Source organism: Mycolicibacterium sp. XJ1819, assembly GCF_053483675.1.
The window spans coordinates 114,775-169,730 of the sequence record NZ_JBEFST010000013.1 but is presented as its reverse complement, the minus strand read 5'-3'; the positions used below and the strand labels follow the sequence as shown (position 1 = coordinate 169,730).

Here is a 54,956-nt window from a genome sequence, read left to right as displayed (position 1 = left end):
GTATGCAGCTGTTGCAGGAGGAGTTCGCCAAGCACGGCGAGCAGGGACCGTTCGAGAAGTGGCTCAAGCACTGGGATCCGGAGAACGACCCGTTCGCCAAGCGGGTGACGACGCGGGTCGAGTGCGCCAAGTATTTCGCGCAACGCGATGACGCGCTGCGGGCGCACGCCACCCAGATCGATCCGCACGGCGATTTCTTCCGCGCGCCGATCGAGTGGCAGCAGCGGCTGTGGCCGACAGAGGAATTCGAGTTGGCCCGGTCGCGGGTGCCGGTGACGCTGCCGGAGTCCGACCTGTTCGCGGGAATCGAGACGAACCGATGACCGGCACCGCCTCGTTGATCGTCGGCCTGCTGGCCCAGACCCAGCCGCGCGAGACCGGACCGGACTTCGGTAAGGCCAGCCCGTTCGGGCTGCTGGTCATCGTGCTGTTGCTGATCGGGGTCTTCCTGCTGGTCCGGTCGATGAACCGGCACCTGCGCAAGGTGCCCAAGTCGTTCGACGACGTGAACCCCGAGAATGCCGACGGCACCGAAGGCCCCGGGACCCCGACCGTCGTGGACACCGTCGACGAGCCCGAACCGCCCGCCGACGGCCCCAACCGCGAACCCGACAGCTAGCACCGCCGCGGCGGGCTACCGTCGGAACGGTGACGAACCGACTCGCCGCGGCCACCAGTCCCTACCTGCGTCAACACGCGGACAATCCCGTGCACTGGCGGGAGTGGACGCCAGAAGCGCTGGCCGAGGCGGCGGCGCGCGATGTGCCGATCCTGCTGTCGATCGGATACGCCGCTTGCCACTGGTGCCACGTGATGGCCCACGAATCGTTCGACGACCAGCAGGTCGCGGCGGCGATGAACGAGGGTTTCGTCAACATCAAGGTCGACCGTGAGGAACGGCCAGACCTGGACGCGATCTACATGAACGCCACGGTCGCACTGACCGGTCAGGGCGGTTGGCCCATGACGTGTTTTCTCACCCCGGACGGCAGGCCGTTCTTCTGTGGCACCTACTACCCGAAAACCACCTTCCTGCAATTGCTCGCCGCGGTGTCGCAGACCTGGCGCACCAGGCGCACGGAGGTGGAGGCCGCCTCGGATCGCGTCGCCGAGGAACTGCAGTCGATGGCCTCCGGGCTGCCGGGCGGAGGACCGCCTGTGCAGCCGGCGCTGTGTGACCATGCGGTGGCGGCCGCGATGGGCGACGAGGACGTCGTACACGGCGGTTTCATCACGAATCAGGCCGCCGCGCCGAAGTTTCCGCCGTCGGCGCTTCTCGAGGCGCTGCTGCGCAGCCACGAACGCACCGGCGACGTGCTGCCGGTCGAAGCGGTCGAACGCGCCTGCGCCGCGATGGCCCGCGGCGGCATCTACGACCAGCTGGCCGGCGGTTTCGCCCGCTACAGCGTCGACGCGGCGTGGGTGGTGCCCCACTTCGAGAAGATGCTCTACGACAACGCCCTTCTGCTGCGGGCATACGCGCATTGGGTGCGACGAACCTCGCATCCGCTGGGCCGCAAAGTGGTTGACGAGACCGCGCAATTCATGCTCGACGAGCTCGGCGTGGACGGGATGTTCGCCTCCTCGTTGGACGCCGACGCGGCCGGGCAGGAGGGGCTGACCTACGTCTGGACACCGGCCGAGCTGCGCGAGGTGCTCTCCGAGGACGACGCCCGTTGGGCTGCAGCGGTTTTCCACGTCACCGAGGACGGCACCTTCGAACACGGCAGCTCGGTGCTGCAACTTCCGGTCGACCCAGACGATCCGGCACGCTTCGACCGGGTGCGCGCCGCGCTGCGGGCGGCCCGGCTCACCCGGCCGCAACCGGCCCGCGACGACAAGGTTGTCAGCGGCTGGAACGGGCTGGCGATCACCGCGCTGGCCGAGGCGGCGGTCGCCGCCGCCCGGCCCGAATTCCTCGACGCGGCAGCACGATGCGCGCGTTCGGTGGTCGACCTGCATATCGTCGACGGCCGGTTGCGACGCACCAGCCTCGGCGGCCGGGTCGGCGACAGCGCGGCGATCCTGGAGGATCACGGTGCGCTCGCCACCGGCCTGCTCACCCTGTACCAGATGACCGGCCAGGCGTCCTGGCTGCAGACGGCGACGAACCTGCTCGACATCGCACTCGAGCATTTCGCCGATCCCGACCGTGACGGCCGCTGGTTCGACACCGCCGACGACGCCGAGCCCCTGCTGGTCAGGCCCGCCGATCCGGTGGACGGCGCGACGCCGTCCGGCGCATCGCTGATCGCCGAAGCGCTGTTGACCGCGGCGCATCTGGTGCCGGCGGACCGCGCCGAGACCTACGCGGGTGCGGCCGAGGCCACCCTGTCGGGCGCTGCGCCGATCCTGGCGCGGCTGCCGCGCTCGGCCGGGCACTGGCTGGCGGTCGCGGAAGCCGCGGTGCGCGGACCCGTCCAGATCGCCGTGGCCTGTGATCCCGCCGATTCCGACCTGCTGACGGCTGCCCGCAGGCTCGCGCCCGGCGGCGCGGTGGTGGTCGGCGGGCCGGTGAACTCCAGCGAACTGCTCGTCGATCGCGACCGGGTCGGCGGCTCCGACGCGGCGTATGTGTGCCGTGGCCGGGTGTGCGACCTGCCGGTCACCACCGCCGCAGAACTCGCTGTCGCCCTTGGCGTATCCGTGTAGCGTTCGGCGCATGCCAAGCCCCGAAGACAACGCCAGCACCGTCAACCGCTACCTCGAGCTCGTCGCGAAGGGCGACGCCGACGCGGTCGCCGCCCTCTACGCCGACGACGCGACTGTCGAGGATCCCGTCGGCGGGGAGGTGCACATCGGTCGCACGGCGATCCGCGGCTTCTACGACAGCCTGGCGAACATGACGAGCCAGACCGCGGTGACGACGCTGCGCGCGCTCGGCAACGAGGTGGCGTTCTACTGGTCGCTGACCATCGACTCGGGTGAGGGCGGAATGCGGATCGACATCATCTCGGTGATGACGTTCGACGACGAGGGCAAGATCGCCTCGATGAAGGCCTACTGGACACCGGAAAACGTGACTTCGGTGTGATGGGTCGCGCTCAGCGCGACCATCCACGCCGAAATCCCTAAAAGACGGCGAACCACATCGCGATGTAGTGGCAGACGGCGGCCACCGCCGTGCAGGTGTGGAAGAACTCGTGGTGGCCGAAGGTGGTCGGCCACGGGTTCGGCCATTTCAAGCCGTAGAACACCCCGCCGATGCTGTACAGGGCGCCGCCGACGATCAGCAGCACCAGCGCCGCGATGCCCGCTCCGTGGGTGATCGGCCCGATGAACCACGCGGCCACCCAGCCGAGCAGCAGATACAGCGGCACGCCCACCCACCGCGGCGCCGAGGGCCAGAACATCTTGAGCAGCACGCCCGCGGTCGCGCCCCCCCACACGATCCAGAACAGCACCATGCCGTCGGATTCGGGCAGCGCCAGCAACGCGAACGGGGTGTAGCTGCCCGCGATGAAGATGAAGATCATCGAGTGGTCCAGCCGGGTCATCCACTTGCGGGCGGTCTGCGACTTCCACGTCACCCGGTGATAGATGCCACTGACCGCGAACATGGCGACGATCGTCAGCGTGTAGATCAGGGTGGCGATGCCGGCCCGGGTCGACTGCAGCGACCACGACACCGACACCAGCGCCGCGCCCGCGATGACGGCGACGATCGCCGAATAGACGTGGATCCAGCCTCGCGCCCGCGGCTTGCCGATGAAGTCCGCGACGCCGTCGACGACGGCCTCGGGCAAGTCCTCGGGAGATCCTGATCTGCGCGAGCGGTCAAAGTCGGCGGCGTCGACCGGAGCCGTCATGTCACCTCCGCAAATGGCACGGGTTTCCGAACGGTCTTGCGCATACGAGGAGCAGCACGTCCACAGTAGTCTGGATCTCCGTGGACATCATTCCCCGCCGTCTCAAGGAACCGGCCTACCGGCTCTACGAGATGCGGTTACGCCAGGAACTGGCGCAGTCCAAGGCCCAGCTTCCGCGCCATATCGCGGTGCTCTGTGACGGCAACCGCAGATGGGCCCGTGATGCTGGTCACGACGACGTCAGTTACGGCTACCGGATGGGCGCCCGCAAGATCGCCGAGATGCTGCGCTGGTGTCAGGAATCCGGCGTCGAAATGGCCACGGTGTACCTGCTGTCCACCGAGAACCTGCAGCGCGACGTCGACGAGCTGTCGACCCTGATCGAGATCATCACCGGCGTCGTCGAGGAGATCTGTGCGCCCGCCAACCGGTGGAGTGTGCGCACGGTCGGGGACCTCGGGCTGCTCGGCGAGGAGCCGGCCCGCCGGCTGCGCGACGCCGTGGAGTCCACCGAGGCCGTCGACGGGTCGTTTCACGTCAACCTCGCCGTCGGCTACGGCGGCCGTCAGGAGATCGTCGACGCCGTGCGGGCGCTGCTGGCCAAACAGCTCGCCGAAGGGGTGACCGGCGAAAAGCTGATCGAGGCCGTGACGATCGCGGCGATCTCGGAGAACCTCTACACCTCCGGCCAACCCGACCCCGACCTCGTCATCCGCACCTCGGGGGAACAGCGGTTGTCGGGCTTCCTGTTGTGGCAGAGCGCGTACTCGGAGATGTGGTTCACCGAGGCGTACTGGCCGGCGTTTCGCCGCGTCGACTTCCTGCGGGCGCTGCGCGATTACACCGCGCGGCACCGCCGCTTCGGCATGTAGTGCCACACTTGACCCATGGCTGCGCTGTCCGCTGCGGTCTTCGCACTGAGCTGGTGGTTGGGCCTGTATCTGTTGGCCCGCGATCCGCGCAAACCCGTGGTGGTGCTGGCCGCCATCGGGTTGACCGGGTTCGCCGCGGTGGTGGCGCTGGACGCGGTGCGGCTCAACAGCGGACCCGATGCGGCCGCGGTGCTCAGCGCCGTCGAGGTCTACCTGGTCGCGGTGCCCGGCATCGCGTGGTTCGCGGTGCTGGTCGAACTGTCCCGTCCCCGTGACACCTGGCGCAGCCGGGCCGGCGAGATCGGTCTGGTCGGCGCGGTCGGCGCCGTCGCGTTGGTCGGCGCGGTTCTGGCCGGTGACGTCGACGGTCCACTGCGGCTGGGCCATTGGGTGATGTTCGCCGCCATCTCCCTGCCGTCGCTGGGCGCGATGGTCAACGCCGTGCTGCGACGCTCACAACCCCGGCCGGTGCTGGGCTTCGTCGTGATCGCCACGCTGTTCTTCGCGCTCGGCAACGCGATCCTGATCATCCCGCTGGGCCTGGTGCCCAGCTGGTTGGCGTTGGCGTCCACCGGATTCGACGTCGCGCTGCTGGGTGTCGCGGTCGCCATCGTCGACGCGTTCGACGAGGGGCAGGCGTTGCGCGCCGACATGCTGCGGTCGTTCGCGGCCACCGCGGTGGTGGCGGTGCTGTTCGGCGGGCAGGCACTGATCGTGCTTGCCGTCACCGACAATCACACCGCGCTGACGGTGCTGCTGTTCACCAGCCTGGCGATCGCGATCGCGATCAACGTCCTGGCCGACCCGCTGGCCGGCCTGTTGGACCGGCTGGCGTTTTCGCGTTCACCGACGCTGCGGGCCGACCGGGCCGCGCTGCGCCGCACCGAGGCCGCGCTGCCGCTGCGGTCGGACAACCCGCTCGACGGTGTCGACGACGACACCTTCGTGCGGCTGACCCGCCGCGCGCTGAGCCACTACGGGGACCTGTCCAAACTGGTCGCCAGCCCGCTGACCAAACTGCCGATCATCGACGACCGGTTGGCCGCCCGCGGGGCGCCGGACCAGCCGCTGGAACGCGCCAACGAACTCAAGGCCCTGCTGGCCGACCGCATCGCCCGGCTCAAACCCCGAGACGGCGCCGAATTCGGCACCACCGAACAGTGGCGCCACTACAACGCGCTGTACTTCCCCTACGTCGTGGGTGTGCGCGCGTACGCCCAGAACGCCACCGCCGCCGGGTTGGACCCCGTGGCCCGGCAGGCGTGGCAGTGGTTCGTCACCGAGGTGCCGCAACGGTCGTTGCACAACTGGCAGAACGCGGCGGCGCGGGTGATCGCCGCCGATCTGCGCGGCAGCCTGGTCGCCGCGCAGGACTGAGATCACGGCGTTGACCTGCGGTTGGCACTAGTTGGCAGCGTCTGGTGTCGATCTGGCAGTGACCGCTGAGCAGTCTCGGTGCCATGACCGCAATCACCACCCGGCCCCGCAGGCAACCTCGTGAGAGTCTCGCGACCGATCCCGCCTCGGACGAGTCGCTGCTGCGTTTCGCGCTTCGCGCCGACGCGACGGTGTGCGCCGCGCTGGGGCTTCTCGTGGCAATGGCGGCCGACCCGCTCTCGACACTGTCGGGGTTGACGCCGACCGCCGAATGGATCGCCGGTGCGGCACTGGTCGGCTACGGCGCGCTGCTGTTCGTGCTCGCCGGGCTGCGCGTCGTGCACCGCGTCGGTGTGGGCGTGCTGGTGACGAACGTCGCGTTCGCGGTGGTCGTCGCGGTCGTGCTGGCAGCGGATCTGCTTCCGCTGACCGAGTTCGGCGTGGCTGTGACGGTCGGGTTCACCACCGCCACGGTGGGCCTGGCCTATCTGCAGTACCTCGGAGTGCGTCGCCTCGGCGCGACTCCCTCATGACTGGTCCGGGGTCGGCCCGCTAGAGGTTGCGGCGTCCGGCCCCGGCACCGGTCCGATCCACCCCCTCCCGAAAGGACACCTTCATGACCACCATCACCACCGGCAGGCTCGACCAGTCGACCGACGCCTTTCTGCGGTTCGCGATGCGGGCCGACGCGATACTGACCGGGCTCGCCGGTATCGCCGCCATTCCGCTGGCCGGATGGCTGGCCGAGATATCGGGAACCACAACTACTTTCGAATACGCCATGGCCGCGTTCTTCGTCGTCTACGGACTGGCGGTGCTGGGCCTGGCCGCAATGCCCGACGTGAAGGCGCCGGGCATCGCGGTGATCGCCGCCAACGTCGTCTACGCCGTCGCCGCGGTGGTCTTCGTGCTCGCCGACGTGTTCGCGCTGACCACGATCGGCGTCGTACTCACCCTGGCCACCGGTGTGTACACACTGGTGTTCGCCGAACTGCAGTACCAAGGCGTGCGCCGCCTCAAGACGTGAACCTAGAGTTTGCGCAGGCGCAACCGGTTGATCGAATGGTCGGCATCCTTGCGCAACACCAACGTGGCCCGCGGCCTGGTCGGGAGAATGTTCTCGATCAGGTTGGGGCGGTTGATGGAATGCCAGATGTCGCGGGCGGCCATCACCGCCTGGTCGTCGGTCAGCGTCGAATAATGATGGAAGTGCGATGCCGGGTCGGCGAAGGCGCCGGCCCGCATCGACAGGAATCGTGAGACGTACCACTTCTCGATGTCCTCGATGCGGGCGTCGACGTAGACCGAGAAGTCGAACAGGTCCGAGACCATCAGCGCCGGGCCGGTCTGCAGCACGTTGAGACCCTCGAGGATGAGGATGTCGGGTTGTTTGATGACCTGTTTCTCGCCGGGCACGATGTCGTACAGCAGGTGGGAATACACCGGCGCGCAGGCGACGTCGGCGCCGGACTTCACCGCGGTGACGAAACGCATCAGCGCGCGTCTGTCGTAGCTTTCCGGGAAACCCTTGCGGTGCATCAGGTTCCGTCGGGCCAATTCGGCATTGGAGTACAGAAAACCGTCGGTGGTGACCAGGTCGACGCGCGGGTGGTGTCCCCACCGGGCCAGAAGCGCCTGCAGCACACGGGCGGTCGTCGACTTGCCGACCGCGACGCTGCCCGCCACGCCGATGATGAACGGCACCGGCCGGTCCGGGTGGTGTGATTCGCCGAGGAACTCCGAAGTCGCGGAAAACAACCGCTGCCGGGCGGCGACCTGCAGGTGGATCAACCGCGCCAGTGGCAGGTAGACCTCTTCGACCTCGAGCAGGTCGAGCTTCTCACCGAGGCCGCGCAACTTGACCAGCTCCTGCTCGGTCAGTTTGAGCGGCGTCGACATGCGCAGGGCCCGCCATTGACTACGGTCGAACTCCACGTAGGGGCTGGGTTCGCTCAGCCGCGCCATGCGCCAAGTGTTGCATTTACGGTTAGGGCCATGAACTCGGGCTTGGCTTCGACCGCTTCCGCCGGTTTCGTTCGCGACTACCTGCTGCTCGGCCTGCGCTTCGACCGGATCGAGGACGGCTACGTCGACTCCTACACCGGCGACCCCGCGTTGCGCCGCGTCGTCGCCGACGAGGCGCCGCCCCGGCCGGCCGACCTCGCCCGTCAGGCCGAGCGGTTGCTGGCCGAGCTGCCGGGCGCCGGGCTGGCGCCGGTCCGGGCCGACTTTCTGGCCGCTCACCTGCGCGCATTGGCCTGTGCCGGACGCAAGTTCGCCGGCGAGGACATCGGCTTCGTCGAGGAGGTCGAGGCCTATTTCGACGTGCGGATCACCCGAGGCGATCCGGACCGCTACCGGCGCGCGCACGCCGAACTCGACGACGCCCTCGGCGGCAGCGGCTCGCTGGCCGATCGCATGCAGAGCTACCGCGCCGGGGAGGAGGTGCCGCCCGAGCGCCTCGAGGAGTGCATCCACGCGTTCTCCAGCGCCCTGCGCGACCGCGTGCGCGCCGACTACCCGCTGCCCGACACCGAAACCGTCACCTACGAGGTGGTCACCGACAAGCCGTGGTCGGGGTTCAACTACTACCTCGGCGGCTACCGGTCCACCGTCGCCGTCAACGCCGACCTCAAACAGCAGATGTCCAGCCTGCCCAGGCTGGTGGCGCACGAGTCCTATCCCGGCCACCACACCGAGCACTGCCGCAAGGAGGCCGGCCTGGTCGCGGCAGGCCACCAGGCCGAACAGACGCTGTTCCTGGTGAACACCCCGCAATGCCTGATGGCCGAGGGGCTGGCGGATCTGGCGCTCTACGCGGCGATCGGCCCGCACTGGGGCCGGTGGGCCGGGGAGATCTATGCCGATCTGGGGTTGGGTTTCGACGCCGATCGCGCGCAGGCGGTCTCCGATGCCTCGGCGGCGCTGGCCGACGTGCGCCAGGACGCCGCGATGATGCTGCACGACGAGCACCGCGACGTCGACGAGGTCGTCGCGTATCTGCAGCGCTGGCTGCTTGTCGACGACAAACGCGCCCGCCAGATGCTGCGGTTTGTGTCCTCACCGCTGTGGCGCGCCTACATCAGCACCTACGTGGAGGGCTACCGCCTGCTGAGGGGGTGGCTGGACGCCAGACCCGACGGTGTCAGCCTCACCGAGCGCTTCGGCCGGCTGCTAGACGAGCCGCTGATCCCGTCGGCACTGCGGGCGGCCTGAGCCGCTGGGCCCGGAGCCATGATCGGCCCCGCAAACGTGGGGACGTAGGCTTGGTCCCATGACTGTCGACCCCGTCACCGCCCACGCCCCGGCTCCTGGCGCGGAGTACGCCGACACCGCGAGTGCCGTCTACCGCTCGATGCTGCAGATCATCGAGTCCGTCGAGCCCCGCATCGCCGATGCGACGCGCAAAGAGCTTGCCGACCAAAGAGATTCACTCAAGCTGATCGCCAGCGAAAACTATGCCTCGCCCGCGGTGTTGCTGACGATGGGCAGTTGGCTTTCGGACAAGTACGCCGAAGGCACCATCGGACACCGGTTCTACGCCGGTTGCCAGAACGTGGACACCGTCGAATCGGTGGCCGCCGAGCACGCCCGCGAGCTGTTCGGCTCGCCGTACGCCTATGTCCAGCCGCACAGCGGCATCGACGCGAACCTCGTTGCCTACTGGGCGATCCTGGCCACCCGCATCGAAGGTCCAGCACTGGCCGAGCTCAACGCCAAGAACGTCAACGACCTCTCCGAGGCGGACTGGGAACAACTGCGCGCCAAACTCGGCAACCAACGCCTGCTCGGCATGTCGCTCGACGCGGGCGGGCACCTCACCCACGGCTTCCGGCCCAACATCTCGGGCAAGATGTTCTACCAGCGCAGCTACGGCACTGATCCGCAGACCGGACTGCTCGACTACGACGCGCTGGCCGCCGCCGCGCGCGAGTTCAAACCGCTGATCCTGGTCGGCGGATACTCGGCCTATCCCCGGCGGGTGAACTTCGCCAAACTGCGCGAGATCGCCGACGAGGTCGGCGCGACGCTGATGGTCGACATGGCGCACTTCGCGGGCCTGGTCGCGGGCAAGGTGTTCACCGGCGACGAGGACCCGGTGCCGCACGCGCATGTCACGACGACGACGACGCACAAGTCGTTGCGCGGCCCGCGCGGCGGCATGGTGCTGGCCACCGAGGAGTACTCCGACGCCGTCGACAAGGGCTGCCCGATGGTGTTGGGTGGCCCGCTGTCGCACGTGATGGCCGCCAAGGCGGTCGCACTGGCCGAGGCGCGTCAACCCGCCTTCCAGACGTACGCCCAGCGTGTCGCCGACAACGCCAAGGCGCTGGCCGACGGGTTCTTGCGGCGCGGCGCGCGGCTGGTCACCGGTGGCACCGACAACCACATCGTGCTTCTCGACGTCACCTCGTTCGGGCTGACCGGCCGGCAGGCCGAGTCGGCGCTGCTGGACTCCGGTGTGGTCACCAACCGCAACTCGATCCCGGCCGATCCGAACGGCGCCTGGTACTCCAGCGGTATCCGGTTCGGCACCCCGGCGTTGACCACTCGCGGCTTCGGGCCCGCCGAGTTCGACCGGGTGGCCGAACTCGTCGTCGACGTGTTGACCAACACCTCCCCGCAGGGCACTTCGAAAGCCAAGTACACGCTGTCCGACGGCACCGCCGACCGGGTGCACGCGGGGGCGGCCGAACTGCTCGACGCGAACCCGCTCTATCCGGGGTTGACGCTTTAACGGAGGCGGCGCGCGGGCGGGAATTTTACGATTCCCACAGAATTGAGTTAGTGTAACCGCATGGCACAGAAACCTGTACCTAATGCGCTGACCGTCGAACTCGAGCCGGTGGTCGGTCAGGAGCTTCGTCGTCACATCGACTCCGAGGACCTGTGGTACGCCCACGACTACGTGCCGTTCGACCAGGGCGAGAACTTCGGCTTTCTCGGCGGACGGGACTGGGATCCCTCGCAGGTCACCCTGCCGAAGGACGTCACCGACGCGCTGGAGATCCTGCTGATCACCAAGGACAACCTCGCCGGTTACCACCGCGATTTCGTGTTCAGCTTCATCCTCGAGGAGAAGTGGGGCCGCTGGATCGGGCGCTGGACCGCCGAGGAGCATCTGCACGCGATCGCGCTGCGCAACTACCTCGTGGTCACCCGTGAGATCGACCCGGCCGCCAACGAGGACGTGCGCGTCGCGCACGTGATGAAGGGCTACCGCGCCGACACCTACAGCCAGATCGAGCGGCTGGTGTTCATGGCGTTCTTCGAGCGGGCGCACGCCGTGTTCTGCCGCAACCTCGAAGCGCGGATCAGCGAGCCCGTGCTGAAGAACCTCGTCGGCCGGATCGCCAGGGACGAGGAACGTCATGAGGAGTTCTTCGCCAACCTCGTCGCACACCTGCTGTCCTCGCACCGCGACGAGACGATCGCCGCCATCGCCCGCCGGGCGGGCGAACTGGGCGTGGTGGGCGGCGATATCGACGCCTACGCCGACAAGGTGCAGCACATGGCCGACGTGGGGATCTTCGGACCCGAGCAACTGCGCGACGTCGTCGCCGATCGGATCACCGCCTGGGGAGTGGCCGACGAGGCCGACCTCAAGCAGTTCGCGCTGCGCTGATCCCGCCCGCAATCCCGCCTGATTCTTTGCCACGGCGCGCCTGCCGGGCGCTTCTGCCGCGACGGGAGTAGCGTCGCTTTCGATGGCTAGCGACATGCTCTGCTGTCCGGGCGGTACCGATCATTTCGATCACGAGAGGACCGGCCCCGGTCCGGTGCCGCAGTGTCCGCCGAGTGGTTCGCGCGGGGCCGCGCGGGCTCTAGGAGCGCTACGTGACTGATTCGGCCCACGTTCGTACTTACGTGCTCGACACCTCCGTGTTGCTGTCGGATCCCTGGGCGTGCAACAGGTTCGCCGAACACGAAGTCGTGGTCCCCCTGGTCGTCATCAGCGAACTGGAAGCCAAGCGTCACCATCATGAGCTCGGCTGGTTCGCCCGGCAGGCGTTGCGGATGTTCGACGATCTGCGGCTCGCACACGGACGGCTCGATCAGCCGATTCCCGTTGGCGCCCAAGGCGGTACGTTGCACGTCGAGCTCAACCACAGCGATCCCTCGGTACTGCCCGCGGGTTTCCGGACTCACACCAACGATTCCCGGATCCTGACGTGCGCGGCCAACCTCGCCGCGGAGGGCAAGCGGGTCACGCTGGTGAGCAAGGACATCCCGTTGCGCGTCAAGGCGGGTGCGGTCGGGTTGCCCGCCGACGAGTACCACGCTCAGGACGTCATCACGTCGGGCTGGACGGGCATGGACGAGATCGACGTGTCCGCCGAGGACATCGACGCGTTGTTCGCCGACGGCGAGATCGATCTGGAGTCGGCGCGTGATCTGCCGTGTCACACCGGCGTTCGGCTGCTCGGCGGCACCTCCCACGCGCTGGGCCGGGTCAATCCCGACAAGAAGGTTCAGCTGGTGCGCGGGGACCGCGAGGCGTTCGGCCTGCGTGGCCGCTCCGCAGAGCAGCGGGTCGCGCTGGACCTGCTGCTCGACGAATCGGTCGGCATCGTCTCGCTCGGTGGGAAGGCGGGCACCGGCAAGTCGGCGCTGGCGTTGTGCGCCGGGCTGGAGGCCGTGCTCGAGCGCCGCACCCAGCGCAAGGTCGTGGTGTTCCGTCCGCTGTATGCGGTCGGCGGGCAGGATCTGGGCTACCTGCCGGGTAGCGAGAGCGACAAGATGGGCCCTTGGGCGCAGGCGGTTTTCGACACACTCGAAGGCCTGGCCAGCCCGGCGGTGCTCGAGGAAGTGCTGTGCCGCGGCATGCTGGAGGTGCTTCCGCTCACCCATATCCGCGGCCGTTCGCTGCACGACTCGTTCGTCATCGTCGATGAAGCGCAGTCGCTGGAACGCAACGTCTTGTTGACCGTGCTCTCGCGGTTGGGGGCCGGGTCGCGGGTGGTCCTCACCCATGACGTCGCCCAGCGCGACAACCTGCGGGTCGGCCGCCACGACGGGGTGGCCGCCGTCATCGAAAAGCTCAAGGGCCACCCGCTGTTCGCGCATATCACGTTGTTGCGCAGCGAGCGTTCACCGATCGCGGCGCTGGTCACCGAGATGCTCGAGGAGATCAGCCCCGGCGCTCTCCCCTGAGCGATCTGTGTGCGTTCAGGAGCGCTGAGCGCAACATGACGCACACAAATCGCGGATTGGGCGGTCGGACGCGTAACAAGTCCACCAACGCCACGACGCCCAGCGCCGCGAAGCCGGTTCGCAGCGCCGGTTGGCTGGTCGCGGTGGTCACCAGCGCGGGGTTCTGGCTGTCCGGGAAGATCCTTGCGGGAGCGTGGTCGACGCGCACCGGTCCTCCTTCGGACGACACCGAGACTTGCGAGCGACTCGACGCTAATTGCTGCGAGCGCGGTGCGGAATAGGGTGTTTCCCTATTTCTGGGCTATCCGATGTGGCGGCCGAGTTCGGCGCGGGACTTGATGCCGAGCTTGCGGTAGATCCGGGCGAGGTTGGCCTCCACGGTCTTGGGACTGATGAACAGGGCGGTCGCCACGTCGCGGTTCTTCATGCCGGATGCGGCCAGTTCCGCGACCCGCTGCTCGGACGGGGTGAGTTGACCGCTGTCGTGTGCTTTGACGTTCGCGCGGACGAGTTCGGAGCGCGCGCGGTCGGCCCACAGCGGGATCTGCAGCCGCTCGAAGGTGGCCAGTGCTTCCTGCAGGTGGGCCGATGCCTGTTCCTTCTTGCGCAGCCGACGCTCGATCTGGCCCAGCAGCAGCAGCGTACGGGCCCGCTCGAACGGCATCGACATCTGGTCGTGGGCGGCCATCGCCGTGTGCGCGGCATGCCGGGCGCCGGCGAGGTCACCGCGGGCCGCCAGCAGCATCGCGCGGCCACGCGCGCCGACCGCGCGCATCCAGGCCCGGTCCAGCCGCTCGCCGTTGCGCTCCAGCGCGTCGACCAACGGTTCGGCCTCGCGGAGCCGGCCGACGTGCACCAGGGCCTCCACGGCGTCAGGCAGATGCGCGGCGACGGCCAACTCGGTGGGTGTGGACGCGGAGTCGAACTTCGAGAGCAGCGGGGCCAGCGTGCTCAACGCCTCCTCATAGTTGCCCAGCGACAATTCCAGAAATGCGAGTGTGGCCAAGACCCGCTCAGCCATCTGTAATGTCCCTGTGCGCCTGCTGATTTCGAGCGCCTCCGCGGTTGCCTCGCGCACTTCGGCCTCGCGCCCCGCAAAGGCGGCGAGGCGAGCACGCATGCTGTTGGCGATGAACAGCGGAGTGCTGCCGCCGAGCTGACGGGCGTGCTCGAGGGTGTCTTCGGTGACCAGGCCCGCGTTGACGAAGTCGCCGCGCCACACGGCACTGGTCGCCACATGCTGGGCCAAGAAGACCGACTCGCCCTCTTCGCCTTCCTCCAGGCACCGGCGCCGGATCGTCTCCAGTGCCTCGCTGGCGAGATCAAGGTCGCCGGACCACTCCAGCAGCAGGGCTCTTTGGACGCTGGGCCGAAATACCAAGGGGGTGAACGCCTGCGGGTCCTCCAGCTCGAGTGCCCGCGACAGGCTGTCGTCGTCGCGACCGTGGCCGGACAGGAAGCGCAGCATCGTGCGCATGCCGAGCGCCATCGCCAGCAGGTGGGGCTGTCCGGACCGCTCGGCGTCACAGACCGCCTGCTCGGAGGTCTGCAGGCCGTCCGGCGTCTGGCCGCAGTGGTGCAGGCAGTAGGCCAACGTGATCAGGACAAGCACCCGCAGCGGGCTGTCCTCGGGCGTGTCGGCCAGCGCCCGCTGCATGAGGCGGGTGGCCTCGCGGAAACCCTCTCCGTAGAGCCGCACTATCGCCAAGCGGCTCAACGCTTCTGCGCGCAATTCACCTGCGTCGAGTCGAGTGATCGTGTCCTCGAGTAGCGTGGCCGCGCGTTCGCGGTTGCCCGCGTCGAAGTGGTGCAGCGCCGAGTGCATCCGCCGCTCGGGGGTGTCGCCGCCCAGCCCGATCGCCAGGTCGATCAATTCGGCGGCGGCGGCCGACGCTCCGCGGACACGTGCGGATTCGGCCGCCTGATCGAGGGCCCGAATCGTGGCGTGATCGCCGCTGGTGGCCGCCAACGCAAGGTGTCTGGCCCGAAGCTCGGGCTCGTCGACGAGGTCGGCGAGCCGCCGGTGGATCCCTCGCCGCTTGCTCGGCGCGGCCTCGGTGTAGACGCCCCTGGCCAACAACGGATGGGCGAACTGGATCCGGTTGCCGTCGATGGCGATGATGCCGTCGCTCTCGGCGGTTTCCAGCAGTTCGACCAGGTCGTCGTCGGCGATGCTGGTGGCGCGCGACACCATCTCGACCGTCGGCGCCGCAATGCACGATGCGGCCAGCAGGGCATCGTGGACGTCGGCGTTGAGGCCGCCGATGCGCGACTGCACGACATCGGTCAGGGTGCGGGGGAGTGAGGCATCGGTGCCGGGTGTGCGCTCGTCGATGGCCCGGGCCAATTCGATTGCATAGAACGGGTTTCCGCCGGACACCGCATGAATGCGGTGTACGGTCGGGCGCGAGAACGGCCGTCGCAGCCGTGTCGATATCACCGCGTGCAGATCTTGTATCGTCAACGGACTCAGTCGAATCCGGTTGATCGCCTCGGGTCGTGGCAACTGCAGCCACGAGGCACCCGCGCCCTCGGTCCTTTCGGTGCGCACGCTGGCCAGGATGCCCACGGGGCCGGTCAGCCTGCGAGCGGCGAACGCGAGCACATGCATGCTGGACGGGTCCACCCACTGCAGGTCGTCGATCGCCAGCAGCAACGGGCCCACCTCGGCAAGCCGTTCGAACACCGACAGGAACGCGGCGGCCACGGTGCGCTGATCGGTGACCACATCGTCCTCGGCACGCAGCAGCACCTGGTCTACGGCCAGCAGCTGGGGTGCCGGCAGGTCCGCCCAGGCAGACGCGTCGACCTCGTCGAGCAGATCGGCGAGCGTGGTGTAGGCGAGCACGGATTCGGTGACCGCCGCGCGCGCGGACAGCACACGAAAGCGTCTGCTCGCTGCCCGGTCCACCGCAGCTAACCACAGCGTGGTTTTGCCGATGCCGGGTTCACCCTCGATGAGCAACGCAGACGGTCCGGCGGTGGCCGAGTCGAGGAACGCATCGACCGTGCGGTCTCGCACCGGCTGATTCACCGTGTTGACCCCAGGCATCCCCGCCTCTGACATACCAAAAAGAATGTCAGCTAATAGCTGCGTACGACAAACTTTCCCCGTTTTGTCGCCACCGCCGGTTGGCGGCAACGTCGGAGGTACCCGCTAACCGCCGGTTTCACGCATTGCCCTGCCCAGCTGGGCACGGGACTGGATGCCCAGCTTGCGGTAGACCCGCGCCAACGCGGCCTCCACCGTCTTCGCGCTGACAAAGAGGGCCTCGGCGACATCCTTGTTGGTCAGCCCCGACGCGGCCAGGTCCGCCACCCGCTGCTCGATGGTCGTCAGTTCGGCCGACGGCTGCGCGGTGGCACCCGCGCCGGACAGGTGCTCGCGGGCGCGCTTCGCCCACAGCGGGATGCGCAGCTGGTCGAAGACCGCCAACGTGTTGCGCAGCGACGCCTCCGCGGCGGGCTCGCGCCGTCGCTGCTGTAGCTGCCCCAGTAGTAGCTCGGTGCGTGCCCGCTCGAACGGCATGGGCACCTCGTCGTGGTGTGCCATCGCCTGGGTGGCCGCGTCGATCGCCTCGTCGAGGTGGCCTTGCGCGGCGTGCACCATCGCCCGGCCACGTGCGCCGACGGCCAGCATCCAGGCCCGGTTCAGCCTGCGTCCGTTGCGTTCCAGGGCGTCGACAAAGGGTTCGGCCTCGGCCCACCGGTCCAACGCGACGAGCGCCTCGACCGCGTCGGGCAGGTAGGCGGCCGCCGATATCTCGGTGGACTCCGGCACATGGCGCGACATCAAGGGCGCCAATGCGCTCACCGCGGCGGTGTGATTGCCCAGGGACACCTCCAGGAAGCCCAGCGCGGTGATCGTCGATTCCTCGTGCCACAACGTGCCGCTGCGTTTACAGGCGTCGATCGCGTCCGAGACGGCCAGGCGGGCTTCGTCCTCGGAGCCGTCGTAGACCGCGATCCAGGCCTGCAGGACCAGGCTCAGCATGGCGGGAAACCCGCCGCCGAGGTGGCGGGCCAGTTCGGTCACCCCGTGGGCTTGGCGTCGGGCTTCGGCCAGATCTGCCCGCCAGATCCGGTTCAACGCCACGTAGAAGTCGACGAATACCAGTTCGCCTTCCTCGCCGCCGTCGATGCAGTCGCGCTCGATCGAGCGCATCAGGTCGTAGGACGTGTCCAGGTCGCCGGTGCAGGACAGAATCAGCGCGTGTTCGACGCTGGGCCGCAGCATGACCGGTGTGAACGAGTCGCGGTCCTCGAGTTCGAGGGCCCGTCGCAGGCTCGGCTCGTCGATCCCGCCCCCGGTGAAGAACTGCATCGTGACGCGCACCCCGAGAGCCTGGCTCAGCAGCCCGGGGTCGCCGAGCCGTTCTGCCTCCGCCACGGCCTCTTCGGCGCGACGCCAGGCGGTGGCTGAATCTCCGATCATGTACAGCGCGAACGCCAACGTGGTCAGCATCCGTACCTGGGTCGGGCCCGCGGCCGCGTCCTCGTCGACGGCCTGGCGCAACAGCTCGGACGCCTCGAGATATCCGTCGTCGATGAACTGCACCACCGCCAGCAGGTAGAGGGCTTCGGCGCGAAGAGGTCCCGGCGAAAGGCCCGCGATGACCTGTTCCAGCAGGGTCCGCGCTCGACCGGGGTCACCACCGTCAAAGGTGTGGATGGCCAACCGAATTCGGCGCTCATCGGTGTCACCGCCGAGCCCGATCGCCAGTTCGAGCAGCTCGGCGGCGGCGACCGGAGCGCCCCGCGTGTGGGCGCCGATGGCGGCTTCGTCCAAGGCCTGCACGGTCTGCGGGTCACCCTCGGTGGCAGCCAGCGCCAGATGCCGTGCCCGCAACTCGGTTTCGTCGACGACGTCGGCGAGGCGACGGTGCATCGACCGGCGCTGCGTCTCGGAGGCGTTGGTGTAGACGCCCGCGGCCAGCAGCGGATGGGTGAACCGGACCCGGTTGCCCTCGATGGCGATCACGCCTTGATGCTCGGCGGCCTCGAGGCTTTCGACCACCCGGTCGTGACCGGAACCCAGGGCGTCTTCGACCAGCTCGACCGAGGGGGTGGCGAGGCAGGCCGCGGCCAGCAAGGCTTCCTGTACCTCGGGCCCGAGGCCCTCGATTCGGGCGCGGACCAACTCTGCCAGCGAGTTCGGCAGCAGTCCGTCGCTGCTCGTCTCGGCCGCTCGCGCCAGTTCGATCGCGTAGAAGGGGTTTCCGCCAGAGACCTCGAGGATCCGGGCCATCTTCGTCCGGGAAACCGGCCTGCCGAGGCGTTCGGCGACCACGGTGAGCAGCGCGCGCGAGGACAGCGGCCGCATCGCGATTCGGTGCACGGCGTCCGGGCGGCGCAACTGCAACCACGACACGGTGTCACCGCCCTCGTCGTCGGTGCGCACGGCGCCCAGAACCCCGACCGGCCCGGACAGCCTCCTGGCCGCATAGCCGAGCACGTGGGCGCTGGACGGGTCCAACCACTGCAGGTCGTCGACGGCGAGCAGGACCGGGCCGTCGGCGGCGAATCCCTGGACGATCGACAGGAACGCCGCGGCGACGGCGCGTTGGTCGGTCGGGGGTCCGGAACTGGTGCCTGCCGCCAGCATCTGCTGCATCGCCGCCCGTTGGGGTTTCGGCAATTCACCCACCGCCGCGGGGTCGACACCGCAGAGCATGTCGGCCAGTGCGCCGTAGGCGAGCACGGATTCGGCCTCCGCAGCGCGGGTCGACAGCACCTGAAAGCCGCGGGCCCGGGCCTCGTCGAGGGTCGCCAGCCACAGGGTCGTCTTGCCGATGCCCGCGACGCCCTCGATCAACAACGCCGACGGTCCGCGCACCGCGGTGTCGAGGAACTCGGCTACCGCGGCCTGTTCCCTAGGTCGACTTGCGAGGCCTGCGGACATGGCGGTCAGCGCGCGTTAATGCGTCTCGCAAGCGCTCAGTCGAGGCTTGATGCTCATCTCTTGTCGTCCCTGACCTTTGCCATCGCCAACACATCCAACCGCTTATCCAGCTCCTCGAGCGAGAGCTTGTCACCGATCAGGCCACGGTCGATGACGGTCTGGCGGATGGTCTTCTTCTCCTTGAGCGCCTGCTTGGCCACCGCCGCCGCCTCCTCGTAGCCGATCGCCGAGTTCAGCGGCGTCACGATCGACGGTGAGGACTCGGCCAGTTCGCGGAGCCGCTCCTCGTTGGCCACCAGCCCGTCGACGCACTTCTCGGCGAACAGTTTCGCGGAGTTGGTCAGGATCTTGAACGACTCGAGCAGGTTGCGCGCCATCATCGGGATGTACACGTTGAGCTCGAATGCTCCGGACGCCCCGCCCCAGGCGATCGCGGCGTCGTTGCCGATCACCTGCGCGGCGACCTGGGTGATCGCTTCGGGGATAACGGGATTGACCTTGCCCGGCATGATCGAGCTGCCCGGCTGCAGATCGGGCAACTGAATCTCGGCCAGCCCGGTCAGCGGCCCCGAACCCATCCACCGGATGTCGTTGGCGATCTTGGTCAGCGACACCGCGATCGTTCGCAGCGCGCCGGAGGCCTCCACCAGCCCGTCGCGGGCGGCTTGGGCCTCGAAGTGGTTGGCGGCCACCCGCAGTTCGGCCAGACCGGTCTGCTCGGTCAGCACCGCGACCACCCGCTCGTCGAAATCGTCTGGTGCGTTGAGGCCGGTGCCCACCGCGGTGCCACCGATGGCCAGTTCGCCCAGCCGCGGCAGCGTGGCCTTCACCCGCTCGATGCTCGCCTCGATCTGGCGGGCGAAACCGGAGAACTCCTGGCCCAGCGTCACCGGCACGGCGTCCATCAGGTGGGTGCGTCCGGACTTGACCACGGTGCGCCACTGGTCGGCCTTGGACTGCAACGAGTCGTGCAGCACCTCCAACGCCGGGATCAGATGGCGCACTGCGGCTTCGGTGGCCGCGACATGGGTGGCGGTGGGGAACGTGTCGTTCGACGACTGCGACATGTTGACGTCGTCGTTGGGGTGCACCGTGACGCCGTTGCGCGCGGCGATGCCGGCGATCACCTCGTTGGTGTTCATGTTCGAGCTGGTGCCCGAGCCGGTCTGGAACACGTCGATGGGGAACTGGTCGTCGTGGCGGCCGTCGGCGATCTCACCGGCCGCGGCGATGATGGCGTCGGCCTTGTCCCCGTCGAGCAGGCCAAGGTCCTTGTTCACCTGCGCGCACGCGCCCTTGAGCAGGCCGAGCGCCCGGATCTGGGCGCGTTCGAGCCCGCGGCCGGAGATCGGGAAGTTCTCCACGGCCCGTTGGGTCTGCGCGCGCCACAGCGCGTTGATCGGCACCCGGACTTCGCCCATGGTGTCGTGCTCGATGCGGAACTCGGCGTGGCTGTCGGTGGAGTCGACGCTCATGAATGCCCTTCTTGGTCGGGAGTGGTCACGGCAGGGGGTAGATGGCGTTGGCGTCGCCGGTGAAGTCGATCGCGGAGTATTCGTTGAGCTTGGCCAACCGGTGGTAGGCCTCGATCATCCGGACCGTGCCCGACTTCGAGCGCATCACGATCGACTGCGTGGTGCACCCGCCGCTGTAGAAGTGCACCCCCTTGAGCAGGTCGCCGTCGGTGACACCCGTCGCGGCGAAGAACACGTTGTCACCGGAGACCAGGTCCTCGGTGGTCAGCACCCGGTCGATGTCGTGGCCGCGGTCGATGGCCTTCTGACGCTCCTCGTCGTCCTTGGGCGCCAGCTGACCCTGGATCGCACCGCCCATGCAGCGGATCGCGGCCGCGGCGATGATGCCCTCGGGGGTACCGCCGATGCCGACCAGGATGTCGGTGCTGGTGTTGGGGCGGCACGTCGAGATCGCGCCGGCCACGTCGCCGTCGGTGATCAACCGGCAGCGAGCGCCCGCCTCGCGCACCTCGGCGATCAATTCCTGGTGGCGCGGCCGGTCCAGGATGCACACCGTCAGGTCCGACACCGACACGGCTTTGGCCTTGGCCACCCGGCGGATGTTCTCGCCGATCGGGGCGGTGATGTCGATGGCGTCGACGGCATCGGGCCCGACGGCGATCTTGTTCATGTAGAACACCGCCGACGGGTCGAACATGGTGCCGCGATCGGAGACCGCCAGCACCGAGATCGCGTCTGGACGGCCCTTGCTCATCAGCGTGGTGCCGTCGATGGGGTCCACGGCGAAGTCGCACTCCGGGCCGTCGCCGTTGCCTACCTCTTCGCCGTTGTAGAGCATCGGGGCGTTGTCCTTCTCGCCCTCACCGATGACCACCACACCGCGCATCGACACCGTGTTGACCAGCGAACGCATGGCGTCGACGGCGGCGCCGTCGCCACCCTCCTTGTCGCCGCGGCCGACCCAACGGCCCGCGGCCATGGCGCCTGCTTCTGTGACTCGTACCAGCTCAAGGGCCAGATTTCGATCTGGGGCTTCACCACGGACACGGCTCATGGCCCAGATTCTCCCATTAGCGGGTCCACTATCGGGAGCTGGGATACTGGCGGCTATGAGTACGCAGCCGCCGCCGGCGCCCAAGCCTGCGAAGCCCCGGCTTCTGCAGGACGGCCGCGACATGTTCTGGTCGATGGCCCCGTTGGTGCTGGCCTGCGTCGTGCTGGCCGGGGTGCTGGGCACGTGCTCGTTTCAGGCCGGCGGCCCCGGTCCGGGCCCGGTGCCGTCCTACGACGCTCCGGCCGCGCTACAGGCCGACGCCGACGCGCTCAAGATCCCGATCCGGCTGCCGCAGCTGCCCGACGGGTGGCAGTCGAACTCCGGCAGTCGCAAGGGCATCGAGGCCGGTCGCACCGACCCGGCGTCGCAGCAGCGGGTCCGCGCGGTCAGCTCCACCGTCGGCTATCTGGCGCCGACGGGCATGTACGTCAGCCTGACCCAGAGCAACGCCGACGAGGACAAGCTGGTCGGCTCCATCGACCCCACCGCTTATCCGACCGGTGTCGCCGATGTCGACGGCGTGAACTGGGTGGTGTACCAGGGCGGCGACTCGGGCGAGAAGCCCGCGGAGCCGGTGTGGACGACCCGGCTGGGAAGTCCGGCCGGCGCCGCGCAGGTCGCGATCACCGGCGCCGCCGACACCGAGGAGTTTCGTACCCTGGCGGCGGCGACCCAGAGCGCGCCGCCGCTACCGGCCCGCTAGCAGCTCACCCGACCACGAGGAGATGCCATGACCGCGCCAGACCCCAATGTCGCCGGCCAGACGGCTCCGGAAGCCGACCTGAGTGGGTGGGTCGCCGCGCCGTTCTCGGCGGCCGGCTACACCTACGACGTGTACCGCAAGGGCGAGGGCCCCGGCGTGGTGCTGATCCCGGAGATGCCGGGCCTGCATCCCGGGGTGCTGGCGCTGGGCAACCATCTGGTGGACAACGGGTTCACCGTCGCCGCCCCGTCGCTGTTCGGGGTGCCGGGGGCGGCCGCGATGCGCCCGGGTGCGGTGTCGACCATGTTGCGTGGGTGCGTGGCACGGGAGTTCGCCGCGTTCGCCACCAACTCCGACCGCCCGGTGGCGCACTACCTGCGCGCGTTGGCCCGCGATCTCAACGAGCGGACTCCCGGGAAGGGCGTCGGCGTGATCGGTCAGTGCTTCACGGGCGGTTTCGCGTTGGCCGCCGCGGTCGACGACAGCGTGCTGGCGCCCGTGCTCAGCCAGCCCTCGCTGCCGCTGCCGCTGACCCCGAAACAGCGCCGCGACCCCGGGTTGTCGGAGGCCGAACTCAAGATCGTCGAGCGCCGCGCCGCCGACGACGGCCTGTGCGCGTTGGGCCTGCGGTTCAGCGAGGACCCGTTGGTGCCCGCGCAACGGTTCAAGACGCTCAAGGACCGCCTCGGCGACGCGTTCGAGGTCATCGAGATCGACTCGAAGAAGGGCAATGAGCACGGATTCGCCAAGATGGCGCATTCCGTGTTGACGCTGGAGGTGCGCGAGCGCGAGACCCACCCCGCCTACGAGGCGCGCAAACGGGTGGTGGAGTTCCTCACTGAGCGTCTGACGTAGCCGGCTGCTCCGTCGGCGGCGGCGGTTTTTCGCGTGCGCGTTTGAGCCGACGACCCAGCCACCAGAACGGGTTTCGCCGCTTGGGTCTGTCGTCCTCGTCGTCGAACCTTTCCATCGGCACGCCCCGGTACACCTCCAGGTAGACGCTGATCGTCGTGACGATGAGGATCATCAGCACCGGGCCGATCACGATGCCCCAGGCGCCGAACATCGCGATCCCGGCGAATACGGCCAGCAGCATCAGCGCCGCGTCCAGACGGGCTTGGCGCGGTACCAGGATCGGCCGCAGGAAGTTGTCGATGTTGGTCACCACGATCAGGTGGAACAGGATGACGAACACACCGCCGTAGATGTTGCCGAACAGGATCATCCCGATACCGAACGGGATCGTCACGATGCCGCCGCCAAGGGGGATGACCGACAGCGCCGAGAGCAACACCGCGAAAAGGAAGAAACCCTGGTGGAATCCGGCGATGAAGATCGACGCCGCGCCGGCCACGCCCTGACACAGCGCGATGACGAACTGTCCCAAGACGGTGCCCCGCACCATCGCGCCCATCTTGGCCATGTAGAGGTCGGTGATGTCCTCGCCGAGCGGGTTGATCCGGCGGATGAGCAGAAGCACCCGGTCGCGGTTGGTCAACAGCGAGATGAACACGTACACGAACAGGATCGCGGCGGTGATCGCGCCGACGGCACCGCCCGCCGCGCCCTGTAGCAGCCCCAGCAGCCATTTGCCGACCTCCTGGGCGACCGTGGCCAACGAATCGCGCAGCGAGTCGGGGGTGACCGTCACGTCGACGAACGGGATCCGGTGCAGCACATCGTTGACCAGGCGCAGCGTCTGATCGCCCAGCGCCGACAGGTCGGTGCGGCCCACCCACTCGGTGACCCGTTCGACCATCGTGGTGATCTGCACGACCGCCAGCAGCACGAAGAGTCCGAGGGGCACAATCACGGCCGCGAACGCCGCCAGGATCGTCAGCGTCGCCGAAAGTCCGGTGTTCATCCGCTTGTTGAACCACCGGTAGAGCGGGGTGAACAGGTAGGCCACCACCGCGGCGACCACGATGAGCACGAAGTAGTTGCGCAAAAAGTAGGCGCCGAAACCGATGGCGATGACTGTCGCGACGGCCAGCGCGCGCTTCTGGGTGTCGGTGAATTCGTTCACCGCGCGTTGGCTTTCTGCTTGGCGCGTTGGCCGGCGATGAACCGCATCGACATACGGTTCATCAGCGTCGGGGCCAGCCTGGCGAACAGCCACTGGGCGTGCGCCACACGGGGTTTCACCAGCAGCGGCCGGTTCTTCTCGACGGCGCGCAGGATGTCGCGCGCCAACCGGTCGGCGTCATAGGGCTTTCCGCCCTGGGCCTGCAGGAAGTAGTCGCGGCCGACGAAGCCGCCGATCGCGCCCTTGTCCAGGATCGGGGTCTCCACCGCGGCCGGACACACCGCGAGCACCCCGATGCCGCGTGGCACGGCCTCCGACCGCAGCGCCAGCGACATTCCGACCACCGCGTGTTTGGTCATCACGTAACTGGTCACCTGCCCGGCCGCGGTCAGCCCGGCCATCGAGGCGGTGTTGACGATGTGGCCGTGTCCTTGCCGCAGCATCTGCGGATAGGCGGCGGCCACGCCGTGCACCACCCCGCGGATGTTGACGTCGATGATCGCGTTCCACTGCTCGAGCGTCAGCAGTTCGGTGTCGCCACCCCAGACGATTCCGGCGTTGTTGAACATCAGGTCCAGTCGGCCGGCACGGTTCACCACCTCGTCGACGGCGGCCTGCACGGCCGGCGCGTCGGTGACGTCGAGGGTGGCGGCGCGCGCACTGGCGCCCAGTCCGGCGGCGGTTGCGGCCGCGGCACTCCCGTCGACGTCGGTGCACACGACGTGTGCGCCCGCATCCACCAGCGCGCGGCACAGGGCTGCGCCGATACCCGAGCCGGCGCCGGTGACGATCGCCTGTTTACCTGCGAAACTCATTGCGCGGCAAGCTTCATGACATGTCCGATTATGTCGGGATATTTCTTCAGGTGCGCCCCGCCGTTGAGGTCGAGCACTTCGCCGGTCAGCCAGGAGGATCGCGGCGAACACAGATAGCGCACCGCTTCGGCGATGTCCTCCGGGGTACCGGCACGACCGAGCGCGGTGTTCTCGACGTAGTCCTCGACCACGCCGGGCACCGCGGCGGCGGGCGCGGTCAGCGGGGTGTGCACGAAACCGGGAGCGATCGCGTTGACCCTGATACCGCGCTCACCCAGTTCCAGGGCCGCGACCTGGGTAAGCATCGACAGCCCGGCCTTGGCCGCACAGTAGGCGCTCATTCCCGCGGCGGGTTGGCGCGCGTTGAGCGAGCTGATCGACACCAGGGCGCCGCCGTCGCGCAACTGCCTGCCAGCGATTTTGGTGACGATGAACGCGCCGGTGAGGCAGACGTCGACGACGGCGCGAAAATCCGCGACGGGCATGTCGGTGATCGGGCCGACGTTGGAAAAGCCCGCGCAGTTGACCACGACGTCGACCGGGCCCGCGTCGTCGAAAAGCCGTTGTACCGTGGCCTCGTCGGTGACGTCGACGTGCGCGGCGCAGTGCGGGTCACCCAACTCGGCGGCCCGCGCGCGTGCCCCGTCGGCATTGAGGTCGGCGATGGTGACCTGGCAGCCGTCGGCGGCCAACGCCGTGGCACTGGCCCAGCCGATCCCGGAGGCTGCGCCGATGACGATCGCTATCCGCGCGCTGCTCATTGAATCGACCCTTCGACGGCTGGTTGCAATGCGTCCCAACTTAGCGCTTTGGCAGACTGGACCCGTGGCGGATTTGAAGATGTCCGAGTCGATCCGGGTGGCGGTGCCGCCCGACGAGTTGTACGCATTGGTGTCGGACGTGACCAGAACCGGTGAATGGAGTCCGATCTGCAAAGCCTGCTGGTGGGATGAGGGTGCGGGCCCGCGGGTGGGCGCCTGGTTCACCGGACGCAACGAGACACCTGGGCGGAGCTGGGAGACGCGTTCGCAGGTGGTGGCCGCCGAGCCCGGCCGCGAGTTCGCGTGGGAGGTCAACAACGGCTGGGTGTACTGGGGTTACACCCTTGAGCCGGTGGACGGCGGAACCCTACTCACCGAAAACTGGGAGCTGCGGCCCAAGGGCGTGGCCGGTTTCCGCGAGCACTACGGCGACCAGGCCGACGCCCAGATCGCCCTGCGTCGCGAGAACGCCCAGACCGGCATCCCCGCGACGCTCGCGGCGATCAAGAGGATCGCCGAATCCGGCTGAGCCGCAGAGGCGCTGCTGTCTGCTGCCGCGAAACTGTGCGCCTAACCGGCCAGTTGGCCCACCGCCGGCTGTCCGGCCTCGCTCTTCATCTGCTCGAACAGCTCGACGTAATAGGGCAGGCACTCGGCCATCGCCTGCTCGGTGGTGAACACGGGTTGGTAGCCGAGGTCACGGTGCGCCTTGGCGATGGAGAAGTAGTTGTCGAGGTAAAGCCGCTCCACGCCAAGCGGTTCGATCATCGGCTTGGGCAGGCCGAAGCGGAAGTGCAGCCACTGCCAGACCGTCATGGCCAGCCACACCAGCCGGCCCGGCACCCGGACCTTCGGGTAGCGCTGTCCGCATGCCTCCACGACCGGGCGGGAGAACTCGAACATGTTGATCGGTTCGCCGTCGTTGATGAAGTACGCCTGACCGGGCGCGGTGCCGCCGGGAACCAGGTGCTGCGCGGCCAGGATGAACCCGTGAATCAGGTTGTGTACGTAGGAATTGTCGAGTTTGACGTTCTTGCCGCCGACCAACACCTTGACGTGGCCGGCCAGCACGCTCTCGAAGACCTTGCGAAACATGGTCTGATCGCCGCGGCCCCAGATGCCGCTGGGCCGGATCGAACAGGTCAGCAGCCCGTCGTTGCCGTTCGGTGAGCCGTTCTGCGCAAGGACGAACTTTTCGGCGGACACCTTGGTCTCGGTGTAGAGGTCGTTGAAACGCTTTGTGTAGGGCAGTGTCTCGTCTCCGCCGGCGATCCGTTCACCGCCCATGACCACGCTGTTGGACGCGGTGTAGACGAACCGTCTGACCCCCGCGGCCTGTGCGGCGTGCACCAGGTTCTCGGTTCCGGTGACGTTGACCGCGAAACTGCGTCGCCGGTACTCCTCGGTGACCGATGCCCCGCCCATCAGGTCGATGATGGCCGCGGTGTGGAACACGGTGTCCACGCCGGTGACGGCGGCCGCCACCGTGTCGGCATCGCAGATGTCGCCCTCGAGGACCTCCAGGCGCGGATGCGCGGGCAGCGGGGAGGGGGCGCGGTCGAAGGAGCGGACGTGGTGTCCGCGGTTGAGCAGTTCGGTGACCAGATTGGCGCCGACGAACCCGGAGCCGCCGGTGACAAGCACGCGCCCCAGGTCAGCGCAAACGGGAGGAGCCATGCCGGTGAGACTAACTGAAACGTGTTACAGTTTCGACCCCCAATGTGAAAAATCTTTTCGAAGTCAACCTTCGTCAGCGTCCTCGGCGGCCAGCACCTTCTCGATGCGTTGGCGGGCTCCAGCTAAGTGTTCCTCGCATCGTTTAGCGAGCTCTTCGCCCCGTTCCCATAGCTTCAGCGACGCATCGAGGTCCAATCCGCCGTGTTCGAGTTGCTGTACGACCGCGATCAGTTCATCGCGCGCTTCTTCGTACCCCAATTCACTAATGGGCTTCATTCCATTGTCCCTTCTGACCCCTCGCTGACGGCGGCGATGGCCCCGTCGGCCACTCGAACCCGCAGCCGGGCACCCGGCGGTGCGTCGGCCGTCGTGCGCAGCACTGCCGCGCTCGGCATCGTCTGGACCACGGCGTATCCGCGGGCCAGCGTCGCCGCGGGCCCCAGCGTGGACAGGCGCGCCGACAGGTGCCCGACCCGGTCGGACTCGACGCCCACCAACCGGGTGATGTCGCGGCGCACGGCGGCGCGAGCGCGGTGGATCTCCTCTGCGCGCGCGGTCAGTGCCGCCAGCGGTTGCGCCAGCACCGGCCTGCTGCGCAGTTGGTCGAGCGTGTGCTGTTCGCGATGCACCCAGTTGCGCAACGCGCGGCCGCCGCGACGGCACAGCTCGGTGATCAACGCCTGTTCGGCGGCGGCGTCGGGCACGATGCGCTTGGCGGCGTCGGTCGGGGTGGCCGCGCGCAGATCGGCCACCAGATCGCACAGCGGATTGTCGGGCTCATGGCCGATGGCGCTGACCACCGGCGTAGTGCACTTGGCGATCTCCCGGCACAGCGTCTCGTCGGAGAAGGGCAGCAGATCCTCGACGCTGCCCCCGCCGCGGGCGATCACGATGACCTCGACGTCGGCGTGGGCGTCGAGTTCGCGCAGCGCCTCGACAACCTGGGCCACCGTATTGGGGCCCTGCACGACGGTGTGGCGAACCTCGAAACGCACTGCGGGCCAACGCCGGGCCGCCACCGAGACGACGTCGCGTTCGGCCGCGGACGCCCGGCCGGTGATCAGCCCCACGGTGCCGGGCAGGAAGGGAACCGGGCGTTTCAGCCGCGGGTCGAACAGGCCTTCGGCGTCGAGCAGGCGGCGCAACCGCTCGATGCGGGCAAGCAGTTCGCCGATGCCGACCGCGCGAATCTCGTTGACCCGCAGGCTGAACGAGCCGTTGCGGGTGTAGAACTGCGGCTTTCCGTGCATCAGCACCTGGGTGCCTTCGGTCAGCGGCACCGGGGCGTTGGCGACGAGGTCGCGCGGGCAGCTCACCGACAGCGACATGTCCGCGGCGGGGTCGCGCAGCACCATCCACGCGGTGTTCTGGCGCAGCTTGAGTTCGGTGAGCTGACCTTCGATCCAGACCGTGCCGAGCCGGTCGATGTACTTGGCGAGTCGGGTCGCCACGGCGCGCACCGGCCAGGGGTTCTCGGGTGACTTGCCCGGCTCGGGGTCAGTCATCTTCTGCGCCCGCCGGGGTCACTTCGCGGATGCGCGGGTGATCCTGTTGGCCAGCAGCGTCTGGAACGGTGCGCGTGCCTTGGTGGTCTCCTCGTAGGCCAGCAGCGCCTCCAGATCGGCGATCTTGAGGGTGGCCAGTCGCGCCCGCAGCTGGGCCAGGGTGAGCGACTCGTAATCCAGCTCGGCGACGATCTCGGGCACTTCTGCGGTCGCGACGCTCGCGGCGTCGTTGCGCACCCGCTCGGCCGACGTTTCGGGCTCCCCACCGGTGAATAGTGCGAAGCGGCCCTCGGTCAGGCGTTCCCCGTCGACGCCCGCCGCAGCCCCGGGCGAGGGGGAGTCGTCGCCGAGGTCCTCGTCGAAGGTGGCCCACTCGGGCTGTTCGTCTTTGGGCGGGAACATCGACTCCAGGGTCTCGTCGCCCTTGATGACCATGTCGGCCACATCCTGCTGCATCTTCATCACCAGGTGCGCGAGCTGGCTCACTACGGTCATCGGATACATGAGGACGGTCTGCGGAAGTTTGCGGGTCTCCTCGATCGCGGTGACTGCCGCGCCCACCAGCAGCCGGACCCCGTACGGTGCGTTGGCCATGGCCCCCAGCCTACGGCGGGCCGCTCGGTTGGTCCGGAAAGGCCACCGATGCGTACCCTGGGACCCATGCCGTCGACAGTCAACATGGGGATCCCGGGTGTGTCGAGCTCGGTTGCCGGTGGCGTCCTCGGAGTGCCGCAGCGCAGCGACACGGGAACGAGCACCAGCAGGCGCGTCCTGCTCGCCGAGCCGCGCGGTTACTGCGCCGGCGTCGACCGCGCGGTGGAGACCGTCGAGCGTGCGCTGGAAAAGCACGGCGCCCCGGTCTACGTGCGGCACGAGATCGTCCACAACCGGCACGTGGTCGAGACCCTGGCCAAGGCCGGCGCGGTGTTCGTCGACGAGACCGACGAGGTGCCAGAAGGTGCGATCGTGGTGTTCTCCGCGCACGGCGTGGCGCCGACGGTGCACCAGTCGGCCGCCGAGCGCAATCTGCGGGTCATCGACGCCACCTGTCCGCTGGTCACCAAGGTCCACAACGAGGCCAAGCGGTTCGCTCGTGACGACTACGACATTCTGTTGATCGGCCATGAGGGCCACGAGGAGGTCATCGGCACCGCGGGGGAGGCGCCCGACCACGTGCAACTCGTGGACGGACCCCATTCCGTGGACAACGTCACCGTGCGCGACGAGAACAAGGTGATCTGGCTGTCACAGACCACGCTGAGCGTCGACGAGACGATGGAGACCGTGCATCGGCTGCGGGAGCGCTTCCCGAAGCTGCAGGACCCGCCCAGCGACGACATCTGCTACGCCACCCAGAACCGCCAGGTCGCGGTCAAGGCGATGGCCCCGGAATGTGAACTGGTGATCGTGGTCGGTTCGCGTAACTCGTCGAACTCGGTGCGGCTGGTCGAGGTGGCGCTGAACGCCGGTTCGGACACCGCACACCTGGTCGACTACGCCGACGACATCGACCCGGCCTGGCTGGAGGGGGTGACCACGGTCGGCGTCACCTCCGGCGCGTCGGTCCCCGAGATCCTGGTCCGCGGGGTGCTCGAGCGGCTCGCCGATTTCGGCTTCGACATGGTTCAGCCCGTCACCACGGCGAACGAGACTCTGGTCTTCGCGCTGCCACGAGAGATTCGGCCCGCGCGTACCTGACGGCCGGCCGCCCGGCGATCAGACGTCGTATTCCCAGCTGTCGGCTTCCCAACTGCGCGGTGCCCGTGGACGCGGCCGGTAGTCCACCCGGCTGTCGGCGGCGTCTTCGGCGCCGCGGTAGCGCACCCGCGAGACCGGGTGATGGGTGCCGTTGCCGTTGCGGCCGTGGGGTTCCAGCGGTTGGTAGTCGTCGTAACGACGCCTGCGCTCGGGGCGGTCGTAGGTGCGGCGTTCGGTCGGAGGCGGCGCGGCCCTGCGGCCGGAAGCGGGCGGCCGCGGCCTGCGGCGCGGTTCGGGCGGCGGCACCGGCGGCAAATCGGAGCGCCGGGTGGTGCGGGCCCGACGCGGACGCTCGGCCACCGGTTCGATGATCTCGGTCTCGGGTGGGCGGGTGTGTCGCGATCGCGACGGCGCCGGTGCGGCCCGTCTGGCCGGCTTGCGCGGTGGCGTCTCCCGGGCCCGGCGTCGGCGCGGGGGCTCGGCGATTTCTTCTGCGTCTTCTTCATCAACGTCACGGGCCAGCAGTGCCGCCACCTTGGCGCTCACCGCAGAGGCCAGCCCACTCGACGCCTTCGGTTCTCTGGGTTGCCTGGCCTCCCGGCCCGCCGAGCGGGGCGCGGCCCGGCGCGCCGCGGCGGCCTGGTACCAGCGGATCAGCCCGAGAAACAGAACGAACGCCGAGGTGAAGAACATCAGCGGGAACCGCTCGATGAGCGGATATCCGCAATTGATCACGGTGTCGCGGATGCTGGTGATCTTCGCCCCCGCGAACAGGAAATATGCCGTCGGCACGCTGACGAACAACAGCAGCGGCGGCTGGATGACCGCGGTGAAGATGCCGGACTGGCGCACCGCGAGCACGGCCCCGACGCAGCCGAGGACATATGTGGCGGCGAACACGAAGCTGAGTTCCTTGTTGCCCGCGCCCGCGTCGAATGCGAAACCGATCGCGGTAAACGTTGCCGCGATCAGCACAGCACCCCACCAGGCAACACCTGGGACGTTGGGATGCGCGGAGCGCTGGTCGGCCGTCACTGCCGACCGGGCACGCTGTGCTGACACAGGTAGACCGTACCGGCTGTGGTCAAAAGTGGCCGTCAGCGCGGTGCTGGCGTGCCCGTCACATTCGCCTCCTAGACTGTCGTCCCTGTGAGCCTGAACCTCGGAATCGTCGGGTTGCCCAATGTCGGCAAATCGACGCTTTTCAACGCGCTGACGCGCAACAACGTGCTGGCGGCCAACTACCCGTTCGCGACGATCGAACCGAACGAGGGGGTCGTGCCGCTGCCTGATCCGCGGCTGCGTGAATTGGCCAGAATTTTCGGCTCGGAGAAGATCATCCATGCGACGGTCACATTCGTCGATATTGCCGGGATCGTCAAGGGTGCCTCCGAGGGCGCCGGGCTGGGCAACAAGTTCCTGGCCAACATCCGCGAAAGTGACGCGATTTGCCAGGTGGTCCGCGTATTCACCGACGACGACGTGGCCCACGTCGACGGTCGCGTCGATCCGAAGTCCGACATCGAGGTGATCGAGACGGAGTTGATCCTCGCCGATCTGCAGACGTTGGAACGCGCGCTGCCCCGGTTGGAGAAGGAGGCGCGCACGCACAAGGACCGCCGTCCGACCCACGAGGCGGCCGTCGCGGCGCAGGAGATTCTCAATGCTGGTCAGACGCTGTTCGCGGCGGGCTTCGACGCGGCGCTGCTGCGCGAGTTGAACCTGCTGACCACCAAACCGTTTCTGTATGTCTTCAACGCCGACGAGGCGGTGCTCACCGACGAAGCGCGCAAGTCGGAACTTCGCGAGTTGGTGGCGCCGGCCGACGCGGTGTTCCTCGACGCGAAGATCGAGGCGGAACTGCAGGAGTTGGACGACGAATCGGCGGCCGAGCTTCTGGAGTCGATCGGTCAGACCGAGCGCGGGCTGGATGCGCTGGCGCGGGCGGGTTTTCACACGCTGAAGCTGCAGACGTACCTGACGGCCGGGCCGAAAGAGGCGCGGGCGTGGACGATTCACCAGGGCGACACGGCGCCGAAGGCGGCCGGGGTGATCCACACCGACTTCGAGAAGGGCTTCATCAAGGCCGAGGTCGTGTCGTTCGACGACCTGGTGGAGGCCGGATCGATGGCCGCCGCCAAGGCCGCGGGCAAGGTGCGTATCGAGGGCAAGGACTACGTCATGCAGGACGGCGACGTGGTCGAGTTCCGCTTCAACGTCTAGGTGGCGACGCGCCGGCGGCGTAGCCTTTTCCCGTGAGTTTCGCCGTCCCGGCGGACGCCTACGCGCGATACATGGGTCGCTATGCCGAGCCTCTTGCGAAAGTCTTCGTGGCATTCGCCGGGGTCGGCGCGGACGATCGGGTGCTCGACGTGGGCTGCGGGCCGGGCGCACTGACTGCGCACCTGAGGTCGATCGGAGCAGAAGTGGCGGCGATCGATCCCTCGCCATCGTTCATCGATGCGATCCGCACCCGCTGCCCGGATGTCGACGTGCGTCGAGGGACCGCGGAGCAATTGCCGTACGACAGCGCCTCTTTCGACGCTGCTCTCGCGCAATTGGTGGTGCACTTCATGACTGACCCCATGCTCGGCATCGCACAGATGGCGCGCGTGACTCGGCACGGCGGCGTCGTCGGGGCGTGCGTGTGGGACGGACCGACCGGCGCGCTCGCACCGTTCTGGGACGCCGTTCACGTGAACGACCCCGAAGCCCAGGATGAGGCACTGCTCTCAGGTGCGCGCCGGGGGCACCTGACTGAGCTGTTCCAAGCCGCCGGCCTGCCCGAAGTGGACGAAGAACCCGTCGCGGTCGAGGTGGTGCACCCGACTTTCGAGCAGTGGTGGGTGCCCTACACCTACGGTGTCGGTCCCGCCGGTGACTACGTCCAGCGACTCGATGACGATGCGCGTGCTGTTCTCGAGTCGGCGGCGCGCGAACGACTCGGTGGTGGGCCGTTCACCGTGACCGCCACGGCCTGGGCCGCCCGAGCGACGGTCTGACCGTCGGGGACTTTCAGCGGCCTCGCAGCGTCCGGTGACGTCGATATCATCGGCGGAATGAAAATCGTCGATCGCCTGCCGCTGATCGAAGGCGACGTCACCGTGCGTCGGCTGCGGCACCGCGACGCGGAGGCTTTTGCCGCAGGCACCAAAGACTCTGCGGTTCGCCGGTATGCACACCTGCCGATCTCCGAGTACTCCGCTGCGATCGTCCGTGAACAGATCGACGGCATCATCGCCCAAGGCCTGGAAGACGATTCGCTCGCCGTGCTGGCAATCGCGGACGCCCCCTCCGACATGTTCCTGGGCAGCATCGTGCTGTTCGACTTCGCCCAAGCCGGTGCGGAAGTCGGCTTCTGGTTGTCTTCGCACGGGCGTGGTCGCGGTGCGGCCCGTAAGGCGTTGTCGGCGGTCACCCGGCTGGCGGGCGAAGCCGGACTCACGCATCTGACGGCGCGGACCGCACCGGAAAACCATGGCTCGCGCCGGGTATTGGAGAGCGTCGGGTTCACGCAGGTGGACGGACCACATCAAGCGGTCACCCCGTCGGGGCAGGTCGCCGCCCTGTTGGGATTCGAGCGTTCGGTGGCTGAGTTCGGCCTGTGAGACTGGCACGTGTTCCCTTGATCAGGCGTAGCCGACCCATCCTCGAAACGTGAACGCCGAGAAGAATTCGGTGACACCGGTGAAACCGGACTCCTGTAGCACCCCGCGGTCCTGCTCCGGGGTCAACACGGGAACCGCGTCGGCGATCATCGCGCATGCCTTCTCCGCATCCGCGGGCGCGAGGCCCGAGGCAACGAGATTGGCGGCGTGGCGCCTCATCCACAACTCTCGTTCGGCATCGTCGCGCTGCGGAATGCTCAGGTGCGCAACGACGAACGGCGCGCCGGGCGCCAGTCGTCGGCGCACCTCGGTGGCGGTACGACGGCGTTCGTCGGGGGCGAGGAAGTGAAAGGTCAGCAGGCTGGTCGCGGCGGCGAAGGGGCCGGTGGGTGCGTCGTCGATGTACCCGTGATGCATCCGCACGCGATCGGCAAGTGGGCCAAGGATTTTCGTCGCCAGGTCAAGCATCGACTCGGCCGGGTCGACGGCGTCGAACGTCCACCCCGGGTGAGTTTCGGCGAATGCCTTGGTCTCCAGACCACCTCCCGCGCCGAGCACCAACACCCTGGCGTCGGACGGCGCATATTCGTCGATGAGGACACCCGCCATGCGATGCACGTCGTGATACGCGGGAACCATTCGCGCGACGTGATCGGCGTACGAATCGATGTGGGATGGGTCGTTGAAGGTGTCGGTTGGTGTGGTCACTCTACGATGGTGGCGTCGGGCATGGCGCGACAGCAAGGATTATTGCTGATTTGGCAACTAACAGCTTCCGGGTGCGCTGTCAACCGCCGCTCTTACGGCACAGGTGGGTATACAGGCGCGCCGGGAGCGGGCGGCAGCGGGCCCTCCGCGGGCAGCGGTCCAGCCGGGGGCAGTGGCCCCTCCGGGGGGATCGGGCCGGGCGGCAGACCGGCACCGGGCGGTAGCTCCGGCATCGCGGTCGAGGATTCCGGTGCCGTCAGCGAGATGTGTCCGGGCGGCAGTGGCGGGGGCGGGCCGGCTCCGGGCGGTGGCCCGGGCGCGACCGGTGCGGGCGCGGTCAGCGCGGCCAGTGGATTACCGCTGTGAAACGTGTGCCACAGATCTCTGAGGTACCCGAACTGGCCTGGCGTCTGACCCTGTCCGTATACGGGGTTCTGGATCTCGGGTACCGGTGGTGCGCCCACCGGTGGTGGCGGCTGAACACCCACCGGCGCGTCCGCAGGTTCCGCCACGGGCTGCCCCGGCGGCGGAGCCTCAGCATCCGGTGCAGGTGGCGGGTAGGGCAGCGTGGGTTGGGCTGCGGCCTGACCGGCCATGGTCAGCGCACCGCCGGCGACGAGTAAACCCGCCGCAGCGGCGCTGAGCGCCCTCACGACGTGATGGCGCAGTGGTCCGGTCATCAAACTGTCCTCTCTGATGGCGCCCGTAGGCATCGGTGAGGAGCGCCCGGACCCCGACGTGCGGGCAAGGCTATCGCGCTTTCGCTGCCGGCGTCACCTGTTCACATTCGTCGTAGCGTCCAGCACAATTCACGAGACTGCATCCTCGCAGCGAAAATGCGAGCAGCGACCTGCGCGAATGCAATTTGGCGGGCGATGGAAGACCGGCGCCTCGGACAATCGCCGACAGGGCCCGTCGGCTGGCAGAATCGCGCAGGTGACACAGCCGCCGCATCGCCAAGGTCAGCCCGACTGGCAGCGCCGAGGAACGCCACCGCAAGACCCCGCCACGCGACGGCTGCCCCGGCCGGGCCATCCCGACCAGCCCACCGATCAACTCCGCGCACCGCGGCGCGCCGACGCCGGACCGACGCAGCGCTTCCCGAGGCCCGAGTCACCTGCCGACGCCCAGCCCACCCAGCAGATCCGACGGACCCCGCCGCCTCCGCCGCCGCCCTCGCTGGCGTCGGGCGACGGTCCGGCACCGCGAAAGAAGCGCGGTAATCGGCTGACCATCGCGCTGCTCGGCGTGATCGCCATCGCGCTGGTGGCGGGCGGACTCGCGGGCGCCGAACTGTACGCCCGGTACCGGGCCGACACCATCCTCACCGACGTCGCTGAGTGCGTCGTCGAGGACGGCGCCAACATCTCGTTCGGGGTCAATCCGCCGTTCTTGTGGCAGCACATCACCGGCCACTACACCAACATCTCGGTCAAGACGGCCGGTGACCGGGTCCAGGGCGCCGACGGGATGACCGCCGAGGTGACGCTCAAAGACGTTCGTCTGCAGGAATCCGCGGATGCCAAGGGCACCATCGGATCGCTGTCGGCCACGCTGGACTGGAAGTCGGCGGGCATCAAGGACACCGTGGCCGCGAACCTGCCCGGCGTCGGCAACCTGGTCACCGGTGTACGCACCGATCCGTCGGCGGGCACCGTGATCCTGGAAGCCGGCGACAACAGCGTCACCGCCAGACCCGTCGTCACCGACGGCGACCTGAATCTGGAGGTGCTCGACGTCGTCGGCGTGTTACCCAAGGACGCCGTGCAGACCGCGCTGAACGAGTTGACCAAGAAGCTCAACGACAACTATCCGCTCGGCATCCACGCCGACAGCGTCGAGGTGACCGGCACCGGCGTCGTCGGGAGGTTCTCCAGCCAGGACGCCTCGATCCCCAAGGAGGACACCGACCCCTGCTTCGCGCGCCTGTGACGGGCCGTCAGTCGACGACGACCTCGATCTCCTTGCCCAGCTGGTAACCCGGGGCCAGCGGCAGCGAGTCGCCGCTCCAGAACGAGCCGGGATCGAACCAGTTGTAGTGCTTGTCGGTGGCCAGCAGGCCCATCTCCTCGTAGGTGATGGCGACGGTCTCGGCGCAGTAGGCCGTCTCGAGTCCGGCCTGCACCGTCTCGGTCTTCTTGCGTTGGGCCGACTCCCGAACCTTGTTGTGCAGGAACGGAATTCCTCGTGTGAAATTGCTGACGGCGAGCCGACCGCGAAACCACCGTCCGGTGAGTCGGGCCGTACTGGGAAATGGTGTACCGTCCATGCGCGCAACCACTTTGAGCGCACGGTCCTCCTGCTCGCGGCTGGCGTACGGCGTGAGCTGACGCAGCCAGCACCGCTGGTGGTAGTTGTGCACCCACCGCTGCACGACCTGGCGGGCGTCGTTGAGTTGCACGCCGCGATGATGATCGCCGGTCCACATGTCGAGAAGCTTGTCGCCGAGTTCGGCGTGCCAGATCAGCGGCGGCAGATCCTCGATCGCGATGGTCATGCCGACGTGGTTGACCGGGCTGTTGGTCAGGGACTGGATCGCCCGGTCGGGTCGGGAACGGCCCCGGAACAGCCACAGGTCCCCGGTGCGGGTTTCGTCGAGCGCCTTCTGCAACGGCACCGTGCTTCCATTCACCCCCGCAGCTTAGGCAGACTCGGGGCATGCGCGGCATATGGAAATGGGTCGGATTGGCCGGAGTCGCCGGTGTGGTGGCCGGAGGGGTGCTGGTCGCACGTGACCAACGGCGCCGCAACTCCTATACCCCCGACGACATTCGCGCCCGGTTGCATCAGCGGGTGGCCGAAACCGAAACCGGTACCGGCAAAACCGACGACTAAGGGGCGAGCGCGAACAGCCGGTGGGTGCCGGAGAACCCCTTGAGTTCGGCGTCGCGGCCGTCGTCGAACGCGATGTCGTCCTGGTCGGCCACGGCGTCGCGGACGGCCTCGCTGACCAGAACCTCGCCGCCGTCGGCCTCGCCCGCCACCCGCGCCGCCATCGCGACATTGCGGCCGAACAGGTCGTCGCCGCGGCGCACCGACTTGCCCATGTGGATGCCGATCCGCACCCGGATGTCGTTGGGCCGCTTGCGCAGTGAACGCTGGACCGCTGCGCTGCACCGCACCGCCTGTTCGGGGTGCGCGAACGCCACCATGAACCCGTCGCCCTGGCTCTTGACCACATGTCCCGAGTAGGTCTGCACATGTCGACGCACCATCTTGTCGTGCCTACCGATGAGCCTGACCCACGCCTTGTCGCCGATGCGTTCGTTGAGTGCCGTGGACTCCTCGATGTCGGTGAACAGGATCGCCACCTTGCCGCTGGGCGCGAGCTTCGCGAGGTCGGGGCGCTCCACCTCCGCCCAGTCGGCCAGATCCTCGATCGAGGAGCGCACCGCGGCCTCGAACCCGTCCTTGCGCAGGATGCTGGCGGTCTGCCACACCGTCTTGACGGCCTCCCGGCCGCCGGAGATCAGCAGGTTGCGGCCGTCGACGCGGCGACGAAGGTCGGCGTTCTCGGCCAGGGCGCGTCGGAGCCGTACGCCCACCACGACCAGCGCCACGGCTTCGGCCGCCGCGATCGCTCCCAACACATATGCCGCGATCTGCGTTCCCATCACCGCATCAGTATTGGATGCTGTCCCCGTGATGTCTGGGATGTCTGGAAAGCCCCCGTGTTACGAGAGCCGCTTCATCCGCGCCAACGATCCCGCTCAACCGCGGGCGCTGTGGCTGCGCCAGACGCTGCTGCTGCCGACCGTCGGCGATCCCGTCGCCGATGTGTGGGTGATGGTCTTCGGGGCCGGTGGCCAGGGACTCCGGGCGCTCAAGGTGCCCCACCCGATCGACACGGCCGACTACCGCTACGACACCTGGACCGCCCGCATCGGCACCGCTTCACTCGACGACCATTCGACTCAGGGCACGATCACGGACGGAACACGTACCGCGCGTTGGGATCTGGAGATCACTCCCGGCGTCGAGGAGCCGGTCAAACTGCTCACCGAGCGTGCTTATCGCGCCCGGTTCCCGTCGGCGAAGACCACCGTGCGGCATCCGCGCGCGCGGTTCGACGGGCTGCTGGAGTTCGACGACCTGCGGTTCGACGTCGACGGGTGGACCGGCAGCGTCAACCACAACTGGGGCACCAGGCACACCCCGGCCTACGCGTTCGGCCAGGTCTGCGGATTCGACGATGCGCCCGACACCACGCTGGAGATCGTGACCGCCCGTGCAACGATCGGGCCGCTCCCGACGCCCACGGCGACATTGTTCGTGTTCCGCCACGCCGGACAGGAATTCGCGGTCCGCTCGCTGATGGGCAGCCTGCAGACGCACGGCCGGTATCGGCCGTTCTCCTGGGCGTTCGGCGGCCGGGTGGGGGAGCGGATGATCCAAGGCGAGATCGTCGCCGAACCGTCGGACGTGATCGGCCTGACCTACACCGACACCGACGGGCACGCGAAGTACTGTTACAACTCCGCCATCGCCACGTGTCGAATTCAAGTCGCGGGTAAGGCGTTCGAACGCACCGAGCTGGTGGCGACCCGACGCGCGATGTTGGAGATCCTCACCGACACCCGCCACGACTCGGTGCCGCTGCTCGCGTAGCCGGTGGTGTGACGTTGGGCCTTCGCGGCATCGACTTTGGTCCCGGACAGTAGCGGCCATCGGCCCTGCCGCCGGCCCGCCCGCCTCGCGACGATGAGAAGCGCGAGAGATCGAACGGAGCTCGAGAGGCGAAATATGACCACCCACGTCCGCGCACTCGCTTCGCTGGCCGCAGGGTTTCTGCTGATGCTGGGCATGCTCGGCCATGCGTTGACGGCGCCCACCGCATCGGCGCAGACAGACGCCGAGTCGCTCTACATCAGCCTGCTCGCGCAGGACGGGATCGGTCCGGCGCCCGGCTACAGCTACGGCGATCTGACCCGGACGGGTCACCACATCGCCTACGACCTGAGGAGCGGTGTGGACCCCGCGCAGGTGGCCTACCGCGTCTGGCTGGCCAACCCCACCTTGACCAGGGTGATGGCCGCCCGGGTGGTGGCCGCCGCGATGGTCGCGTTCGTGCCGGAGATGGTGCCGATCTACACCGGGGACCAACCGGTGGCCGACATGGTGGTCTGAGCGCCCGCCCTCAGCCGCCGACGAATCGCACCACGACGTCGGAGAACGCGTCGTTGTCGTCGCCGGCGGCGGTGTGGCCGGCCTCGGACAGTTCGACGAACTCCGCGGTGGGAACCTTCGTCAGAAAATCGTCGACCCCCTCGGTGCTGACCACATCCGAGAGCTTGCCGCGGATGAGCATGACCGGAACGGTCAGATCCATCACCGCCCGCTCGAGTTTGTCCACCCGGACGAACCGGTCGTCGTCGGGCGCGGTGAGAAACGCCGGATCCCAGTGCCAGTGCCAGCGGCCTTCCCGCAGACGGAGGTTCTTCTTCAAGCCGTCTGGGCTGCGCGGCCGCGCCCGATGCGGCAGATAGGCCGCCACCGCGTCGGCCGCCTGCTCCAGAGACTCGAAACCGTCGGCGCCGCTGGCCATGAACTCCCGGATGCGGGCGCTGCCGGTCTTCTCGTAGCGCGGCACCACGTCGACGAGCACCAGTTTGACGACCTTGTCCGGCCCGGCGGCATCCGCCGCCAGCATGCCCGTCATACCGCCCATGCTCGCGCCGATCAGCGCGACGGGCCGCCCGATCTGATCGATGACCTGCAGGGTGTCCGCGCACAGCGTGTCGACGGAGTAGTCGGCATCCGGTGCGCGGTCGCTGTCGCCGTGCCCGCGGCTGTCCAGCGCGACTACGTGCAGGCCTCGATCGGCCAGAATCTGACCGGTGGCCTTCCACGAGAACCGGTTCTGGCCGCCGCCGTGCAGCATCAGCACGGACGGACGACCGGTCGACGGGATGTCTCGGTTCCACTCGTCGGCGACCAGGGTGACGTCCTGGGTTCCCCGAAATTGCACCGTCTGAGGCTCGCTGTGTGTGCTGCTCACCGACGTCCTCTCCGCTGATCTGACGGCTCACGTTACCGAGCAGCCTTGCCGCCAGCGATTTCGGCGTGATTACCTGCGCACACAGCGCTGGTTTTCACACCCAAATCGCCAAAGCGGGCGGCGATGAGTTTCGGCTACGGCGCCGGTCGTAACCGATATGCCCACGATTACCCCCAGCCTGTGGTTCAACGACGAGCTCGAGGAGGCCGCGCGCTTCTACACCTCGATCTTTCCCAACTCCGCGATCGAGACGTTCAATCGCTACACCGAGGCCGGCCCCGGCGCCCCCGGCGAGGTGGTGTCGGGCACGTTCGTGCTCGACGGGACCAGGTTCGTCGGCATCAACGGCGGCCCGCAGTTCCCCTTCTCCGAGGCGGTGTCCTTCCTGGTCAGCTGCAAAGATCAGGAGGAGGTCGACTACTACTGGGACCGCCTGGTCGACGGCGGCGAGGAGTCGCAGTGCGGCTGGCTGACGGACCGGTTCGGGCTGAGCTGGCAGATCGTTCCGGTCCGGCTCGACGAACTGCTCGCCGACCCCGATCCGGTGCGCGCCACCGCGGCGACCAAAGCCATGCTCGGCATGCGCAAAATCAACGTCGCCGACCTCGAGGAAGCAGTCGCCAACGCCTGACGGCGCATTATCGGCCGATCACCGTCCACTGCGGGTTCTTTCGCGAGAAACGCGGGTTGTACGGTGACGTGGCGTACCGACGTGTAACGTTATGACGACCTCTTTGGGGGCGTGGTTTGTCAATCGGAGGGATCACCGGCCAATGGCAGTGAGGAGTTCACGGGGACTGACCCGCTGATGGCCGCCTCAGACGTCATTGGCAAACCGGTACGCGCCGTCGGCGGCTTCTACGCGATGGCGCTGGACACCTTTCTGGCGATGTTTCGGCCGCCGTTCGCATGGCGGGAGTTCATCTCGCAGTCCTGGTTCGTCGCGCGGGTGTCGATCGTTCCGACGCTGATGCTGACGATCCCCTACACGGTGCTGTTGACGTTCACCTTCAACATCCTGTTGACCGAATTCGGCGCCGCCGACTTCTCCGGCACCGGTGCCGCTTTGGGCACCGTACGCCAGATCGGGCCGATCGTGACGGTCCTGGTGGTCGCCGGGGCCGGCGCCACCGCCATGTGCGCGGATCTGGGCGCGCGAACCATCCGCGAGGAACTCGACGCGCTGCGTGTGATGGGCATCGATCCGATCAGAGCGCTCGTCGTTCCGCGCGTGCTTGCCGCCACCCTGGTGTCACTGGCGTTGTCGGCCACCGTGATCCTCGTCGGCCTGGCCGGCGCCTACTTCTTCGTCGTCTACATCCAGAACGTCTCACCGGGCGCGTTCGCCGCCGGTCTGACGTTGCTGATCGGCACCGCCGATGTCACCATCGCGTTGCTCAAGGCCGCGTTGTTCGGGTTGTCGGCCGGGCTGATCGCTTGCTACAAGGGCATTTCCGTCGGTGGCGGCCCGGCGGGCGTCGGTAATGCGGTCAACGAGACCGTGGTCTTCACGTTCATGGCGCTGTTCGCGATCAACATCGTCGCCACGGCCATCGCGGTGAAGGTGACGATGTGACTGTCTCGCGGCCGCATTCCCAGTTCCCATGGCTGAAAGGCCGGCTTCGCAGTGTGGCCGACCCGTGGAACCGCATCGGGATGCAGACCAAGTTCTTCGGTCGCACGCTGGGCTCGATCCGCTACACCCTTCTGCACTATCAGGTCGAGCTGATTCGGATCATCGCCCAGATGGGCCTGGGGGCGGGTGCGCTGATCATCATCGGCGGCACGGTGGCGATCGTCGGCTTTCTGACCGTGACGACGGGCGCGCTGGTGGCCGTGCAGGGCTACACCGACTTCTCGGAGATCGGTGTCGAGGCGCTGACCGGTTTCGCCTCGGCGTTTTTCAACGTGCGGCTGATCGCGCCTGCCACCACGGCGGTGGCGTTGTCGGCCACCATCGGCGCCGGCGCCACCGCGCAACTGGGCGCCATGCGGATCAACGAGGAGGTCGATGCCCTCGAGGTGATGGGCATCCGGAGCATCGCGTATCTCGCGTCCACGCGAGTGGTGGCGGGCTTTCTCGTCGTGATTCCGCTGTACTGCGTCGGGGTGATCGCCGCGTTCTGGGCGGCGCGCTTCGGCACCACGGTGCTCTACGGTCAGTCGACGGGTGTGTACGACCACTACTTCAGGACGTTTCTCAACCCCACCGACGTGATGTGGTCGTTCGGTCAGACCATCGCGTTGTCGGTGATGATCATGCTCGTGCACACCTACTACGGCTACACCGCGCGAGGTGGGCCCGCAGGGGTTGGTGAGGCCGTCGGGCGGGCGGTGCGCACCTCGCTGATCGTCTCGGCCTTCGTGCTGGTGATGCTCTCGCTTGCGGTTTACGGTCAGTCCGGCGACTTCAACCTGGCCGGGTGATCAATGGACATCGACGACGAAGGCCTGCATCCCGCGTGGTGGACGGTGATCCTCGCGGTGATCATCGCCATCGCCATCTGGCTGACCTACGCCCTGTTCGTCGGCAGCTTCAGATCGACCGAGACGGTCACGTTGACCTCCGACCGCTCGGGTCTGGTGATGGAGACCAACGCCAAGGTGAAGTTGCGCGGCGTGCAGGTCGGGCGGGTCTCCGCGATCCAGGGCGGCGGCCGGTTGGCGGCGTTGAAGCTGGAGATCGACAAGGACAAGATCGACTACATTCCCGCCAACGTCGAGGCGCAGATCCGGGCAACCACGGTGTTCGGCGCCAAGTTCGTCGATCTGGTCTATCCCAGCGACCCCAGCTCTGCGCGACTGGCGGCCGGTCAGGTGATCGAGTCCCGCAATGTCACCGTCGAAGCCAACACGGTGTTCCAGAACGTCGTCGACGTGCTCGAGCAGGTCGACCCCGCCAAGCTCAACAGCACCTTGTCCGCGCTCGCCGAGGGTGTCCGAGGTCAGGGCGAACGGATCGGCCAGGCCACCACCGACGCGAACCAAGTTCTGCTGGAACTGAATCCACGTCATGAGACGGTGACCGAGGACCTGCGCGCCCTCAGAGATTTCAACGACACGTACAGCGTTGCGGCGCAGGACATCCTGAGCACCCTCGACGCGCTCAGCACCACCAGCACGACGATCACCGGCCACGCCAGCCAGTTGGACGCGTTGCTGCTGGCCACCATCGGGCTCTCCAACAGCGGGATCAACCTGATCGCGCCGAACCAGGAAAACCTGATCAATGCCATCAACGTGCTCGAGCCGACGACGAACCTGTTGCACAAGTACAGCCCCGAGTACACCTGCCTGTTGACCGGCGCGAAGCACCTGCTGGACCACGGCGGGTACGACGGACCCGGTGGCAACGGCCGCACGCTGGTGCTGGATGTGGCGTTGGGGCTGGGCGACGATTCCTACAAGTACCCCAACCACCTGCCGATCATCGGCGCCAAGGGCGGCCCCGGCGGTAAGCCCAGTTGCGGCTCTCTGCCCGATGTCTCGAAGAACTGGCCGGTGCGCAATCTGGTGACCAACACCGGATTCGGCACCGGACTCGACTTGCGGCCGAACCCGGGTATCGGCTTCCCGGGCTACGCGAACTATCTGCCGACGACCCGCGCCGTGCCCGAGCCGCCCAGCGTCCGCAACCTGTTCGGTGGACCCGCGATCGGTCCGATCCCGTATCCGGGAGCGCCGGCCTACGGTGCGGACCTGTACGCGGACGACGGCACCCCGCTGTGGCCTGGCCTGCCGCCCGCCCCGCCGCCGATGGCACCGCGCGATCCGGGTGCGACGCCGGGGTCGGAGCCGTTCATCGTGCACTCGCCCGCCCAGATGCAGCCCACACCGCTACCGCCGGCCCCACTGCCCACCCCGGCACGACCGGGCCCGCCGTTCCCATGACCGAGAACCGACCGCCGACAGAGGAAGCCAGGAAAGGAGGCCAGCCGTGTCAAGCATGACCGCAAGGGTCCGCCGCGACGCGGTGCGTCTGGCCGCCTTCCTGACGGTGTGTCTGCTCGGCGTGATCGGGTTGTACGCGGTCTTCGGCGAAATCCGCTTCGGGCAGACCACCAAGAGCTACGTGGCCGAGTTCACCAACGTCACGGGGCTGGAGAACGGCGATTTCGTGCGCATCGCCGGCGTCGAGGTCGGCAAGGTGGAAAAGGTTGCCATCCAACCGGACACGACCGCGCGGGTGGAGTTCAGCGCCGACGAGTCGGTGGTGCTGACCGAGGGCAGCCGGGCCGTCATCCGCTACGACGACCTCATCGGCGGTCGGTATCTGGCGCTGCAGGAAGGCGTCGGCAGTACCCGCAAGCTCAACCCGGGCGACACGATTCCGCTGGCGCGCACGTCGCCCGCCCTCGACCTCGACGCGCTGATCGGCGGATTCCGGCCGCTGTTCCGGGCATTGGACCCCGACCAGGTCAACGCGCTGTCGGGCCAGCTGATCTCGGCCCTGCAGGGTCAGGGCGCGACGATCAACTCGTTCCTCGCCCAGACCGCCGCGCTGACGACCACGCTGGCCGACCGTGACCAACTGATCGGGGACGTCATCGTCAACCTCAACGTCGTGCTGGGATCTCTGGGCGACCAGAACGACCAGTTCGCGAAGGCCGTCGAGGCGCTTTCCGAGCTGGTGGGGACACTCGCCGACGACAAGGAGGACATCAGCAACGGGTTGGCGTACACCAACGCCGCGGCCAAGAGCGTCGCGGACCTCCTGTCGCAGGCCCGTCCACCGTTCGCCAAGACCATCGAGGAGACCGACCGCGCCGCGGGGATCGTGGTGGCCGACCACGAGTACTTCGACAACCTGTTGAACACCCTGCCGGAGGCCCATCAAGCGCTCGCGCGCCAGGGCATCTACGGTGACTTCTTCAACTTCTACCTGTGTGACATCGTGCTCAAACTCAACGGCAAGGGCGGCCAACCGGTGTATGTGAAAGTCGCTGGGCAGTCCACCGGGAGGTGTGCGCCGCGATGAGGGGTTTCTCGGAACGAAATCAGACGGTCATCGGTGCCGTCGGCCTTGGGCTGACGGTCGCCATCGTGTTGGGCGCGCTGAATTACGATCGGCTGCCGTTCCTGCAGGGTACGCAGTACTCCGCCTACTTCGCCGAGGTGGGCGGGCTGAAAGCCGGTGAGGAAGTGCAGGTTTCGGGATTCGAGGTCGGCCAGGTCAAATCCATCGAGTTGGACGGGCCGCACGCTTTGGTGACGTTCACCGTCGACAGCGACATCCGGCTCGGTGACCGTACCGAGGCGGCGATCAAGACCAAGGGCCTGCTCGGTACGAGAATCCTCGAAGTCATGGCGCGCGGCGACGGGAAACAGGAGGGTGTGATTCCCGTCGAGCGCACCACGTCGCCGTATCAACTGCCGGATGCGTTGGGCGAGTTGGCGACGACGATCAGCGGTCTGAACACCAACCAGTTGTCGGATTCGCTGAGGGTGTTGGCGGAGACGTTTTCCGACACTCCGCCCGAGTTGCGGATTGCGGTCGAGGGGGTGGCGCGGTTCTCCGAGACGCTCAACGAACGTGACGCGCAGCTGCGGGGTCTGCTCGGTAACGCCAACAAGGCCTCCACGGTGCTCGCCGAGCGCAGCGACCAGATCGTCAGCCTGGTCACCAACACCAACGCGCTGCTGGCCGAGCTGCAGAGCCAACGGGCCGCACTCGATGAGGTCTCCGGCAACATCTCGGCGCTGAGCGCGCAGTTGCAGGGTTTCATCGGCGAGAACCGCGAGACCATGCGGCCCGCCCTCGACAAGCTCAACGGCGTGCTGACGATCTTCGACAACCGCAAGGAACGCCTGCAGAAGTCGCTCGAGTTGCTGACCGACTACGTGATGTCGCTGGGCGAATCGGTGTCGGGCGGGCCGTTCTTCAAGAACTACGTCGCGAACCTGCTGCCGGGCCAGTTCCTGCAACCCTTCATCGACGCGGCGTTCTCCGACCTCGGCCTGGATCCCAATGTGCTGCTGCCATCTGAACTCAGCGACCCGCAGGTCGGTCAGCGGGCGACGCCGGCGCTGCCGGTGCCCTTCCCGCGCACGGGCCAGGGTGGCGAACCGCGGCTGACCGTGCCCGACGCCATCACCGGCAATCCCGAGGATCAGCTGTGCGGGTGGCCCGGCGTGCCGTTGCCCGGCCCTGGCTGCTATCCGTACCGTGAGCCGCTGCCGGCGCCGCCGCCCGGTGGGCCTCAACCGGGTCCGCCCGCCGCCGCGCCGCCGGGTCTGCAGTCGACCCCGGACCCGACGCCGTCGCCGGTCGCGGTACCGGCTCCCGGTGGGACGCCCCACCTCGCACCTGCGGAGGCTGGACGATGACCCGGGGTGCCCGCAACTTGCTGGCCGTCGCGCTGGTCGTGATCCTGGCCGCCGGCGCGATCGTGCTGTTGCGCAACGTCGAACGGATCAACCGCACACACGTCGTCGCCTACTTCGACAACGCCAACGGCATCTACCCGGGTGATGACGTCAGCATCGTCGGCGTGCCCGTCGGCAAGATCGAGTCCATCGAACCGCAGCCCGAGCGGGTCAAGATCTCGTTTTGGTATGACAGCAAGTACAAGGTCCCGGCCGACGCCAAGGCCGCCATTCTGTCGCCGACGCTGGTGACCGCCCGCATGATTCAGCTGACCCCGTCCTACACCGGCGGACCCGTGATGGAAGACGACACGGTCATCCCGCAGGACCGCACGGCCGTCCCGGTGGAATGGGACGAGGTCCGGCAGCAGTTGGAGAAGCTGGCCGAGACCCTGCAGCCCACCGAGCCGGGCGGCGTGAGCCCATTGGGGTCGGTCATCAACACCACCGCCGACAACCTGCGCGGCGAAGGCGCCAACATCCGTGACACCGTCATCAAGCTGTCGCAGGCCATGACGGCGCTGGGCGACCACAGCACCGACATCTTCTCCACGGTCAAGAACCTCGCGACGTTGGTGTCGGCGCTGCAAGACAGCACCGATGTGATGCGCCGGCTCAACCAGAACCTGGCCTCGGTGACCGGCTTGCTGGCCAACGATCCGAACGAGGTTGCCGACGCCGTCCGTGACCTCAGCAACGTCGTCGGCGAGGTTCAGACCTTCGTCGCCGACAACCGCGAAGCGCTGGGCACCACGTCGGACAAACTGGCCGGGGTGACGCAAGCTCTGACCGACAGCCTCGGCGAGGTGAAACAGTTCCTGCACGTGGCGCCCAACACCCTGCAGAACTACGTGAACATCTGGCAGCCCGCCCAAGGCGCGGTCAGCAGCTTGCCGATGCTCAACAACTTCGCCAACCCGATTTCGTTCTTGTGCGGCGGAATTCAGGCGGCATCGCGGCTGGGCGCCGAGCAGTCGGCGAAGCTGTGCGTGCAGTACCTGGCGCCGATCCTCAAGAACCGCCAGTACAACTTCCTGCCCATCATGCAGAACGTCTTCGTCGGAGCCACGACGCGACCGAACGAGCTGACCTACAGTGAGGACTGGCTGCGGCCGAATTACATCCCGCCGCAACCGGTCTCGCCTCCAGCTGGGCCATCGCCGGATGCGCAGGCGGCGCCACCGCCGCCGGCGACGGGGCCACCGTTGGCCGCCGAGGCGCCGGTCACCACCCCGAACCCGGCTGAGGGTCTGCACGGGCTGATGGTGCCGAATGGGGTGGGGCCATGATGCGGCGCAAGGTCTTTCGGGTAGCGGTCGCCGTGCTCGCATCGGCGGCGGTGCTGTCCGGTTGTTCCGACTGGCAGGGGCTGAACTCTATTCCGCTGCCGGGTGTGGAGGGCGTCGGACCGGGCGCGTTCACGATCCAGGCGCAGATGCCCGACGTCGACAACATCGAGCCGAACTCTCGTGTCCGGGTCGGGGACGTGAATGTCGGTACCGTGAAGAAGATCGAGCGCCAGGACTGGCACGCGCTGGTGACGATGGAACTCAACGGCGACGTCGAGTTGCCCGCGAACGCGACGGCCAACCTCGGGCTGACAAGCCTGTTGGGTTCCTTGCACATCGAGTTGGCGCCGCCGACCGACGCGCCGCCCACGGGCCGATTGAAACAGGGCTCGCTGATTCCGCTGAAGTCGTCGAGCGCATATCCGAGCACCGAGCAGGCGCTGGCCGCTGTTGCGCTGCTGCTCAACGGCGGCGGCATCGGCAACATTCACGACATCACCGAAGCATTGAGTGTCGCGTTCGCCGGTCGCGAGAACGACCTGCGCAGCCTGATCGAGCAGCTCGACATCGCGATCGGTCACCTCGACGACCAGAAGCAGGACATCATCGCGGCGTCCGAGAGTCTGAACAACCTGATGAGTCAGCTCGCAGAGCAAAAGCCGGTGGTGGACAAGGCGTTACGGACGGTGCCCGACGCCCTGGCGGTGCTCCGGGATCAGCGGCAGAACCTGGCCGAGGCGCTGACTCAGCTGGGCAGGTTCAGCGCGCTGGCCGCCGACTCGGTCAACCAGACCAAGGAAGCTCTGGTGCAAGAGCTCAAGGACCTCGGCGTGGTGCTGGAGGAACTGGCCGACGCCGGTCCCGCGTTGACCCGCGCATTCAGCTTCCTGCCGACGTTCCCGTTCCCCAAGGAGACGCTCACCAACTGGATGCGCGGCGACTACGCAAACCTGACGTTGGTCGTCGACCTGACGTTGAGCCGCATCGATGCCGGCTTCTTCACCGGCACGCGGTTCGAGTGCAACCTGACCTGGTTGGAACTGCAGTGGGGGCGAACCATCGGCCAGTTCCCCAGCCCGTGCAACCACAACGTGCCGCCACCGGGCGGCAACCCGCTGGTCGCTCCGTACCGCTGGGATCAGGGGCCCTGACATGAGACTCACACGGCAGATCCTCATCCAGATGGCGATCTTCTCCCTCATCGCCGTCGTCGCGTTGGCGATCATGGTCTTCGGCTACATGCGGTTGCCGAGCCTCATCGGCGTCGGGCAGTACCGGGTGACCCTGGAGTTGCCCGAGACGGGCGGGCTGTATCCGAGAAGCAACGTCATGTACCGCGGCGTGCATGTCGGCGAGGTGAAGAGCATCGACCTCACCGACACCGGAGTCAATGCGGAGCTCTCGTTGAACGCAGACGTCAAGATTCCCGCCGACCTCGAAGCCGAGGTGCACAGCGTGTCCGCCGTCGGCGAGCAGTACGTCCAGCTACTTCCGCGCCGCGGCGAAGGTCCGGAATTGAGGGCAGGCGACGTGATCCCGTTGGACCGCGCCACGGTTCCCACCGATATCAATACGGTCCTCGACGATACAGCTCGCGGACTGCAGGCGATCCCGCAAGAGAACCTGCGGACCGTCGTCGACGAGGCGTATACCGCGGTGGGTGGGCTCGGCCCCGAGCTGCGCCGCCTGGTCAGCGGCAGCACCGCGCTGGCCATCGACGCCCGCAAGAACCTTGACCCGCTGCTCACGCTGATCGACCAGTCCAAGCCGGTGCTGGACACCCAGACCGAAACCGCGGGGTCCATCCAGGCGTGGGCGGCGAATCTGGCGAGCATCAGCGGCCAGCTGCAAAGCCAGGACGCGGCCGTGGCGGGAATTCTCGACAGAGGCCCGGGCGCGGCCGACGAGGTGCGGGCACTGTTCGACCGACTGCAGCCCACGCTGCCGATCGTGCTGGCCAACCTCGTCAGCATCGGCGAGGTGGCGGTCAACTACCAGCCCAGCCTCGAGCAGTTCCTGGTGTTGTTGCCGCAAGGCACCGCGGTCACTCAGGCCGTCGGCGTGCACAAGCGGGGCACCAAGCAGGACTACATGGGCGACGCGTTGATCTTCAACCTCAATGCGATCCTGCCTGCGTTCCCGGCGCCGCTGCCGCTGCCCCCGCAGAACCTGCCGCCGCCGTGCACGACCGGATTCCTGCCCGCCCAACAACAACGAGTGCCGACGTTCGAGGATTACCCCGACCGGCCCAAGGGCGACCTCTACTGCCGGACCCCGCAGGACGCGCCGTTCAACGTCCGCGGCGCGCGCAACCTGCCGTGTGTGACCGTGCCCGGCAAGCGCGCCCCGACATGGCAGATGTGCGAGAGCGACGAGCAGTACGTGCCGCTCAACGACGGCTACAACTGGAAGGGCGACCCCAACGCGACGCTGTCGGGCCAGGACATCCCGCATATCCCGCCGGATGTTCCGGTGGTGGAGAGGGTGGCACCACCGCCGATCGCCGCGGCCGAATACGACCCGGCCTCAGGTAGTTACGTGGGTCCCGACGGGCGCGTGTACACGCAGTCCAACCTGGCGGGTAACGCCGGGGACCAGACGTGGCAGTCGATGCTGACACCGCCGCGCTGACCACGCTGCTCGAGTGTCAGGTTATGCCACGGTGATTGAACGGTCCGCGTGCACAACGTGACACTCGGTTAGACCCGGACGACGATGTCCTGGGTCAGCGCCACGATGATCGCCAGCACGACGATGAACGCGAAGCAGCCGGCCACCAGCGCGGCGGTCTCGCGCCACAGCCCGGACTTGGTGGGCGGGGGCAGGAAGAACTCGGCGGGCATGTCCTTCATGCTCTTGCGCTTGACTTCAGGTGTGTTCACGATGCGACCTCACTGCGGATCAGGGGACGTAGGGGCTGTCGACGCCGAGCACGGTGCGCAATGCGACCAGCGGCAGCACGAGGAAGAGAAAGAAGCTGACCTGGAAGCCGACGAACCAAGCGCCCAAGCGCATCAACTCGAACCGCCACCGCGGAATGGTGACCTCGTAGTTGAGAAAGTCGTCGTATTCCTGGGTCTTGGTCAGCCGGGCCGGCTTGGCCGCCAGCGTCATCACCGAGCCGTCTGTGGTAACCGGTTGTTTCGCAGGGGTTTTCGGCCTGGTGAAGCGATCGAGACCGGCGAAGCGTTCCAGGTGGTTGAGGCCACGGACCGGCGGCTTACCCGCCCAATACGCGATCAGGTTGGGCCACGTGCACATCAGCCCGATGGTCCACAGCAGCGTGATCCGGCCCCCGTTGCCCCATTCCAGCACTGGGCCGATGCCGGGGTTGTAGGTCCACCAGCCCATCGCGGTGGCCAACCCCTCGACGATGAAGTCCCAGACGTAGTTGACCGGAATGGCGAGCACCACCATCGATTTGAGCATGCTCCAGCCCATTCGCGACGACAGCCACTGGCTGAGCCACAGCACCAGCAGCGCGTGCACGCCCCAGTAGACCGCGTACGCGAACGGCATGAACAACGGGTCGTTGGGGGTTTTCAGCGGCAGCCAGTCCAGCAGGTGATGCTCGGTGAACGCGGGACTGTAAAACAGCATCTGGCCCCAGTCGCCGACGGTCTCCATCCAGTACACGGCCATGCTGTTGAACAGGAACAAGAAGCCCCAGGTGAGGCGGCGCCTGCGGATCACATCCGCGATCGCCAACACGATGAAGATGCTTCCGACGATCGGGATCACCCAATTGAAGAACCACACCCCGGAGGGTTCCGCGGTCCCGGGCGGGATCAGGTCTTGAGCCAGCAGATCCATGAGCACCTCGGTGGGTCGAGTTCATATATAGTGAAGTCAGCTTCACTAAAAGGAGTCGCATTGTCAAGCAATGATCGGCGCGTACGCGAATTCCAGGCCGAGTCTCTGCAGCGGCATGCGATCGAATTCGGCGAGTGGATGGTGCGCGCCAGCAATGACCGCGCACAGGCGTTGGGGCACGCGGGTTTACGTCCGGCGCTTGCCCGGCTGATGGTGTTCCTCGGCTGGGAGGGCAGCCGGATCACCGACATCGCCAGGGCTCAGGATGTGTCCAAGAACGCGGTGGGTCAGCTGGTCAGCGAGCTCGAGGAGCTCGGTTACGTCGAGCGGGTGCCCGATCCGGCCGACGGTCGCGCGAAGATCGTGCGCTACACCGGGCGCGGTAGGGCGTTGATCGCCGACGCCGCCGCGATCGGAGAACAACTCAACGCCGAACTCGAGGCCATCGTCGGCGCCGACCGCCTTGCCGAGTTGCGCTCGACGCTCGCCGACATCTGCCATCACCTCGGGATCGGGCCCGTCCCCGACTGAGTCAGGTCATCTGGGTGCAGTCGATGACGAACCGGTACCGCACATCGGATGTCAGCACCCGGTCGAACGCCTCGTCGATCGCCTCCGGCGCGATCACTTCGACGTCGGCGCCGATGCCGTGTGCGGCGCAGAAGTCCAGCATCTCCTGGGTTTCCCGCAGGCCGCCGATCGACGAGCCGGCCACGCTGCGCCGACGCGCCAACAGCGACAATCCGTTGACCGCCAGCGGTTCGGTGCCGACGCCGACGACCACCATCGTGCCGTCGGTGGCCAGCATCGACAGCCGCCGGTTGACGTCGGTCGCCGCGCCGACGGTGTCGATGATCAGGCCGAAGGATCCCGACAGCGTCCGATACGTCGTCTCGTCCTCGGTGGCGTGGTAGTGGTCGGCCCCGAGGCGCGCGCTGTCCTCGGACTTCTTCAATGACCGCGACAGCACGGTGACTTCGGCGCCCATCGCGTGTGCGAGCTTGACCGCCATGTGCCCGAGTCCGCCGAGGCCGGGCGCAACTCGCGCCGATCGATTCTGGTGGTCACCAGGGGTTCTCCGGCGGCGGGAGCGGCATACGCGGGCACCGACGTCACGGCACGTCCTCTCATCCGGGGTTACTGGGGGTCCACCTTAGCCCTTGACCCGAATGGTGAACGACGTTTACTATGCCTCCTGTGGCTGGTAGGCCGAAGGTGCGCATAGAGCGTCTCGATGTCGACGACATCGTTGCCGCGGCATTGAAGGTGGCCCGAAAAGACGTGGCGGACTTGACCATGCGTTCGGTCAGTGACGAACTGCAGGTCTCGGTCGGCGCCCTGTACAAGCACGTCACCGGCCGGGCCGAGTTGGTGGCCCTGGTGGTCGAGAAAGTCCTGGCGCAGGCGCCGACGATGTCTGCTGACGCCGGGGACGGCTGGCTGGCGCTGAGGACTCAGGTGCTCGAGATCCAAGCGCTGATGGATCGCTACCCCGGCCTTGACCAGGCCGTCATCGCGCATTCACCGAACTCGCCGAACGCCAACGAACATCGCCGACAGGGGATAGCGGCGCTGCAGCGCGAAGGTCTGACACCCGACGAGGCCCACAAGGTGTATCGGGCGGTGACGTGGTTGTGGTTGGGGTCGCGCGCGGCGCTGGAGGGCCGCAAGCGCAGGCAGGCCGACATCGACACATTCGCCGAGTCGCTGGACATCCTGATCGCCGGTCTGCGGCATCACATCGACCTGTCACGTAAGGAGTTGATCGGATGACGCACGCAATCGATCATGCAACGGAAAAACGTACCGACCGCCTCCGGCCGCACTGGCTGCCGACGGGTTGGTTCCAGGTCGGATGGTCGACCGACTTCCCGGCCGACGGCGTGCGACCATTGCGGTACTTCGGTGGTGAACAGGTCGCCTACCGGGACAGCGGCGGAACGCTGCACATCCTCGACGCGTACTGCAGGCACCTCGGCGGACATCTGGGCTACGGCGGACGCGTGGAAAACGACTGCGTGGTGTGCCCGTTCCATGGCTGGCACTGGAGCGGCGAGGGCCGCAACACCCACATTCCCTACCAGCCCGACCGCCCGAATCGTGCCCGCCGACTGAAGGTCTGGCCGGTACACGAACGCTTCGGCGTGGTGTACATGTGGCACGACGTCGTGGGTCGGGAGCCCAGCGGAGAACCGCCCGACATCTTCACCGACGTCGCGCCGCACACGGCCGGCTTGCAGTACCACTCTCCCGTGCCGGATGGCCAGATCAAGTTCGACGCGCTGACACTGCACCCCCAGCTGGTGTCCGAGAACGCGGCGGACCCGATCCACTTCCGCTACGTA

At 67.6% G+C, this 54,956-nt stretch carries 56 protein-coding genes and 1 pseudogene (2 of these 57 only partly in view); 35 read left to right on the top strand and 22 right to left on the bottom strand.

The window, feature by feature from the left end; genetic code table 11:
* The 4 genes in view from mca to ABQE89_RS16275 are tightly spaced (at most 29 nt apart) and all read left to right on the top strand, a layout consistent with a single transcriptional unit that may run on beyond the window.
* On the top strand, positions 1–323 hold the end of the coding sequence (gene mca, locus ABQE89_RS16290) for a mycothiol conjugate amidase Mca (RefSeq protein ID WP_448418353.1). It extends 550 nt beyond the left edge of the window; 323 of the gene's 873 nt are visible here — the last part of the coding sequence; its start codon lies beyond the left edge, outside the window; it ends in the stop codon at positions 321–323.
* On the top strand, positions 320–619 hold the full coding sequence (locus ABQE89_RS16285) for a hypothetical protein (RefSeq protein WP_448418351.1): 300 nt from the start codon (positions 320–322) through the stop codon (positions 617–619). Before mca ends, ABQE89_RS16285 begins: the two co-directional genes overlap by 4 nt.
* A 29-nt stretch (positions 620–648) precedes the next feature.
* Positions 649–2,652 carry a thioredoxin domain-containing protein gene (locus ABQE89_RS16280; RefSeq protein ID WP_448418349.1) on the top strand — a complete coding sequence of 668 codons (2,004 nt, stop codon included), beginning with the start codon at positions 649–651 and terminating at the stop codon, positions 2,650–2,652.
* 10 nt (positions 2,653–2,662) lie between these two features.
* Entirely contained in the window at positions 2,663–3,034 is a 372-nt protein-coding gene (locus ABQE89_RS16275) for a nuclear transport factor 2 family protein (protein WP_448418347.1), read from the top strand.
* A 37-nt stretch (positions 3,035–3,071) separates the two neighbouring features.
* Here the strand turns inward: ABQE89_RS16275 and trhA are convergent, their stop codons facing one another.
* Positions 3,072–3,809: a PAQR family membrane homeostasis protein TrhA gene (gene trhA / locus ABQE89_RS16270; RefSeq protein ID WP_448418345.1), complete on the bottom strand. Its 738-nt coding sequence runs from the start codon at positions 3,807–3,809 to the stop codon at positions 3,072–3,074.
* 80 nt (positions 3,810–3,889) lie between these two features.
* Between trhA and ABQE89_RS16265 the strand changes: the two genes are divergently transcribed.
* From ABQE89_RS16265 to ABQE89_RS16250, 4 genes are all read left to right on the top strand, one after another.
* Positions 3,890–4,681 carry a (2Z,6E)-farnesyl diphosphate synthase gene (locus ABQE89_RS16265; RefSeq protein ID WP_448418343.1) on the top strand — a complete coding sequence of 264 codons (792 nt, stop codon included), beginning with the start codon at positions 3,890–3,892 and terminating at the stop codon, positions 4,679–4,681.
* Positions 4,682–4,696: 15 nt separating this feature from the next.
* On the top strand, positions 4,697–6,058 hold the full coding sequence (locus ABQE89_RS16260; RefSeq protein WP_448418341.1) for a phosphatidylglycerol lysyltransferase domain-containing protein: 1,362 nt from the start codon (positions 4,697–4,699) through the stop codon (positions 6,056–6,058).
* An 83-nt stretch (positions 6,059–6,141) separates the two neighbouring features.
* The gene (locus ABQE89_RS16255; RefSeq protein WP_448418339.1) at positions 6,142–6,591 is read left to right on the top strand and encodes a hypothetical protein; all 450 of its coding nucleotides are present in this window, start codon (positions 6,142–6,144) and stop codon (positions 6,589–6,591) included.
* Positions 6,592–6,674: 83 nt separating this feature from the next.
* Positions 6,675–7,085: a hypothetical protein gene (locus ABQE89_RS16250; RefSeq protein ID WP_448418337.1), complete on the top strand. Its 411-nt coding sequence runs from the start codon at positions 6,675–6,677 to the stop codon at positions 7,083–7,085.
* A gap of 2 nt (positions 7,086–7,087) precedes the next feature.
* Here ABQE89_RS16250 and coaA read toward each other — a convergent pair whose 3' ends face one another.
* Complete coding sequence (coaA, locus tag ABQE89_RS16245) at positions 7,088–8,023, bottom strand: type I pantothenate kinase (RefSeq protein ID WP_448418335.1); 936 nt, start codon at positions 8,021–8,023, stop codon at positions 7,088–7,090.
* 30 nt (positions 8,024–8,053) lie between these two features.
* Between coaA and ABQE89_RS16240 the strand changes: the two genes are divergently transcribed.
* The 4 genes from ABQE89_RS16240 to ABQE89_RS16225 all read left to right on the top strand — a co-directional run bounded on the left by ABQE89_RS16240 (position 8,054) and on the right by ABQE89_RS16225 (position 13,213).
* Positions 8,054–9,274, top strand: a complete 1,221-nt coding sequence (locus ABQE89_RS16240; protein WP_448418333.1) for a DUF885 domain-containing protein — start codon at positions 8,054–8,056, stop codon at positions 9,272–9,274.
* 58 nt (positions 9,275–9,332) lie between these two features.
* Positions 9,333–10,796 carry a glycine hydroxymethyltransferase gene (locus ABQE89_RS16235; protein ID WP_448418331.1) on the top strand — a complete coding sequence of 488 codons (1,464 nt, stop codon included), beginning with the start codon at positions 9,333–9,335 and terminating at the stop codon, positions 10,794–10,796.
* Positions 10,797–10,856: 60 nt separating this feature from the next.
* A complete protein-coding gene (locus ABQE89_RS16230; RefSeq protein WP_448418329.1) occupies positions 10,857–11,684 on the top strand; it encodes an acyl-ACP desaturase in 828 nt (275 codons plus the stop codon).
* Between the two features lie 212 nt (positions 11,685–11,896).
* On the top strand, positions 11,897–13,213 hold the full coding sequence (locus ABQE89_RS16225; protein ID WP_448418327.1) for an RNA 5'-3' helicase PhoH2: 1,317 nt from the start codon (positions 11,897–11,899) through the stop codon (positions 13,211–13,213).
* Between the two features lie 301 nt (positions 13,214–13,514).
* Here the strand turns inward: ABQE89_RS16225 and ABQE89_RS16220 are convergent, their stop codons facing one another.
* The 4 genes from ABQE89_RS16220 to glpX all read right to left on the bottom strand — a co-directional run bounded on the left by ABQE89_RS16220 (position 13,515) and on the right by glpX (position 21,644).
* Entirely contained in the window at positions 13,515–16,280 is a 2,766-nt protein-coding gene (locus ABQE89_RS16220; protein ID WP_448418325.1) for an ATP-binding protein, read from the bottom strand.
* 90 nt (positions 16,281–16,370) lie between these two features.
* Positions 16,371–19,115: an ATP-binding protein gene (locus ABQE89_RS16215; RefSeq protein WP_448418323.1), complete on the bottom strand. Its 2,745-nt coding sequence runs from the start codon at positions 19,113–19,115 to the stop codon at positions 16,371–16,373.
* Positions 19,116–19,168: 53 nt separating this feature from the next.
* Entirely contained in the window at positions 19,169–20,590 is a 1,422-nt protein-coding gene (locus ABQE89_RS16210; RefSeq protein ID WP_448418321.1) for a class II fumarate hydratase, read from the bottom strand.
* A gap of 25 nt (positions 20,591–20,615) precedes the next feature.
* Positions 20,616–21,644: a class II fructose-bisphosphatase gene (glpX, locus tag ABQE89_RS16205; RefSeq protein ID WP_448418319.1), complete on the bottom strand. Its 1,029-nt coding sequence runs from the start codon at positions 21,642–21,644 to the stop codon at positions 20,616–20,618.
* 55 nt (positions 21,645–21,699) lie between these two features.
* On the opposite strand from glpX, the gene ABQE89_RS16200 reads away from it, so the two are divergent.
* Entirely contained in the window at positions 21,700–22,347 is a 648-nt protein-coding gene (locus tag ABQE89_RS16200) for a DUF4245 domain-containing protein (protein ID WP_448418317.1), read from the top strand.
* Between the two features lie 27 nt (positions 22,348–22,374).
* The gene (locus ABQE89_RS16195) at positions 22,375–23,202 is read left to right on the top strand and encodes a dienelactone hydrolase family protein (protein ID WP_448418315.1); all 828 of its coding nucleotides are present in this window, start codon (positions 22,375–22,377) and stop codon (positions 23,200–23,202) included.
* Here the strand turns inward: ABQE89_RS16195 and ABQE89_RS16190 are convergent.
* From ABQE89_RS16190 to ABQE89_RS16180, 3 genes are read right to left on the bottom strand one after another with little or no spacing between them, the layout of a single operon-like run.
* Complete coding sequence (locus tag ABQE89_RS16190) at positions 23,183–24,373, bottom strand: AI-2E family transporter (RefSeq protein ID WP_448418313.1); 1,191 nt, start codon at positions 24,371–24,373, stop codon at positions 23,183–23,185. The two genes, ABQE89_RS16195 and ABQE89_RS16190, sit on opposite strands and share 20 nt — an antisense overlap.
* Positions 24,370–25,188, bottom strand: coding sequence for an SDR family oxidoreductase (locus ABQE89_RS16185; RefSeq protein ID WP_448418311.1), 819 nt, complete (start codon positions 25,186–25,188; stop codon positions 24,370–24,372). Before ABQE89_RS16185 ends, ABQE89_RS16190 begins: the two co-directional genes overlap by 4 nt.
* Positions 25,185–25,949 (bottom strand): SDR family NAD(P)-dependent oxidoreductase, encoded by a 765-nt coding sequence (locus tag ABQE89_RS16180; RefSeq protein ID WP_448418309.1) that lies wholly within the window; start codon positions 25,947–25,949, stop codon positions 25,185–25,187. The genes ABQE89_RS16185 and ABQE89_RS16180 overlap by 4 nt, the downstream gene beginning before the upstream one ends.
* 79 nt (positions 25,950–26,028) lie before the next feature.
* On the opposite strand from ABQE89_RS16180, the gene ABQE89_RS16175 reads away from it, so the two are divergent.
* Entirely contained in the window at positions 26,029–26,478 is a 450-nt protein-coding gene (locus ABQE89_RS16175) for an SRPBCC family protein (protein ID WP_448418405.1), read from the top strand.
* Between the two features lie 41 nt (positions 26,479–26,519).
* On the opposite strand, the gene ABQE89_RS16170 is transcribed toward ABQE89_RS16175, so the two are convergent.
* The 4 genes from ABQE89_RS16170 to ABQE89_RS16155 all read right to left on the bottom strand — a co-directional run bounded on the left by ABQE89_RS16170 (position 26,520) and on the right by ABQE89_RS16155 (position 29,725).
* The gene (locus ABQE89_RS16170; protein ID WP_448418307.1) at positions 26,520–27,626 is read right to left on the bottom strand and encodes a 3-beta-hydroxysteroid dehydrogenase; all 1,107 of its coding nucleotides are present in this window, start codon (positions 27,624–27,626) and stop codon (positions 26,520–26,522) included.
* 63 nt (positions 27,627–27,689) lie between these two features.
* On the bottom strand, positions 27,690–27,902 hold the full coding sequence (locus ABQE89_RS16165) for an exodeoxyribonuclease VII small subunit (RefSeq protein ID WP_448418305.1): 213 nt from the start codon (positions 27,900–27,902) through the stop codon (positions 27,690–27,692).
* Complete coding sequence (gene xseA / locus ABQE89_RS16160; protein WP_448418303.1) at positions 27,899–29,131, bottom strand: exodeoxyribonuclease VII large subunit; 1,233 nt, start codon at positions 29,129–29,131, stop codon at positions 27,899–27,901. The genes ABQE89_RS16165 and xseA overlap by 4 nt, the downstream gene beginning before the upstream one ends.
* Before the next feature lie 18 nt (positions 29,132–29,149).
* Positions 29,150–29,725 carry a lipid droplet-associated protein gene (locus tag ABQE89_RS16155; RefSeq protein ID WP_448418301.1) on the bottom strand — a complete coding sequence of 192 codons (576 nt, stop codon included), beginning with the start codon at positions 29,723–29,725 and terminating at the stop codon, positions 29,150–29,152.
* Between the two features lie 66 nt (positions 29,726–29,791).
* On the opposite strand from ABQE89_RS16155, the gene ABQE89_RS16150 reads away from it, so the two are divergent.
* On the top strand, positions 29,792–30,829 hold the full coding sequence (locus tag ABQE89_RS16150) for a 4-hydroxy-3-methylbut-2-enyl diphosphate reductase (RefSeq protein ID WP_448418299.1): 1,038 nt from the start codon (positions 29,792–29,794) through the stop codon (positions 30,827–30,829).
* An 18-nt stretch (positions 30,830–30,847) separates the two neighbouring features.
* Here the strand turns inward: ABQE89_RS16150 and ABQE89_RS16145 are convergent, their stop codons facing one another.
* Entirely contained in the window at positions 30,848–31,891 is a 1,044-nt protein-coding gene (locus ABQE89_RS16145; protein WP_448418297.1) for a DUF6542 domain-containing protein, read from the bottom strand.
* Positions 31,892–31,978: 87 nt separating this feature from the next.
* Here ABQE89_RS16145 and ychF point away from each other — a divergent pair, with 87 nt between their 5' ends.
* From ychF to ABQE89_RS16130, 3 genes are read left to right on the top strand one after another with little or no spacing between them, the layout of a single operon-like run.
* Positions 31,979–33,052, top strand: coding sequence for a redox-regulated ATPase YchF (ychF, locus tag ABQE89_RS16140; RefSeq protein ID WP_448418295.1), 1,074 nt, complete (start codon positions 31,979–31,981; stop codon positions 33,050–33,052).
* A 32-nt stretch (positions 33,053–33,084) separates the two neighbouring features.
* On the top strand, positions 33,085–33,831 hold the full coding sequence (locus ABQE89_RS16135) for a class I SAM-dependent methyltransferase (RefSeq protein ID WP_448418293.1): 747 nt from the start codon (positions 33,085–33,087) through the stop codon (positions 33,829–33,831).
* Between the two features lie 57 nt (positions 33,832–33,888).
* Positions 33,889–34,437: a GNAT family N-acetyltransferase gene (locus tag ABQE89_RS16130; protein WP_448418291.1), complete on the top strand. Its 549-nt coding sequence runs from the start codon at positions 33,889–33,891 to the stop codon at positions 34,435–34,437.
* 21 nt (positions 34,438–34,458) lie between these two features.
* Here ABQE89_RS16130 and ABQE89_RS16125 read toward each other — a convergent pair whose 3' ends face one another.
* On the bottom strand, positions 34,459–35,145 hold the full coding sequence (locus ABQE89_RS16125; RefSeq protein WP_448418289.1) for a class I SAM-dependent methyltransferase: 687 nt from the start codon (positions 35,143–35,145) through the stop codon (positions 34,459–34,461).
* A 92-nt stretch (positions 35,146–35,237) separates the two neighbouring features.
* Positions 35,238–35,825 carry a hypothetical protein gene (locus tag ABQE89_RS16120; protein WP_448418287.1) on the bottom strand — a complete coding sequence of 196 codons (588 nt, stop codon included), beginning with the start codon at positions 35,823–35,825 and terminating at the stop codon, positions 35,238–35,240.
* A gap of 256 nt (positions 35,826–36,081) precedes the next feature.
* Between ABQE89_RS16120 and ABQE89_RS16115 the strand changes: the two genes are divergently transcribed.
* Positions 36,082–37,077, top strand: coding sequence for an LmeA family phospholipid-binding protein (locus ABQE89_RS16115; protein WP_448418285.1), 996 nt, complete (start codon positions 36,082–36,084; stop codon positions 37,075–37,077).
* 7 nt (positions 37,078–37,084) lie between these two features.
* Here the strand turns inward: ABQE89_RS16115 and ABQE89_RS16110 are convergent, their stop codons facing one another.
* Entirely contained in the window at positions 37,085–37,762 is a 678-nt protein-coding gene (locus ABQE89_RS16110) for a guanylate cyclase (RefSeq protein ID WP_448418403.1), read from the bottom strand.
* A 41-nt stretch (positions 37,763–37,803) separates the two neighbouring features.
* Here ABQE89_RS16110 and ABQE89_RS16105 point away from each other — a divergent pair, with 41 nt between their 5' ends.
* Positions 37,804–37,980, top strand: a complete 177-nt coding sequence (locus ABQE89_RS16105) for a hypothetical protein (protein WP_448418283.1) — start codon at positions 37,804–37,806, stop codon at positions 37,978–37,980.
* On the opposite strand, the gene ABQE89_RS16100 is transcribed toward ABQE89_RS16105, so the two are convergent.
* Positions 37,977–38,759 (bottom strand): adenylate/guanylate cyclase domain-containing protein, encoded by a 783-nt coding sequence (locus ABQE89_RS16100; RefSeq protein ID WP_448418281.1) that lies wholly within the window; start codon positions 38,757–38,759, stop codon positions 37,977–37,979. The genes ABQE89_RS16105 and ABQE89_RS16100 overlap by 4 nt on opposite strands.
* Positions 38,760–38,799: 40 nt before the next feature.
* On the opposite strand from ABQE89_RS16100, the gene ABQE89_RS16095 reads away from it, so the two are divergent.
* Positions 38,800–39,753 (top strand): hypothetical protein, encoded by a 954-nt coding sequence (locus ABQE89_RS16095; protein WP_448418279.1) that lies wholly within the window; start codon positions 38,800–38,802, stop codon positions 39,751–39,753.
* Between the two features lie 135 nt (positions 39,754–39,888).
* Positions 39,889–40,272: a DUF732 domain-containing protein gene (locus ABQE89_RS16090; RefSeq protein WP_448418277.1), complete on the top strand. Its 384-nt coding sequence runs from the start codon at positions 39,889–39,891 to the stop codon at positions 40,270–40,272.
* 10 nt (positions 40,273–40,282) lie between these two features.
* Here the strand turns inward: ABQE89_RS16090 and ABQE89_RS16085 are convergent, their stop codons facing one another.
* Positions 40,283–41,143: an alpha/beta fold hydrolase gene (locus ABQE89_RS16085; RefSeq protein WP_448418275.1), complete on the bottom strand. Its 861-nt coding sequence runs from the start codon at positions 41,141–41,143 to the stop codon at positions 40,283–40,285.
* Between the two features lie 157 nt (positions 41,144–41,300).
* On the opposite strand from ABQE89_RS16085, the gene ABQE89_RS16080 reads away from it, so the two are divergent.
* The 9 genes from ABQE89_RS16080 (at position 41,301) to ABQE89_RS16040 (ending at position 51,429) form a co-directional block, all read left to right on the top strand.
* On the top strand, positions 41,301–41,774 hold the full coding sequence (locus ABQE89_RS16080) for a VOC family protein (RefSeq protein ID WP_448418273.1): 474 nt from the start codon (positions 41,301–41,303) through the stop codon (positions 41,772–41,774).
* Positions 41,775–41,951: 177 nt separating this feature from the next.
* Positions 41,952–42,719: an MlaE family ABC transporter permease gene (locus ABQE89_RS16075; RefSeq protein WP_448418271.1), complete on the top strand. Its 768-nt coding sequence runs from the start codon at positions 41,952–41,954 to the stop codon at positions 42,717–42,719.
* A complete protein-coding gene (locus ABQE89_RS16070) occupies positions 42,716–43,570 on the top strand; it encodes an ABC transporter permease (RefSeq protein ID WP_448418269.1) in 855 nt (284 codons plus the stop codon). Before ABQE89_RS16075 ends, ABQE89_RS16070 begins: the two co-directional genes overlap by 4 nt.
* Before the next feature lie 3 nt (positions 43,571–43,573).
* The gene (locus tag ABQE89_RS16065; RefSeq protein WP_448418267.1) at positions 43,574–45,034 is read left to right on the top strand and encodes an MCE family protein; all 1,461 of its coding nucleotides are present in this window, start codon (positions 43,574–43,576) and stop codon (positions 45,032–45,034) included.
* 55 nt (positions 45,035–45,089) lie between these two features.
* Positions 45,090–46,121 carry a virulence factor Mce family protein gene (locus tag ABQE89_RS16060; protein WP_448418401.1) on the top strand — a complete coding sequence of 344 codons (1,032 nt, stop codon included), beginning with the start codon at positions 45,090–45,092 and terminating at the stop codon, positions 46,119–46,121.
* Positions 46,118–47,470, top strand: coding sequence for an MCE family protein (locus ABQE89_RS16055; RefSeq protein WP_448418265.1), 1,353 nt, complete (start codon positions 46,118–46,120; stop codon positions 47,468–47,470). The genes ABQE89_RS16060 and ABQE89_RS16055 overlap by 4 nt, the downstream gene beginning before the upstream one ends.
* Positions 47,467–48,798 (top strand): MCE family protein, encoded by a 1,332-nt coding sequence (locus ABQE89_RS16050; protein WP_448418263.1) that lies wholly within the window; start codon positions 47,467–47,469, stop codon positions 48,796–48,798. Before ABQE89_RS16055 ends, ABQE89_RS16050 begins: the two co-directional genes overlap by 4 nt.
* Positions 48,795–49,949, top strand: a complete 1,155-nt coding sequence (locus tag ABQE89_RS16045; RefSeq protein ID WP_448418261.1) for an MCE family protein — start codon at positions 48,795–48,797, stop codon at positions 49,947–49,949. Before ABQE89_RS16050 ends, ABQE89_RS16045 begins: the two co-directional genes overlap by 4 nt.
* A 1-nt stretch (position 49,950) precedes the next feature.
* Entirely contained in the window at positions 49,951–51,429 is a 1,479-nt protein-coding gene (locus tag ABQE89_RS16040) for an MCE family protein (protein ID WP_448418259.1), read from the top strand.
* 68 nt (positions 51,430–51,497) lie between these two features.
* Here ABQE89_RS16040 and ABQE89_RS16035 read toward each other — a convergent pair whose 3' ends face one another.
* Both ABQE89_RS16035 and ABQE89_RS16030 read right to left on the bottom strand, forming a co-directional pair.
* A complete protein-coding gene (locus tag ABQE89_RS16035) occupies positions 51,498–51,680 on the bottom strand; it encodes a DUF7156 family protein (protein ID WP_448418257.1) in 183 nt (60 codons plus the stop codon).
* A 19-nt stretch (positions 51,681–51,699) separates the two neighbouring features.
* Positions 51,700–52,611 carry a spirocyclase AveC family protein gene (locus ABQE89_RS16030; protein ID WP_448418255.1) on the bottom strand — a complete coding sequence of 304 codons (912 nt, stop codon included), beginning with the start codon at positions 52,609–52,611 and terminating at the stop codon, positions 51,700–51,702.
* Between the two features lie 60 nt (positions 52,612–52,671).
* On the opposite strand from ABQE89_RS16030, the gene ABQE89_RS16025 reads away from it, so the two are divergent.
* Complete coding sequence (locus tag ABQE89_RS16025; protein ID WP_448418253.1) at positions 52,672–53,142, top strand: MarR family winged helix-turn-helix transcriptional regulator; 471 nt, start codon at positions 52,672–52,674, stop codon at positions 53,140–53,142.
* Position 53,143: 1 nt separating this feature from the next.
* Here ABQE89_RS16025 and ABQE89_RS16020 read toward each other — a convergent pair.
* Positions 53,144–53,644, bottom strand: a pseudogene (locus tag ABQE89_RS16020) (zinc-binding dehydrogenase); the annotation flags it as partial.
* A gap of 164 nt (positions 53,645–53,808) precedes the next feature.
* Between ABQE89_RS16020 and ABQE89_RS16015 the strand changes: the two are divergent.
* Both ABQE89_RS16015 and ABQE89_RS16010 read left to right on the top strand, forming a co-directional pair.
* Positions 53,809–54,384: a TetR/AcrR family transcriptional regulator gene (locus ABQE89_RS16015; RefSeq protein ID WP_448418251.1), complete on the top strand. Its 576-nt coding sequence runs from the start codon at positions 53,809–53,811 to the stop codon at positions 54,382–54,384.
* Positions 54,381–54,956 carry the 5' portion of a Rieske 2Fe-2S domain-containing protein gene (locus ABQE89_RS16010; protein WP_448418249.1) on the top strand. The gene runs 459 nt beyond the window's last position, so only the first 576 of its 1,035 coding nucleotides appear in the window; its start codon is at positions 54,381–54,383; the stop codon falls past the right edge of the window. Before ABQE89_RS16015 ends, ABQE89_RS16010 begins: the two co-directional genes overlap by 4 nt.

Bases quoted from the DNA above. Each gene is read 5' to 3' on its own strand.
- ABQE89_RS16170 (WP_448418307.1), bottom strand. From the start codon at position 27,626: ATGGCTCCTCCCGTTTGCGCTGACCTGGGGCGCGTGCTTGTCACCGGC.
- ABQE89_RS16100 (WP_448418281.1), bottom strand. From the start codon at position 38,759: ATGGGAACGCAGATCGCGGCATATGTGTTGGGAGCGATCGCGGCGGCC.
- glpX (WP_448418319.1), bottom strand. From the start codon at position 21,644: ATGAGCCGTGTCCGTGGTGAAGCCCCAGATCGAAATCTGGCCCTTGAG.
- ABQE89_RS16175 (WP_448418405.1), top strand. From the start codon at position 26,029: ATGTCCGAGTCGATCCGGGTGGCGGTGCCGCCCGACGAGTTGTACGCA.
- ABQE89_RS16180 (WP_448418309.1), bottom strand. From the start codon at position 25,949: ATGAGCAGCGCGCGGATAGCGATCGTCATCGGCGCAGCCTCCGGGATC.
- ABQE89_RS16075 (WP_448418271.1), top strand. From the start codon at position 41,952: ATGGCCGCCTCAGACGTCATTGGCAAACCGGTACGCGCCGTCGGCGGC.
- ABQE89_RS16150 (WP_448418299.1), top strand. From the start codon at position 29,792: ATGCCGTCGACAGTCAACATGGGGATCCCGGGTGTGTCGAGCTCGGTT.
- ABQE89_RS16045 (WP_448418261.1), top strand. From the start codon at position 48,795: ATGATGCGGCGCAAGGTCTTTCGGGTAGCGGTCGCCGTGCTCGCATCG.
- ABQE89_RS16055 (WP_448418265.1), top strand. From the start codon at position 46,118: ATGAGGGGTTTCTCGGAACGAAATCAGACGGTCATCGGTGCCGTCGGC.
- xseA (WP_448418303.1), bottom strand. From the start codon at position 29,131: ATGACTGACCCCGAGCCGGGCAAGTCACCCGAGAACCCCTGGCCGGTG.
- ABQE89_RS16210 (WP_448418321.1), bottom strand. From the start codon at position 20,590: ATGAGCGTCGACTCCACCGACAGCCACGCCGAGTTCCGCATCGAGCAC.
- coaA (WP_448418335.1), bottom strand. From the start codon at position 8,023: ATGGCGCGGCTGAGCGAACCCAGCCCCTACGTGGAGTTCGACCGTAGT.
- ABQE89_RS16215 (WP_448418323.1), bottom strand. From the start codon at position 19,115: ATGTCCGCAGGCCTCGCAAGTCGACCTAGGGAACAGGCCGCGGTAGCC.
- ABQE89_RS16105 (WP_448418283.1), top strand. From the start codon at position 37,804: ATGCGCGGCATATGGAAATGGGTCGGATTGGCCGGAGTCGCCGGTGTG.
- ABQE89_RS16040 (WP_448418259.1), top strand. From the start codon at position 49,951: ATGAGACTCACACGGCAGATCCTCATCCAGATGGCGATCTTCTCCCTC.
- ABQE89_RS16080 (WP_448418273.1), top strand. From the start codon at position 41,301: ATGCCCACGATTACCCCCAGCCTGTGGTTCAACGACGAGCTCGAGGAG.
- ABQE89_RS16195 (WP_448418315.1), top strand. From the start codon at position 22,375: ATGACCGCGCCAGACCCCAATGTCGCCGGCCAGACGGCTCCGGAAGCC.
- ABQE89_RS16240 (WP_448418333.1), top strand. From the start codon at position 8,054: ATGAACTCGGGCTTGGCTTCGACCGCTTCCGCCGGTTTCGTTCGCGAC.
- ABQE89_RS16255 (WP_448418339.1), top strand. From the start codon at position 6,142: ATGACCGCAATCACCACCCGGCCCCGCAGGCAACCTCGTGAGAGTCTC.
- ABQE89_RS16090 (WP_448418277.1), top strand. From the start codon at position 39,889: ATGACCACCCACGTCCGCGCACTCGCTTCGCTGGCCGCAGGGTTTCTG.
- ABQE89_RS16130 (WP_448418291.1), top strand. From the start codon at position 33,889: ATGAAAATCGTCGATCGCCTGCCGCTGATCGAAGGCGACGTCACCGTG.
- ABQE89_RS16065 (WP_448418267.1), top strand. From the start codon at position 43,574: ATGGACATCGACGACGAAGGCCTGCATCCCGCGTGGTGGACGGTGATC.
- ABQE89_RS16050 (WP_448418263.1), top strand. From the start codon at position 47,467: ATGACCCGGGGTGCCCGCAACTTGCTGGCCGTCGCGCTGGTCGTGATC.
- ABQE89_RS16060 (WP_448418401.1), top strand. From the start codon at position 45,090: ATGACCGCAAGGGTCCGCCGCGACGCGGTGCGTCTGGCCGCCTTCCTG.
- ABQE89_RS16200 (WP_448418317.1), top strand. From the start codon at position 21,700: ATGAGTACGCAGCCGCCGCCGGCGCCCAAGCCTGCGAAGCCCCGGCTT.
- ABQE89_RS16155 (WP_448418301.1), bottom strand. From the start codon at position 29,725: ATGGCCAACGCACCGTACGGGGTCCGGCTGCTGGTGGGCGCGGCAGTC.
- ABQE89_RS16185 (WP_448418311.1), bottom strand. From the start codon at position 25,188: ATGAGTTTCGCAGGTAAACAGGCGATCGTCACCGGCGCCGGCTCGGGT.
- ABQE89_RS16120 (WP_448418287.1), bottom strand. From the start codon at position 35,825: ATGACCGGACCACTGCGCCATCACGTCGTGAGGGCGCTCAGCGCCGCT.
- ABQE89_RS16250 (WP_448418337.1), top strand. From the start codon at position 6,675: ATGACCACCATCACCACCGGCAGGCTCGACCAGTCGACCGACGCCTTT.
- trhA (WP_448418345.1), bottom strand. From the start codon at position 3,809: ATGACGGCTCCGGTCGACGCCGCCGACTTTGACCGCTCGCGCAGATCA.
- ABQE89_RS16285 (WP_448418351.1), top strand. From the start codon at position 320: ATGACCGGCACCGCCTCGTTGATCGTCGGCCTGCTGGCCCAGACCCAG.
- ABQE89_RS16230 (WP_448418329.1), top strand. From the start codon at position 10,857: ATGGCACAGAAACCTGTACCTAATGCGCTGACCGTCGAACTCGAGCCG.
- ABQE89_RS16030 (WP_448418255.1), bottom strand. From the start codon at position 52,611: ATGGATCTGCTGGCTCAAGACCTGATCCCGCCCGGGACCGCGGAACCC.
- ABQE89_RS16095 (WP_448418279.1), top strand. From the start codon at position 38,800: ATGTCTGGAAAGCCCCCGTGTTACGAGAGCCGCTTCATCCGCGCCAAC.
- ABQE89_RS16260 (WP_448418341.1), top strand. From the start codon at position 4,697: ATGGCTGCGCTGTCCGCTGCGGTCTTCGCACTGAGCTGGTGGTTGGGC.
- ABQE89_RS16275 (WP_448418347.1), top strand. From the start codon at position 2,663: ATGCCAAGCCCCGAAGACAACGCCAGCACCGTCAACCGCTACCTCGAG.
- ABQE89_RS16165 (WP_448418305.1), bottom strand. From the start codon at position 27,902: ATGAAGCCCATTAGTGAATTGGGGTACGAAGAAGCGCGCGATGAACTG.
- ABQE89_RS16220 (WP_448418325.1), bottom strand. From the start codon at position 16,280: ATGTCAGAGGCGGGGATGCCTGGGGTCAACACGGTGAATCAGCCGGTG.
- ABQE89_RS16235 (WP_448418331.1), top strand. From the start codon at position 9,333: ATGACTGTCGACCCCGTCACCGCCCACGCCCCGGCTCCTGGCGCGGAG.